Genomic DNA, 57671 nt, shown 5'->3' with positions numbered 1-57671 from the left:
ACCTCAGGGGCAAATCGTTCATTCAGATGTGGCAATAACTCACCGCCGAATGCAAGACCACACGCTCCGTAACCAACGTATTCTCGCCCGGTGGATCAGCGAAAGCGGCAAGCTGGAGGGGCGTCTGCTGTATTTGCACGCCAATGAATGTTTTGACCGTAAAGAATATGCCGAGGCGGTAGAGGCGTTCAACCATCTGTTGGAGGAGCCAAGCGGCTACCGTGAGGATCGGATTACCGCTTGTGCGCGGTCGGCGGAATGCTATCTTCACCTTGGGAAGCCGGAGCAACAGCTGGATCGTCTGTTACGTTCCTTTCGATACGGTGTGCCGCAATCAGACTTGTGCTGCATGATCGGTGACTGGTTTTTCACAAGAAACGAATGGAGCACTGCCGCGTACTGGTACGAAAAGGCATTGGAGCAACAGCATCACCTTCCGGGTATGCGACCTGTTCCACTACCATGCTACTCCTGGTTACCTCATGTGCGGCTCAGCCATTGCTATGCCCATGTAGGTCAGCTGGACGCTTCGTATGAGCATAACCAGACCGCTTTACGCTATTTACCTGACGACCCGCATTTACTGGATAATGCACGCAAGCTCAAGGAGGCTATCTCCAACTCCTCACCCTCAGCCCGTTCCTCAAAATAGTTCAAGCTGTTCCGGCCCGTTATCCTCTTCGTGTGGCTTGCGAGGGGGAAAAGGTTTAGGGTCCATGCCAAGCATGGTCATGAGTTGCTTGGCATTAGCAGCGGCGTCTCCACCTGAGTTGTTGTTGAAAATAACACACACCTCGCGGCTTTGCTGCTCCAGCTCCAGCAACCTGTCTCTCCATTCGGTCAACTCTTGTTCATTGTACCGATACAGATAACGAACCTCCCGCCAATTCGGTGCAGAGCTTTGATTCCAACCGGAAATGTTCCGTCCGTGGAGACGTACGACTGTCAGATTACCGTCTGTAGCCAACGGCACAATGGGAACCGACCCTGGTCCTGCCTGCGGCTCGTCGCATACGCTGTGTATCCAGCCTTCTTCACGCATGAATGCCAGCGTTTGTTTCCGAAAATCGGGTGTGAACCAGCTTTGATGTCTGAATTCAAGTACGGATGGGACCTTTCCCATCCTATTTTTTGTGTCTCGCAGTATGGCGACATTCTCACGTGTACAGTCGAACCAGGGTGGGTACTGAAACAGCACGGCTTTGAGCTTGCCCGCTTCGTGAAGAGGCTGTATCGATGCATGCAGTGCTTCGTACATGGCATCTATTGTTTTGAAGTAAGGTTGCTTGCCGCGGGTATGTCCAGTCATGCCTTGGTAGGCTTTGACGAGAAATGAAAAAGAGTCAGGGGTTTCCGCCGCCCAGCGTGCCATACGATCTGTGGGCTGCACCGCATAGAAAGAGCTATCCATTTCTACTACCGGAAAATGGCTTCCATAGATACTTAGTTTTTGGTTAGCTTTGGTACCCGTTGGATACAAGTCATCGTGATCGCCCCAACCCGTAAGTCCAATTTGAATCATAATTTCCCCGCTCCTTTCCTTCATGAAAACTTCTAAAGGCGTTCCCATGAATCATTTTAATGATAAAATGGGGTGAATCACATGAAGTTGGTATGAAGTTCCTATGAATATTTAAGCTCAAATACGGTTATTGTAACATGTTTCCTTATTCAGGATTTTGCAAAACCCTTATTCGTAATGCTTTTGAGTTTCCAGTTTGAAAAAGCTAATATAGTATGTAATAGAGCGAAATGAGTTCATGGAGGAGAAACGATATGGCAGAATGGTACGAGCAAAGCTTTGGGGAAGATTATTTATTGGTATACAAGCATCGCGACTTTCAGGGAGCCTATCAGGAAGTGCAAAAAATGATCTCCTGGCTTAAATTACCGCAAGGCTCCAGCGTATTGGATTTATGTTGTGGGATGGGACGTCATTCGCTTGCGCTCGCAGATGCAGGTTATCAGGTGACAGGTGTGGACCTTTCCAATGTGCTGCTGAGAGAAGCTCGTGCAGCTGATTCCGAAGGGCGGGTAAGTTGGCATCAAGGGGATATGAGAGAGGTGCCACTGGATGAAAGCTATGACGCGGTGATGAATTTGTTCACCTCCTTTGGTTATTTTGAACAGGATGAGGAGCAGCTTAAAGTGCTAAAGGAAATATATCGGCTGTTGAAGCCGGGAGGACGCTTTATCATAGATTATTTGAACCCTGCTTACGTAGCCGCTCATTTGGTACCGCATTCGTCGCGGGAGGATGAAGGGAATTGGATTGAGGAGCATCGGGTCATTGAAGATGGATTTGTGAAAAAGAAAATTGCGATTCGGTCAGCTGCATCCGTTACGGGCACTGAGGCAGCCTCTGCTCTGGGCACGACTCCTACTGAGGGAGAACCTGCGCGCGTGTATCATGAACGAGTGAAGCTATATCCATATGAGAAGTTTCGTGGATTGCTAGAGCAAGCCGGACTATCTGTAGAGCAGGTACACGGAAGCTATAATGAAGATCAATATATTGAAGATGCTTCGCCTCGAATGATTTTTGTCGGCGTGCGGGCTTGAAACAGAAAGGCGGGTGGAAGCCATGAAAATGCCAGAGCTTACACCGTGTGAGCGAATAGACGGAGGCTTTCAGGTCAAAATATCCATGTCCTTTCCGCTGCGCTGGGTGAATAGCTATGTGCTCAAGGGAGAGCACGGTTTTACAATTGTAGACCCGGGGCCGCGCAATATGGACACCGAGGCAGAATGGGCGCATGTCTTCCACCAGCTGGGAATGTCCTTTGGGGATATTTCGGACATTGTGGTCACTCATCATCACCCCGATCATTACGGATTGGCGGGCTGGATGCAGCAGCAAAGTCAGGCTCGTGTACATATGTCAGCCCGAAGCCATAAGGAAGCGATGATGATGTGGGACGCTCCAGAATCGACGGTCGCTATGGAGAACAGGCTTCCCAGCTTTTTTGTCCAGCATGGTTTTCCTTTGGAGCAAGTGCCGGCCTTGGAATTACATATGCGGCAGGCTTATTTGCAAGTGAATCCACAGCCTGAGATTACCGTTATTCCTACCGGCATAGACGCTCGTCTGGAATGGGGTGGACGCAGTTGGCTGCCCGTCGAGACGGGAGGGCATGCGCCCGGACATATGTCCTTATATGACCCGAATAGCGGTGTTATCCTCTGCGGTGACGCAGTTTTGCCGCAGATTTCTCCTAATATCAGTCTGCTGCCGGGCAGTGATGCCCAGCCGTTGAAGTCTTATGTAGACGGCTTGCAGCGTCTAGGCGAGCTGGAGGTAGCGTGGGCATATCCGGGGCACCGCAATCCGTTTGGTTATTTTCGGGAGCGGACGCAAGCGTTGCTGGCACATCATGAAGAAAGACTGGAGAAATTTCAGCAGCTGATCCAACCGGAGGGAAGCACAGCCTATGAGCTGTGCATTGCCATGTTCGGTGGCAAGCTGGGTATTCACCAGCTAAGGTTTGCCATGTCCGAGACGCTGGCTCATCTGGTGGAGCTGGTGCGCCGTGAACGGGCCTCTATGAGCGAGACGAACCCAATCACGCGCTTCTATCCCTTTTGCCGTCAATAGTCACGGAAAGTTGACCAACAAGTGACATAACGAAACAACATGACAAGCGGCATGCATGCCGGAAAAGAGGACTTTATGAATTTGCTGCTGCTGGGAGCTACCGGACGCGTAGGACGGTATATATTAGATTATGCGTTAGCGGACGGTCATACCGTTACGGTCCTTGTTCGTTCACCGGACAAGTTGGAGGATTACATACCTGGATATGGGAATCAGCTGCAAATCGTACAAGGCGATGCCACTAATGGAGAGGACGTAGCACAGGCGCTGAAGGGTGGGGCGACGACTGTGATCAGTGCGCTGAATACGGATGGAACGACTACCTTATCCGTTAATATAGCCCTGCTGATCCGGCTCATGCAGGAACAGTCCATTTCTCGGCTCATTACGGTAGGAACGGCAGGAATTTTGCAAAGCCGGACCGAACCGGACCTGTATCGTTACGAGTCCTACGATACCCGACGACGCAGCACTCGTGCGGCCCAGGAACATCGGCGAGTGTACGAATTGCTGCGTGAATCGGCACTAGACTGGACAATCGTATGTCCAACCTATCTACCGGACGGAGCGCGGACAGGTATTTATCGCGTGGAAAAAGATTTTTTGCCTGAAGGTGGCTCACAAATTACCACCGCGGATACGGCTGATTTTACTTATTGGCAATGCAAGAGTTACGAATTTATCCGTACACGGGTAGGTATTGCCTACTGATCGTGAAACACCCAACATAGCTTCATTTTTAAGCAATCAACCAGAGCACGGTAAGTGTATCTACTTATTGTGTTTCTTTTTTTATTTGACAAATACTCAGGCTTAGAATACTATGATTCTTAACGGAAACACCGTTTCCCGAAAGTCTTGTGTAGTTCTTTAATTTATTATAGTAGCAACAAGCAACAGTTTTTAATAAGCCAGGATTTTGCAAAATCCTCAAGCAAAAGGAAGTGCATTCAATCATGTCCGAGCCATCGCCTCCCTATAAAACCTATTCGGAAGTGAAGCAACAGCAGCAGCAATTGCTACGTAAAAATGTCATCGATGCCGCATGCATCCTTCTTGTGGAAGAAGGGCCTGAGGCTGTGACCGTACGGCGAGTTGCGCAGAAATTAAGCTGTTCCACCAAGATCATTTACAATATTTTTGGCAGTAAGGATGGTCTTGCCAATGAGATGTACCTGGATGGATGTCGGCTATTGGCTGAAACCTTCCAGCAAGTACCTGTTACCGAAAGCGTACTCGCTGATCTGGAAGCTCTATGCTGGGCGTACTGGGAATTTGCACAGCTCCATTCAGCCTATTATAAAATGATGTTTGGCGGGGCATTGTCTGATTTCAAGCCCGATGAACAGAGCTTGGAGGGGACCACAACGGCACTGTCACGAATTCTGCAAACCGTCATACACGCTATGGAGCAGGGAGCATTGAAAGAGCATGATCCGTTGCTGGTTGTCCGGATGTTTTGGTCTGCTTTACATGGGGTCATACATCTTCAGTTTGCAGGTCATTTTTCAGATGTAGATATGGCTCAAGGGGTGTATGCATTTACACTGAAGAATACGCTCGTAGCATTTAAAACATCCTCATCCCCATCGTAAAAATGAAGTGTACTGAGGTCGTCATAGTAGATGACTTCAGTTCATTATAGAGTAGTGGTAACAATGTTTCTAAAATAAAACAACGATACTATGGAGGTTATCATCATGTTTATGTACGCAAACAAAACAGCTCTGATCACAGGGGCATCATCCGGTATTGGCGAGGCATTTGCCTATTCGCTCGCAGCTAAGAAATGTGACCTCATTTTGGTAGCTCGGAATGAAACCAAATTAGAAGCGCTGGCCAAGGAGCTCATAGCTAAATATAACGTAAAAGCAACAGTGATTGCGCTGGATCTTTCCACACCCGGAGCATCCCAGACATTGCATCAGGAGGTTCAAAAACAACAGCTAAAGGTAGATCTCCTGATTAACAACGCGGGTTTTGCCACCTATGGATACTTTGAGCAGGTTTCAGGAGAACGACAACATGAGGAAGTGATGCTCAATGTGGCTGCTTTAGTCGACATCACACATGCATTTATGCCTGATTTATTGCGTAAGCGGGATGGGGGGCTCATCAATGTTTCTTCCACAGCCGCATTTCAGCCCGATCCTTATATGGCCGTATATGGAGCAACCAAAGCATTTGTGCTTTCTTTTACTGAAGCGCTATGGGCCGAAAATCGGAAACGGGGGCTTAAAGTTTTGGCCCTTTGTCCAGGCTCAACAGAAACGCCGTTTTTTGATATTGTTGGCGCAAGTGAAGCGTCAATTGGAATTAGGGAAACTCCCCAAACCGTTGTGAAGAACGCGTTGAGAGCATTTGAAAAGGGACGTAGTCACATCATTTCCGGTCGCCAAAACTATTGGGTAGCTCAGGTGTCCCGGTTCTTCTCTCGTCAATCCACGCTGGGAATTGTAGAACGTGCACTGCGTCCACAAAATGGATTGTAATTTATGAATGAAGGTAATCTGAGCTTGAAATGTTAGAATGGCAATGAATAAGCTGTGAGTATTATTCACCGGGTCTGATCGTTTATAGCTCGACTTGAATCAGACCCGGTGTTCCTATTTGTATAGATCAAGCGCTTAGATCCTATTCTAGTCCTCGGGAATATAGTAAAATTCCATCCCGTTTCTCCCAGCCATTAGCTGACCAGAAGCGTTGACCCCCTGCGTTATGCTCCATCACAAACAGATGACATTTATCAATGCCTTCTCTCAGCAAAGCAGATAACGCTTTATCCACCAATCTGGGCGCGATCCCTTGACCACGATGTGCTGCAGCTACACCCAGATGATACAGAAACCCCCTGCGACTATCGTGGCCCGCTAAAATCGTGCCTATGATGTTTCCGTTGTACTCACAGACAAAGCTAAGTCCTTCGTTCCGTTGTAAAAAGCGTGCAATTCGCTCCGGTGAGTCGGCCTCGCTTAATCCCAATCCGTCTAAGCCATTCCACAGCTCAATGGCTTGATCATAATCATTAGCCTGCATCGTACGGAATGCATACCCTTCAGTAATGTTTGCCATGTCTAGTTCTCCTCTAACCCTTATATATCTGTTATATTCCCACGCGTTGTTTGTTATTTAGCATGTTGTTTAACGTGTTGTATTCGGTGCGCTTTCTTCCCCAAGCTCCTGCTCACGCTCTGCCTGTTTGCGATGGGCGATACGGCTGCTGGCCGAAGCTGCGATAGCGCCCACAATGTCGTCCAGGAACGTATGGATCGGCCCGAGGCTTTTATCATTCAGGCGTTCCAGCACACCTGGTTTGAGTTTATCGACATAACCGTAATTGGTGAATCCAATGCTGCCGTACACATTTACAATGGAAAAGGCCAGAATTTCATCCACCCCGTATAATCCCTCATCATTTTCAATCATATCCTGCAATGGGGGAAGAAGAGCGCCCTGTTCTGCAAGGATATCCAGTTGGATGCCCGTGAGCACGGCATTTTGAACCTCGCGCTTCATCAGTACCTTGTCCACATTCTCCATACATTCTTCCATCGTTAGGGTTGGGTAATATTTTTTCTGTAAAAGCATGACCAGTTCTGCGATTTCAGTCATGTTAACGCCACGCTTGTGCAGCCACTCGCGGGTGGCATCAGCTACCTTTTTACTGTTCAGGCTGTAAGGTACTTTTTTCTTGTCCATAAAATTGAAGTTACCCTCCTCGTATAGATCCTGATTTCTACTGCAATTATGACCAGTGTGTCCAGTCTGCTGAAAAAGTAGTTATTTTTTACGCGAGGCTTGTATACATATTAGTACAATCTGTACAAAATTGTTAGGGAGGAACTTCACTTATGAATATAAAACACCCATGGCGTATGACCTCTGTAGCTGGACTGCTATCCCTACCCCTGTTGTTGTCAGGCTGCAGCCTTTTCGGCAACGAATCGGCATCCATTGACCCCCCGCCGTCCACGACAGAGCAGTCCATGATTAAGGCTGTAACCGGAAAAGCACCTGCCAGTACAGGGCAACTGAGGGCTGTTTTTTTGCAAGATCATAACGGTTTGCTGGCCCCGGTATCTTTACCGATGGCTACAGGGGATGTACAGGCAGATGCCAAGTCGGCGCTGGAAGCCCTGGTTGAGGGGGGGCCGTATGCCGGATTATTGCCAGAGGGATTTAAAGGTGTAATTCCCCAAGGCACGGAAGTGAAAAGTGTGACAGTGGACAAGAACAACAAGCTGGCTGTTGTCGAATTCAACAAATCTTTCGCCAACTATAAGCCACAGGATGAACGAAAATTAATGGAGAGCTTGACCTGGACCCTGACCGACCGTCCTGATATTGAGAGCGTACAGATCTGGGTGGAGGGCAAAAAGCTGAACGAAATGCCTGTTGGCGGCACACCGCTGGATCATCCGTTGACACGTGCAGTAGGTATTAACTTGGAGATTGGTCATGGCGTAACACCACTGGATTCCAGTCCAGTCACTGTGTATTTCTCTTCATCTTCTCCTGCTGGAGTTCAATACTATGTACCTGTAACACGGTTGGTCAGCCCTGAAAAAGATCGTGTCCAGTCAGCACTGCATCAATTGATTCAAGGGCCGCAGACCAAAGATGGGTTACAAGAAGTGATGACAGGAGAGACGGCACTGAAATCGGTAGAACGCTCCAAAGACAACGTCATTACGGTATCGCTCTCGGATGATATGTTCGCTAAGGGAGAAGCAGTGCCTGCTGAATTTTTGGAATCGGTTGTGCTGACAGCGGCAGACAATTCAGATGATGCAGTCAAAACAAAAATTCGGATTGAACTGAATGGTGAAAAAAGCGTGATTGGACAAAATAATCAAAATTATGGAGAGCCTGTAGCCAAGCCGCAGCATATTAACGAAATCCCTCTTTAAGGGCGTGTTCAAAAGTCGGCTTTTCAGGACCGAGAAGATTGGATGAAGCTAGGGACTGAGTAGCGGAGCGTAGACAGATCTACGTGAGCAACGGAAGGCCCGGCTGAATTCAAGATTCGACGTTGAATCCGCTTCTTGATTAGCTTCGTCATGGAAAGACGACTTTTTGAACAACCTCTTTAAGGGCGGGAATCGTCCTTGGGGTGCTTTTGCCTGCACACTTTGGTAAAATAAACATATAAGAACAGGTTGCATACGACGTAGGAGGAAAAAGCATGAGTAGATCTAACGGACGAAACGGTGATGAGCTGCGCCTGATGAAATTGACAGCAGGAGTAAATAAATACGCGGAGGGCTCTGTTTTTATAGAGGTTGGCGAGACGAAAGTCATTTGCACGGCTACTGTAGAAGAACGCGTCCCCCCCTTTATGAAGGGACAAGGAAAAGGCTGGGTAACCGCAGAGTATTCCATGCTTCCGCGTGCGACTCATAGCCGTAATCAGCGTGAAGCTGCGCGTGGCAAGCTGACAGGCCGTACCATGGAAATTCAGCGTCTGATTGGAAGAGCATTGCGTTCGGTGGTCAATTTGCAGGCGCTTGGTGAACGGACGATTACGTTGGATTGTGATGTCATTCAGGCGGACGGCGGAACACGTACAACCTCAATTACCGGTTCTTTCGTAGCGTTGGCGATTGCGGTCAATAAAATTGCTACCCAGCACAAGCTGCCTGTTTTTCCAATTACCGATTTTCTGGCTTCCGTCAGCGTAGGGGTTGTAGGTGAAAAAGCGTTGCTGGATCTGAACTATGAAGAGGATTCCAAGGCCAAAGTGGACATGAATCTTGTCATGACTGGCAGTGGAAAATATGTCGAGCTGCAAGGTACAGGTGAAGAAAGCCCATTTGACCGTAACGAATTGGATCAACTGCTTAGCTTGGGCGAACAAGGGATTCTGCAAATGATTGAGCGCCAAAAAGAAGTACTTGGACCGATTGCTGATAAGATCGGTGCTGGACGTACAGGAGCTGGCGCCTAATGCAGCTGGATGGCCCGGTCGTCATTGTAGCTACGAAAAACAAAGGAAAAGTGCGGGAATTTGCGCATGCTTTTGCGCCGTTTGGCAAGGAAGTGAGAAGCATGTACGATTATCCCGACATTCCTGATGTCGTTGAAGATGGCAAAACCTTTGCCGAAAATGCACTGAAAAAAGCTAAAGCGGTTGGAGATGTGCTCGGATTGCCCGTGCTGGCCGATGATTCAGGCCTCTGCGTGGACTTGCTGGACGGTGCACCGGGGGTATACTCTGCCCGTTATGCTGGAGAAGGTGCCAGCGATCACGAAAACAATATTAAGCTGCTCGACGTTCTGGAATCGAAGCAGCTGGGTGATGATACGGGACAGCCTTTGCTAAGCCCGGCTCAATTCGTCTGTACCTTGATTCTGTATAATCCGCAGACTGGCGAGACGCTGGAATCGACAGGTTCTGTGGAAGGCTGGATTACTACTGAAACCGCCGGCAGCGGTGGGTTTGGGTATGATCCGCTGTTTTATTTGCCAGAGTTTGAGAAGACAATGGCCGAGCTGACGTTGGAACAAAAGCAGGCTATCAGTCACCGAGGGATAGCTCTGCGTAATTTGGCAACAAAGCTGGGTAATCCACAGGCATAGCTTGGTAACAGGGGCGAAATTATCCCCCATTCACATAACGAAAAAAGGCTATCCGTCAGTCATGAGTTGCGGATAGCCTTTTTGGTATTTTTAGCTTATCGAATCGCAACCTTGTAAGTGCGCAACCAGTTATCCACTTGGGCCAAATAGGCAAACAACTGCGGACCCGACATCAGTTGACCAAACCAAGGCAGATTGGTGGATGCCTCCGGTGAGGCGGCAATATCGCGTACCTTTTGCGCATCAATCAGCTTGAGCAGTGGGGAAGAGGAGTCATCCAGCAGCTGCAGCGCCTGCTTTTTCACAGCCTCAAGGTAGGAAGGGTTATGCGTTTTTGGATATGGGCTTTTTTTGCGATACAGCACATCATCCGGCAATACGCCTTCAAGCGCCTTGCGCAAAATACCTTTTTCACGTCCGCCTGTCATCTTGATGCTCCACGGAATGTTCCATACATATTGCACCAATCGATGATCGCAATACGGCACCCGCACTTCGAGTCCGGCTCCCATACTCATCCGATCCTTGCGGTCCAGCAGAGTAGGCATAAAGCGGGTGATGTTCAAATAGGACATAACGCGCATTTGTGCAGCTTTTCCTGTTTCTCCTGGTAGCTTCGGCACTTCTCCTACCGCTTCGGAGTAGCGGTCGTTCAAATACTCCAGCGGCTTGATCCAGTCCCGCACTTCGGGAGACAACAGACTGGCTCTCATGTCGGGTGCAACTGCCCACGGGAATGTACCCGAATTCAGCATATCCTCCCGGTGGAACCATGGATATCCGCCAAAAACTTCATCCGCAGCCTCGCCGGAAATAGCGACCGTAGCCCCTTTTTTAATCTCCCGGCAAAAGAGATACAGCGACGAATCCACGTCCGCCATTCCGGGTAAATCCCGCGTTAGCGTGGAGTTGTTCAGAGCTGCTACGACTTCTGGCGTATCGAATTCAATCCAGTGATGATTTGTCCCTAATTCATCCACCATCCGCTGAATCCAGGGGGCATCGGCTCCTGGTTGAAACGCATGGGCTTTAAAATGCTTGTCGTTATCCACATAATCGACCGAATACGTATGAACTTGTCCCTGCCCGGTACGTTTGTAATAATTGACAGCTAATGCGGATAGAGCGCTTGAATCCAACCCGCCAGACAATAAGGTACACACCGGAACATCCGAAATGAGCTGCCGCTCCACCGTATCCAGCAACAGTTCTCGTACCTTAAGCGCCGTTTCTTCGGTGTTATCCTCATGCGCAATGCTTTCCAGTGTCCAGTAGGCTTGAATGCGCACGCCGTCGCGGCTGTAAGTTAGCGTATGCCCGGGGCGTAGCTCCTTCATAGACGAATAGACGCCGTGTCCGGGGGTACGTGCAGGCCCGATGATAAAAATTTCAGCCAATCCCTCGGCGTCCACTGCTGCTTCTACCGCTGGATGCTGAAGCAGTGCTTTGGGTTCTGAGCCAAATACGAATACTTCTTCGGTCTGGCTATAAAATAGCGGCTTCACTCCCAGCCGATCCCGTGCCAGAAATACCTGCTCCCGCTCACTATCCCAGACTGCAAACGCAAAAATGCCGTTTAACCGATTCACACATTCGGGGCCCCATTCGATATAGGATTCGAGCAGCACCTCCGTGTCGCATTGTGTACGGAAAAAATGCCCGCGCTGTTGCAGCTCTTTTTTCAACTCAGGCGCGTTATATATTTCCCCGTTATATACAATCGTATAAGTGATATCCTCCAGCTGCCGGATCATGGGTTGAGCGCCATTTTCCGGGTCCATAACGCTCAGTCTTCGGTGTCCGAAGGCACACGGATTGGATATCCAGGTACCCGCAGCATCTGGTCCGCGATCGGAGAGCGTTTGTGTCATATTCAGCAGCAGCTCAGATTGATGCATTAAGTCTCCGTTCCACTGTATGAAACCTGTAATTCCGCACATGTCTGTTCATCCTCTCTTTATCGTGTTCATCCAGTGTTGGAATGAATCAAAAACTAAATCCCCAGTTCAACAGTATATATGCCGAAAAGAAGCATAAAATGTCTGTCCGTTCCGAAAACTACTGATGGGGCAACCCGTCTACTCGCAAGGAAGGAGGAAGACCATGTACTACATCAAGGATGCCAAAATACGCCGCTTCACTGAACTGGACGGAGTGCGCTGCGCTGAGGTAGAGGTGCGGCCCGGTGCCGCAGATGACCCGGAACTACTGGTCTATATTACAGCCAAGGATCAGACGGATGGTCAGCATGACTATGACATGGTACGGATCATCCGTAATGACGCCAATCTGGAGCTGGATTGGTACGACAATAATCTGCATTCGGCATTTGAGGAAGTGACAGACAAGGCTTTTACCGACTCTACACACATTACTGCTGGTGAGGAGCGAGAGAAGTTCAAAAAAGAATTGCTCTCGTATGGGCAACTCAGTACAGAGTTCGCCAAGGAGTTCGGGGCATGAGGATATGGTGTGCTATGCCTCGGCTTTTGTTGATTTGGGCCCCGGCGCCATCGCCGGATCAGCGTGAAAGGAGGGGGAAATCATAGACGGCAAAGCGAATTATAAGAAAAATAAAGGCAGCAGTTATATTCATAACAATGAGTTTGCAGAAGAAGTACTGGAGAAAAACGTAAGACATGAGGTACGTAGAAGCCCTAAACGCTTTGGGAATAAATAAGTAGCCATAGCCATTGAACTAAATAGCAACAGCAACTCATCAAAAATAACCCTAAAGAAGCCTCTGTATCCCGCCAAATTTGCGGAATATAGGAGGCTTCTTTTGAACTAAGCCGCTTCACGCAGCGTCATAATTCCTTTGTAGATGTTATACACAAAAACCCCGAGATAGACCACTACGAATAGCAGTACAAACCCGATCACTGAACCTGCATGATTCGCCGTTATAATAAAATACACTAGCGGAATCGCCGCAATAATGGGGAAAATATGCGATAAAATAGCTTTTTTTGCATGTCCCTGAACATATTCGTCCCGTACTGCAATCCACACAATGACAGGCACTAGAAAAGGTGCGAAGAAAATGCTGAAATAACAAAGTGACGACAAAAGACCTCTCACGGATTAACCCCTCCTTTATGCATGGTTCTTTGTACATAATACCCCGTTAGCGTCCAAATGATTCCTTTGCAGCCAGCTTCCCTACATCATGAAAAAAATGCTTTTGACAGTTGCTCGAAATGTGATATAATAATCAATGCGCTGAATACATAAAGTTTTATTGATCACCATCTTGTCCCAGTAGCTCAGCTGGATAGAGCAACGGCCTTCTAAGCCGTCGGTCGGGGGTTCGAATCCCTCCTGGGACGTATAGCAAAAAAAGCTTCCTACATGTAGGAAGCTTTTTTGTGTTTTAGTGGGATGATAGACGCCCTTTTTATACCGTTGCCTTCTCCTTATGAGCAAAGAATTGAGGCAGATGCTCTTTGTGTGCTTCTAGTAATTCATCCAGCACGGTTTGAGCAATGTCCCCGCTTGGTACGAGCGGATTCAGGGTGAAGGCTTGCAGTGCGGTTGCATAGTCACCGGTGACCGCCGCTTCTATCGTCAGCTCTTCCATTGCCTTCATCACTTGCAGCAAGCCCCGCTGTGCAGGTGGAAATTTGCCAAAGTTGACAGGTTCGGCACCATGAGCGCGAATGACACTGGTCACTTCGATGGCGCTATCATAGGGAACATCATCAATCGCACCATTGTTACGTGTACTAACCACCATCAATGTGCCTTTGTTGTTATAAATGGAATTAATGATCTCACAGGCTGCATCGCTGTAATGCGCACCGCCGCGTTTGGATAGTTCCTCTGGTTTGTAATCCAGATTCGGATCTTTATACAATTCAAACAGACTTTCTTCCAGACGTTTGACCACTTGGCCCCGAGTTCCTTCGTTTTTGGCTTCCTCTAATTCTTCCTTGAGCATGTTATCCGTCATATAGTAATACCGATGGTAAGGACAAGGCAGCATTTTCAATTGACGAACTTGATCATACAGAAAGCGCATGTTCTTAATATTTTCTACGACTTTCTCTGGCTTTGCGCCCGGAGCGTACAGTCCTTCAATAACTTGCTCTGTTAATTCGACCCCTGTTTTGTCATAAACTTTGTGCCAATGAAGGTGGTTAATGCCTGCAAATTTAAAGAATAGCTCTTCTTCCGGTTTGTCCAGCACAGCCGATGCACTCTTGATCGCGCCGATTGGAACATTACATAATCCGATGACTTTATCCCACTGACCATAACGAAGCACGGCTTCGGTGACCATACCCGCAGGGTTGGTAAAATTAATTAACCATGCATTCGGACACAGTTCTTTCATATCTTCGACGATACTGAGGATAACAGGGATGGTACGAAAAGCTTTGAACATCCCACCGGCCCCATTAGTTTCCTGACCGATTATGCCGTGCTTTAACGGAATACTTTCATCCTTAATCCGCGCTTCCAGCAAGCCTACCCGAAATTGGGTCGTTACAAAATCAGCGTCCTTCAACGCTTCCCGGCGATCCAGGGTCAAATGTACCTCACAATCAATGCCTGCGGCTTTTACCATCCGTTTGGCCATGGCGCCTACGATCTCCAGTTTTTCACGACCTGCCTCAATATCTACCAGCCACAATTCCCGAATGGGAAGCTCTGCATAACGTTTGATGAAGCCTTCTACTAGTTCTGGTGTATAGCTGGAGCCTCCGCCAATGGTTGCAATCTTTATGCCTTTTTTCATAGTTAGTGCCTCCTAAGTATGTTTTGTAAACCGCTTTCTTAAGCACAAATTCACTGTAATCCCTGTAATGCATTACAGGTCAAGCGCTTTTAAAAAACTTATTTTGGGAAGGTGACAATTATAGGGCGGACACTACGAACATGCTAAACACGAACATGCTAAAATAGAAAGAATGAGGTGAGAAAAATGGCGAATATTCATGAAATTGCAAAGCTGGCGGGGGTATCCTCGGCTACGGTGTCCCGTGTCATTAACAACCATCCGTACGTAAGTGAACCGACAAGACAGCGTGTGCAGGAGGTCATAGATCGACTGGATTATGTTCCTAATCTCAATGCGGTATCTTTAAAAAAAGGGATGACCAAGCTCATAGGGATTATTTCACTTTCTTTTAATGATTCATTGGGTTTATTTGTGCGCGGATTTACAATGTATGCCCAGGAGCATGGCTTTAATATAGCGCTGTTTATTACCAATGGGGAGAAGGAACAGGAGCTTGAAGCGCTGGAAATGTTGCGGAGAAAGCAACTGGACGCTTTGGTCTGTATGATTCGCGTTAATGAGTGGAGTGTGATTGAGCATTATACAAAATATGGTCCGATTGTGACCTGGCAGCGTGTAAACATTGAGGCAATCCCGTCTGTATTTATGGATCAGTATCAGGGCTATACGCTGGCATTGGAACATTTGTACACCCGAGGATATCGGAAAATTGTGAATGTGTACGGCAGCATGCGGGGGTTGAATACAAAAGAACGCATTCGAGCTTATCATGACTTTTGCGAAAAATATGATTTGGACGCTGAGGCCTTCCCGCATTTTTATGATTTAAATTCAATAGAAGCTGGTGAACAAATAGCTCATTGGTGGGCAGAACGAGCACCAACAGACAGGCCGGACGCCTTCGCCTGTTCTACCGATTATTTGGCAGCAGGTCTTTTGACTGAAGCGCGTAGGCTAGGTGTTTCTGTACCGAGTGATTTTGCAGTAGTAGGCTTTGATAACACCGAAATCTCGCATTTGCTTGATTTAACTACGATTCATTACCCGATAGACAAGCAAGCTGAGAATGCGTTCATTATGATTCGAAATGCCCTCGAAGGGCTGGAAGAAACGATACATCATCTGGAATTCAAATTAGTAGAGCGAGCGACCACCTGAATTCTGAAAGGGTTGTGTATCAAAGCTTCTCAATGAAAATGATGGAGGTGTTCACCCATCCATTGTTACAAATATTTAAATGCTAATGAATATATGAATTAATGTGGTATTTTCACCTTTTTAAGGGGTACTAATAATGTGGATATTGACTAATGCTCATTGACGTATGTTAAAATTTGGACAATAATTTGAGATGAGATTATAAAAATTTGGTATTTTTATATGAAAGGTGGTTATGACTTGGGACATACACCTACGATCTTAGATAAGTTTGAGAATTTTTTAAAACAAAACAATTTGACTTTGGCGCAATTTTCCGAACATTCAGGTGTTCATCAAAGAACACTTAATAATTGGATTACTAAGCATCGTCCTGTTGCTATACATCAGTTGGATCGAATCACGCTAGCCATGGGATTACCGGAAGGTTTTTTTTACGAACTATACATAGATAATTATATCATTGAGCGTTCCCCAGATTGGCGGCGAATTGAGCCGTTGTTATTTCGCTGTGCGGAACTGGACAAGTTACATGCGATCCAGCTTGTAGTGGCCCATATCATGGACAACCTCCTTTATTCCCCGAAGCTATTCGATGCGGCAGAAAAGTTATTCGCACAAGGTCAGCGTAATGCTGCTTTGTTACTCTATGAGGGGATTGCGGAAGGCGAGAAGTACCAGCACTCTGAACGCTTGGCTATCTGTCAGTATCGTCTGTTTACGATTCAGGTAGGGAACGATCAGATCCGAAATCTCAAGGCGGCTACTCGATTTGAGCCCTTTGTCGAACGTCTGGATGAAATAGATCAACTTGATGCGTTGAAGGATCTAGCGAATGTGTATCGTTCATTACACGAGTGGGATATGCTTTATGAAACAGCTCAAAAAATGAGACATAAAGCGGAAATTTATTATTCTATGAAACAACGGCAGAAGAAGCAAAAGAGTGAGGAGTCTTATATGAGGCTAAGTCGTCCCATATTTGTTTACATTACCTATGCTGATTTACTGTGTGCTAGTGTCTGTGAAGCCCAAGGCAATTATCAGCAAGCTTTACAGTTTACATACGCCTACGCAAATTTAGATTGGGTGATTGAGACGGACGAGGAAACCCGACACTGGATCAACTTGTTCGAGCATTGGGCAGTAGGTAATATCTTTGTAAATAAACTTCTGTCTGGGGATACCAGTGTGCTTCCAGATTATGTTGAATATATTGTAGCCACATCAATTACTAACGAAGATGAAAAGCTCTCAAAGCTGTTGAACATTATAATAGCGGCTAACCGATATGCAATAGATGTTGATGATGTACTCTCACGTTTTGAAGTGGAGTTTAATTCTTTTGATCCAGCATCTACTGATATGTACACACATCAAGTCGTACCAGAACACATAACGCTTTTTAAATATGAACTTGCTAAATATTACTTGAATAGAGGTAGCTACTCGCATGGCTTTAAATACTTGCTAGACGTTTTATCTAAATCATTAACCATTAATAAAGAAGCTTTTTTCATTAGGTGCATAAGACTATTTGAGAAGTTTAAAGCGTTTGCAGATGTTAAGGCTCATATGAAGTACGAAAGTTTAGTGAGCGAAGGGCAAAGAGAAAGATCGTTTTATTATTGGTAGTAGTATCCTTTTATTCATGTAGGATTAAAATCCTGTATGTAAATATTATTAATAGAAACTAGAGCCTCTGCTCCACTTTATTAGTGGAAACGGAGGTTTTTTGCATATTTTAAGGACGCCCTTATTTATGAAAACTTTTGTGATATTCTCTTTTTGTTAGGCGCATCATCCGAAAAACCAAAAAACGTCTTTTTATTCTAAAATGTGACATAGAGGAGGGGATCATACTGATGAACCAAGGTGTGACTTTACTTCGTGTCGAGAGAGCTAGGAGGAAACTGTACCAAGTCCAGAAAAAGTATGGATTTTTAACACACCCCAAAGTAATTGAGCAATCTAAAAGGTTGGATTACCTGTTGAATCATTACCAAACATGCAGATCGAATCATTAAGCTCTGGTGTATTACATGTTGCGTAATACATGATTCCAAAAACTAAAACTTGGAGGTAGTGATGTTGAATCATCGAAATTCTGTAACCCCTTTTGGATGGGAGATCAAGCAAAAACTGCTCGAGAAAAGAATGGATCAGAAAACTTTTTGTAGTACATATCATATTCCAGCTTCCAGATTGTCAAATCTCATTCATGGGACACGCAAGGCTACAAGATACAGAAAACAAGTATCCGAATTGCTCGGAATTGAAGAATAATGTATTATTTCTATTTTTGAAACGACTCTGTCTGAACATAAGTATTAATTAAAAGCGACTTATGCCATCGTGTTTCTTTTGAGATAAATAAAAATAGGATAATTCCGAATAAGATCATAAACATAATCAGTTCTACGATCGTATCGGTTATAATACTGGTCTTATATAAAGTCTCGACAACCTAAGAAGACGATCTGATTAATCATATCGTCTTCTGCTGGGTATGAAACGAGAAATTATTTAGTCAATCGAAACAATTTGCTATGATCCATACATCCCTCGATTTTTGATGCCTAGCACTACCTTTTTCTTTAATTCCTTGACCGTACCTCTAACCTGCTTTGTCTGTGTCACGGCTGAAATCACCGCTACACCATCTGCACCTGCACGTGCGACTTCCTCAACACGGTCGACTGTAATACCTCCGATCCCAACAATTGGCACATCAATTCCCGCTTTACGCATCTCATATAAAATTGCTGGCCCATGTACAGCATGGGCATCATCCTTCGAGAGGGTGGGATAGATTGGCCCGACGCCGAGATAATCAGCACCTTGCAGAATGGCTCGACGTGCTTCCTCAATGGTATGGGCAGAGACGCCTAGAATTCGATTTCCGATTCGCTCGCGGACGGTTTCGGCAGATTCATCGTCCTGACCGATGTGAACACCGTCAGCATCGATTTCAAGAGCCAGCTCCACATCGTCATTGATGATGAAGGGGACACCATCGTGGCGGCACAGTTCCTGTAGCTGGCGCGCAAGTTCGAACATAGGGATACCCGTTAATGCGCCATGGCCTTTTTCCCGAAATTGGACCATGGTTGCCCCGCCAGCCAGAGCCTCCTGCACGACCCAGCCTGGTTCCGCTAGGCAATTCACGCTTCCAAGCACCAGGTACATCTGTAGCTGGCGGCGCACCACCTCTGACAACATTCTGCCGCTCATAGAAGCATCTCCTGACGACGACGGAAGGCCCAATGATTGGTGGGCCCATGTCCCTGTCCAAGCTGCAAAGATTCCTCAATCGCCGCCTGGATGAAGGCTTTGCCATTCGAGATAGCCTCCGGTACAGACATCCCTTTCCCTAATTCCGCGGTAATCGCTGCCGAGAAGGTGCACCCAGTTCCGTGTGTATGGACAGTCCGTACTCGCTTGCCGCTCAGCTCTGTAAAGGCGGTTCCGTCAAAGAGCAGGTCAACAATCTGTTCGCTGCTCTCGCTCTCGTCAGCGTGGCCACCCTTGATCACAACGAATTCTGATCCCATACTGCTAATATGTCTTGCAGCCTCGCGGCGATCCTCCATCGTACGGATGCTGATCCCTGTCAGGGCTTCCGCCTCCGGGATATTCGGTGTAACGACCAGGGCCAAGGGGAGCAGTTCGTCCTTCAAAGCCTGCACCGCTTCCAATTGCAGCAGTTCAGCGCCCCCCTTCGCAATCATCACGGGATCGACGACGACCTTTTTCCAGCCGAACTTTCGGATCTGCTCACTCACAAGACGGATGATACCCGCATTAAACAGCATGCCAGTCTTCAGGGCATCCACTCCAAGGTCTAATCCTACAGCTTCGATCTGTTCCGCTGTTGCTTCCTGTGGCAGCGGATATACGCCGTGGACCCCTAAGGTGTTCTGTACAGTAATGGCCGTAATAGCTGACATGCCGTATACGCCAAGCTCTTGAAAGGTTTTGAGATCGGCTTGAATTCCGGCCCCGCCGCCACTGTCTGAGCCGGCAATCGTTAGTGCTCTGGGTACACGAGTGTCTGTCATCGCGCACCACCTGCTGTAGTTGTTCCAGCTTCACGGATCGTGACATGCCCCTCTAGCGAACCAGTATGTAGTTTGGCGAGCTCGTCGAGAAAGGCAATCTGGAAGCTGCCTGGCCCTAGCTCTGCGGTACGTGCTGCGGCTCGGGAAGCTGCTGCACTGTAAAATGCCAAGCCTGCTGTACCTGCGAGCAGCAGGTTGGGTTCAACAGCTGCAAAGGCACCTAACACAGAGGTCAGCAGGCAGCCTGCTCCGGTTACCTTCGTGAGCAGTACGTCTCCGCCGCTTATCATTCGTGCTTCGGCCCCATCGGTGATGACGTCTTCTTTTCCAGTGATGACAACCATTGTATTGAGCACTCGAGCAGCCCGAATTGCCAGATCGACATGGCCGCTGTCAGCACTGTCACCAGCATCTACGCCTTTAATCTCACGCGCTTCTCCAACAAGATGCGCGACTTCGGCCGCGTTGCCTCGTACCAAGGAGATTTTGACTTCATTCAGGATTCGCAGTGCAGACTCGGTTCTAAAGCTCGTTGCTCCCGCACCGACCGGATCTAGCAGGACTGGAACACCGTGTGCATTTGCTGATTGTCCAGCAATGATCATGGCATCCACCAGTTCGCGGTTCAGCGTACCGATGTTTAATACGACGGCTCCCGCTATTTTTGCCATGTCTGCTACTTCCTCGGGTGCATAGGCCATCACTGGGGAGGCACCCAATGCATACAGGCCGTTGGCGGTAAAGTTGGTGACTACCACATTGGTGATATTGTGAACGAGGGGTTTGCTATTTTGTACCTTCGTTAGGAGATCCGAATAACTTTTTTCCCATGTACTCATCATGATTATCCTCTCTATAGTTGGTGGTTTAACAGGACATTAACCGTACTTCACTCATCGAATTGACAGGCTGACTATTCCAAGACCGCTGCCTGCATCTGGACCGGCCATTCTTCCTGCTTATAAGCCATGTCCCAGAACTTATATTCCAGCTGGCAGCTCAGTATAAAATGCTCAATCATCCGCTCCCGCTCAGCAGCCGTTGCCCCTTCCGCCCAAGCATCTACACGTTCTCGGAACTTGAGTGTTGTATCATCAAGCTGGTCTCCATAAAAGCCAATCCATTCATAGAACGGATGGGACTTATCCGGCTTTACTTCATCTAGCAGCCTGCGGCCAATCTCGGCATACGTCCACATACATGGCAGCAGCACAGCCAAGATCTCGCCCAGGTTGCCCTCATGCGCAACCGTCAGCATGTGCCGGATATAGTGATGAGCCGACGGAGCGAGCGGATATCCCTGCAATTCTTCATAGGTCACCCCTGCGACAGCACAGAAATTTTGATGCGGATGAACCTCGCTGTGGAGAATAAAAGAGATTTGTTCATTAAATACATCCATGTCCTCCCGATTCGTGCATTTGGAGATTGCGATGCCGTATATCCGCATGTAGGCGTTCAAATATTCAAAGTCCTGTTTTACATAGTGAATCAGCTGTCCCCTTGTCAAACTTCCTTCAGCAATACCTCTCACAAAGGGATGCTCAAAAATCGCTTGAAAAATGCCGTCCGCCTGCCGACGGAGTTCTTGTGTAAAACTCAATTTCGCCACCTCCATAAAATTGAAGAGCAAGAAGTCCTGTAAGAATATAATTCCGGAACAACGCTAAAAAGCCGCCCCAGAAAAATGGAGCGGCTTCAACAATAGGCCCAATACGCAAAAAACGCTTGAAACCTTATATACGAAGGCTCCACTTTCCTACGCTAGTACGAACTAGATCAGGTTCAAAGGGTCCAAGATACGTTCTTGTCTCAGCCATAGCGGCTCCCCTAGTGGACTTCTATTCTTTTGACTATTACTGTACATACGTTCATACGCTATGTCAAACATGTCTATCTGGTCAAGGGCCAAACGACAGAGCTGAAGTTCGCTTCCGAGAGGGAAAAAGGCGCTGGAGAAGATCAGTTCCGTCTACACGAAGGAATTCGCGGCAGGCTCCAATGTCTAAATAATCAGCATTTATACCAATAGAGAAATCAGTACTGGGAGTGTAACGAGCGATATGACAGCACTGATGACAAAGGAGGAGGCTGTTTCTGATTCCAGGCTTTCAAAACGGGTGGCGATCATAGCAGCGACTGCTGAACCCGGGAAGGAAACGAGCAGAACTGCCTTCACAGTATCTGCAGACGACAGACCGCACAGGTAGGCGATCAGCAGCATTAATAAAGGCTGTACAATTGTTTTTAACAGTGCGATGGCAAAGGCACTTACACTAAAACTAATGTTGCGTACGCCAATGGTCACTCCGACAGCGAATAAAGCGGCCCCGGACGTAATGTCTCCGATTTGATTCAACGATTTGTTCAACAAATCCGGTGAATGGAAGCCGAACAAGGTCAAAATTACACCAATCAGTGGAACCAGCGCCAGCGGTTCTTTTAATCCATGAAGAATGGAGTCCCAGATTAACCTTCCGAGGTGACCGTTCCGTTCTTTGCCTGAATTCCTGCTGGCTACGGTAGCTATAATGGTAGCCGCAGGGTCAAGGACGGCATTGACTACGATCCCGGTAAGCGCAATCGGAATGGCGACAGCAGCGGAACCGTAGATGGCTCCAAGCACAGGAATGCCCATAAAAGCAAAGGTCGGCTGTGCCGAGTTCAAAGCAAACATGGCGGCATCCTTGACCGACTGCTTCCCCGCAAAGCGGGACAGTAGAAGGAGAACGGTAAAAAAGCCGACAATGCCAATGAACAGGGCCAGCAGGAATGGCCATTGCTCGATGAGCGCTTTCCTGTCCGTTGTCGTAATACCGATGAATAGATGCGCAGGTAGTGCAAATTTGGTAACGAGCGCATTTAGGGTTTTGGAGGAAGAGGCATCAAAGCTTTTGTAATGCCCCGCTAACCACCCTAAAATAATAACGAAAAAAATCGGCACCAAAATGTACAAGATATGTCCGACACTCATAGATTGATTCTCCTTGCTTGAACTGACGTATTCTGCCTGTCTGAACAAGGCAATCTCTTTCTTAAATGGAGCATTAGTGAGGGTGATGTATTACGCTTTCCACTGCTTTGACCTTGACATATTCCGGTTTCCACATTGCATCCCGTATAGCTTGTTCAACATTTGAAATGTGTGCCTGAGCTACCTGATCCTGAATCGCTGCTTTCGCTACCGCAACCGCAACAACGTACGAAACATCACGTAATTTTTGGATATGAGGGAGCAACGCACCGCCAGGCTTATTCGAATCTACGCCATTGGCAACGGCATCTGCTGCGGCTGTAAACATCGCAGGGGTAATCCTTTTGGCTTTAACCACAATCGCACCCAGACCCAGTCCCGGGAACACAAAGGCATTGTTCGCCTGTCCAATTTCAAATTTCGTACCGTTATAAGTGACGGGGTCAAAGGGGCTTCCGGTAGCAATTAATGCCTTGCTATCGGTCCACCGTATTAGATCCTCAGGTATAGCTTCTGCAAGATTTGTAGGATTGGACATGGGCATAATGATCGGGCGTTCTACATGCTTCGCCATCTCTTTGATGATCTCTTCAGAAAAGGCACCGGCTACTCCAGAAGTTCCGATTAATATGGTAGGCTTCACCTGACGGATGACCTCCAGCAGCGGTATTTTGCCGTCATCCGACCGCGTCCATGAGCTGACTTCCTCTTTTTTACGTACATACGGTTTCTGATAATCCAGGACATCTTCCATATCGTCCGTTAACAGCCCGCGGTAATCAAAAGCCCAAAAGGACTTGAATGAATCCTCCTCCAAAAGACCATCCGCGATCATAGCGCCCCGAATTTGGTCAGCGTTACCGATCCCTGCTGCTCCTGGGCCGAAGACAAGTACCTTTTGCTCACGCAGCGGAGTCTTGGTGACACCCACCGCCGAAAGAATTGCAGCCAAGGTCACCGCTCCTGTACCTTGTATATCATCGTTGAAGGTGAGTATACTTTGACCGTATTTTCCTATAATATGGCGTGCATTTACGCTACCCACATCTTCCCAATGTAAAAGCGCCTTCGGGAATTGCGCTAACGTTTTGCTGATAAAAGTATCAATAAACTGGTTATAGGCTTCTCCGCGAACCCGTTTATGGCGGTTTCCGATGTACAGTGGATCATTCAGCAACTTTTCATTATTCGTACCTACATCCAGTACAATGGGCAGCACCCGCCCGGGATGAATGCCTGCCGCAGCCGTATACACTGCAAGTTTGCCAATAGCAATGTTAATCCCCCCGACACCCCAGTCCCCAATCCCCAAAATACTTTCGGAATCCGTCACGACGATCAGGTCCACATCCTCGCCGCTCAAACCGGAATTATAGAATGCTTGTCCAATACCGTTCGGATTATCTATCGACAAATATACGCCCCCAGGACGGTTGTACTCGTGACTGTATTCTTGAATCGCAGTTCCTACGGTCGGCGTGTAGACTACGGGCAGCATTTCACTCAAATGATCGGTTAACAGCCGGTAGTAGAGTACGACATTTCGATTATGAAGGTCGTTGAGAGAAGCATTTTTACGCAGCATGGTGGGTTGTGCCAGAAACTGCTGATATGCCCGTACGCTCTGTTTCTCTAATGAAAGGACGGTGGGAGGAAGGATTCCATCCAAACCCAGTTCTTTGCGTTCTTCTTCTGTAAAAGCAACGCCTTTGTTCAAAAGGGGATTTGCCAACACATCCTTCCCCCGTAAAGGAGTAGATAATGACCCATCGCGATTGACATAAAATGCTTCCATAGAAAGACCTTCCTTCTGTTCATTTACATAACTATTCATAACGAAAGATGACATGTTATCCATAGTATGGACGTGCCAATTTGTTTTATTCGTTTATTTATATATGACAAAATAACCATATTCATTTCTTTCTATTGATCTAAAAGGACCAACTTTCGATATGGATTCGCTAACTAATACTAAGGATTTTGGTTCTAATGAATCAGGTCTAAATACTCTGTTTTTATCAAATATGAAAATCAGTTTTTCTTCTCTTATTCCCTTATATATCATGGAGTGTCAGCTATTTTGTTAAGAAAATATGAAGTATTTGGGCATTAATTTAACCCCTATAAACAAACATTTTTAATTCTTTTTCAACAAAATAGAACTATTCGGAGGAAAAGGAGAGGTTTGTGTGCAGGGACCTATAGCCATTTTTAGCGATAATGACAGGGCTATTGATTATCCCAATGTAATTTGTTTTTACCAATATATACAGTGCAAGGACACGGAGGCAGCTTCAGTCTACGAGAACGCATGTTGCTGCTTGATTGATTATAGGGAGCCGGGGGAGGCGGTGCGGAAAGCCAATCAGATCCGCAGCCAATTTCCGCAAATGCCATTGTTACTGGTGACGGATGTAACATTTCCGTTCAGTGATCAGCATATGGTGCAAATCACCGGAGTAGGCCGTTTGCGACTGCTATTTTGGCAAGCCAATGACACCGAAGAAATGCTTTCGGAAATACAAAGCTTGCTCTATCCCGAGTATTCGACCAAAAGCCAACATATTGCATTTATCTTGTCTGTATATAACGAAGAGCAACGTTTTGTTCATGTCAAAACCTTTGCTGAACGACTGCAAGCCTTTATCCGTAGCCATATTATTGAAGGTTCGATTTATCTCATTGATGATGGCAGCCACGATGGCACCCATGCCTTGATTAAAGCGCTGGAGGCAGCAACGGACTTATCCGTAAACCGGATTAATCAGAATCTTAGTCCGCTGCTTCAAACAAGGGAATTGGGACGCAATACACGTAAGGCAGGGACGTATCTGGAAGGGATGCGGACCATTGGTGCGGATTACTACGTATTTGTGGACGCGGACGACTCCTTTTTTATTGAGGATATTGCCAGAATGATTAATGTTGTTCAGCAGGGCTATTATGATGTCGTGATCGGAACCAAGGATATGACCGCCGAGAATCGGTCTTTATTGCGATCTGTTGTCAGCTTTGGTAAGCGGGTCATTTCCCGTCCTTTTTTACCCACAGGTGTGGTGGATTCCCAGACTGGGCTTAAAGTGATGAGTTCGGTTGCAGTGAAACGGATGTTTCCGCATTTAAAGGAACAGCTCGGATTGGCGCTGGATCTAGAAATGATGTTTATTGCCAAGCGACTCCAGCTTCGTGTGCTGCAATTACCCGTCAAATGTATTGACCGCGATGGATCGCACATCCATGTCTGGAAGGATTCCATTCGTTTTTTACGCTCTATCATTGATATTTGGCGACTGGATCGGCGGGTGAGATAACAACGTGAACAACCGATTGCGTTCGTTGATGTTTCCTCTCTTTAATGTGCTGCTTAACGGGTTTAATTTTTTCTTCCACATTGCAGCGAGCTGGTATCTTACCGGACAAGCCTATGGTCAAGCGAATGCGCTGCTGGCCCTCTTTGCACTGTTGTCCGTTTTGGGCTTATCCATCCAGCTATTGACCGCCAAGCTGGTATCCAAGGGTGGCAAGATGCTTGCGCTACGTAGCTTACCGCTCGGTTCTCTATTACTAAAAGCACCATTGGTGCTAACTGTGCTTGCCATGATCATTTTACTCATCATTCATCCGTTATTGCGCTCGCTTTTAGGCGTCGATTCCGCCCCGCTATTCATGCTGTATGGCTTGATCGGCCTACATATTTTGGTGAGTTCGTGCCGTGGAGATTTACAGGGTAGGGAACGCATGTTGGCGCTCAATGTGAACTATTACATTGAAGTAATAGGGAAGCTGAGCTTGTTTTTTGTTCTGGCTGCACTGGGGTTAAAGCTGGAAGCCCTACTATTGGCGAGCTGTGGGGGAATGTTGCTGTCGCTACTCCACGGCTGGATCGTTTCGGCTCGTGGCTTGTCCTTATTCACAACCAGTGGAGAACATATCCCTTCTGGGCTATGGAAGTCATTGGGTCAGGATTTCACCGATAGCCTTATGACGAATTTATTCATTTTGTTTTGTATCTCTATCGACATGTTGTATGTACAGCATTACTTTCCCGAGCAGGCCAGCAGCTATGCCATTGCGCTGAAGTACAGCCAGTTGGTCTATTACGTTTCGTATAGCCTGATTGCTGCCTTTATTCCAAAGCTCGGTGCGCAGGGGCATGACCGCCAAGCTTTGGGCAAGTTGATTGCCGTCTATGCCGGATTAATGGCTGTAGCTGCGATCTGTGTATATGTGGGCACGACCTTTGTGTTCCCATCCTCTATACCCATATTATTCGGAGCCTCTTACCAATCGGCCGAGGCCTATATTCCATGGGGGGGATGGGTGTACTGGTTATTTTCCATCGTGCTGTTTTTTGTGCATGTGCACGTATTGGTGGGCAGACGCAAATTTATGTTCAGTCTGATGGCAGGAGCCGCGGCTTTATTAGTAGCCTTTCATATTGCCCACACAGAGCCGGTAGATTTCTTGCTATCTGAGTTCATGGTTTACGGAGCTATGGCTCTCTACTTTGTGATAGACGCCTATGTGCATTTGTTCAAAATAAAGATAAAGGGGGATGTACCCCATGAATACCATACATGAACAGGACGGTAAAACCGTAGTTCTATTGCTGTCCTGGCGTGACATACGTTCACCTAAAAGCGGAGGAGCAGAAATTTTCACCCACGAAATGCTTAAACGCTCACAACAAGGCCGCTTCCAGTTCATTCATTTTTCACCCCAATTTGAGGGGATGCCTGAGCATGAAATTATCGACGGTATTACGTATATTCGAAAAGGAAACATATACAGTGTTATTTATTATGCGATGCGCTATTACCGTCGTCATCGAAGGAAGATCGACTATGTGATTAACCAGGCGAATACGCATCAATTCTTTACCCGATTTTGGGTGGAGGCATCCAAGCGGATTTTTTTCATACATCAGCTAACAAGGGAAATATGGTTTGAGAACGCCAAATTCCCGCTAAATGTTATTGGGTTTCATATGGAACCCTTGATGCTTAAGCTGGCTCGTAAGGATCGAACGCTTACGGTATCTCCGTCTACTCGGTATGATCTACTTAAGCTGGGCTTTCACCCGGATCGTGTTCATCTTTTACCGGAAGGCATTGAGTTTGATCATTGGCCGCGCGAACAATTTTTAACGAAGGAACCTAATCCGACCTTCATGTACGCTGGGCGCTTCGTCAAATATAAAGGCATTGATCTGGTCGTTGAGGCCTTTGGGCAGCTCAAGGAAAAGTTCCCTCAGGCTATGTTATGGATTGCCGGAAAAACCGATAAAACCTATGTGGCAGAACAATTGTTGCCGATTATGAAACGGTATGGATTAACATACGGAGAACCGGATGAACAGGGGCAATCGCAAGCTGATATTACCTTTTACGGATTTGTTTCAGCAGAGCATAAGCTGGAGCTGATGAGTCGTGCCCACGCGCTGGTGTTTCCTTCCTTGCGTGAAGGTTGGGGGTTGACAATTACCGAAGCGGCAGCGGTTGGAACGCCCAGCATTGTCAGCAATTCACCGGGTCTGGTGGATGCAACGGATTTTGGGAAGAGCGGATATCTATGCTTTCACGGCGACATCCGGGGATTATCTGAACAAATGGAAAGAGCAGCGAAGGGCGGCGAAGATTACATGGCCATCCGTGAGCGGGCGTATCAATATGCGTTAAGATTCCATTTTGATCATACGGCTGCTGCGTTTGAGCAGTTGATGGAAGATTGGATAGAGGAGGCGGAACAGAGTGGACAAAGTGGTCATTCTCTTCTCCACGTACAACAATGAACGGACGATAGAGCCTTGTTTGCGAAGCTGTATGGGGCAAAATTACAAGGATCTGCATATTGTAATTGCTGATGATGGCTCCAGTGACCGGACCGTCGAGACGATTCGTATGCTGTCGGCAGGGAGCGCAGTACCCGTAACGGTATTGGAGCTTCCCCATGGGGAGCGGGGAGTCGCTAGGGTTAGAGCGGTTGAGGAAGCGAAACGCTTGGGTGCCGAATACATATTTGTATTGGATTCCGATATGATTTTAGCCGAACATCTGATTCAGCAGAGCATCGACTTTTTTGATGATCATCAGGATATTGGCGCTTTGGTCGTTCCGGAGGAGGCGTATTCGGAAGCGGACAATTTTTTTTCCAAAGTGAAAGTTTTTGAGCGAAATGTGATTAATAACGCGGGTGAGACCTTGGGAAAACGCTCCATTGAAGCGGCACGCTTCTGGCGAATGAGCGCTTATGAATCGACGGGCGGGTTTAATGCGGAGCAGATTGCTTTTGAAGAAATACAGCCGACCTTACGTTATATAGAGTCTGGTGGAGTCATTCGCCGGGCGGTATTTACACGGGTATATCATGATGAAAAACAGGTCTATCTGCACGATGTATTACGTAAAAAAGCCTACTACTTTTCAGTGATGGATCGTACGATGTCATCTGAAGAGGGCGGATTACGAAAGGCACTGGAACGTTGGTATTTCTTCCGTCCGGTGCTGTATACGTGGGGGAATTTGAAAAACTATATCCGTCACCCGTTGCTGACGATGGGGATGTTGTGGATGTATGTATGCCTAACTGTGATTGGGGTAGCCGCCGTGTTAAAGGGCGGCACCCGTCACTCAGGCGATCTCGCTAAGGCGGATAAGGCGTAACGATGAATGTCCGAGGGTCAGCGTATCCAGCGTGTACAGGTCGGGATCGGAAGATTCCGACTCCTCATACGGTATGTATAATGAATGCGTGGTTAACTGAATACCTTCCCCGTCAGGATGACGTAGTGAGCGCCCAATAGGATACAGCTCAGCAAGTGCAATGTGTACAGCGGTTACGATATCTTGTTCATTCAGCAGCACATAGGGTCGGTACGGAGCATTCAAAATGCTGTCTATAAATACTGACAGGTCGGAAGCTACGTTCTGGTCTGCTGCATGCAGGCTGTTTCGATTGAGTTTGGCTTGATCAAGCGCCTCATACAGTATTTTTTTTAGCGTATCATCATCCAGCTCCAGCGGTTTCGTCAAAAAACGGAACACACCGACTTGATTAATCGCCGATAAAATGGACTGCGTATGCAGGTGACCAGACAAAATGATTCGTACGATATGTGGATAATCTTTCTTAATCATGCGAAGGAAGGTAATCCCATCCAGACCAGGCATGAGCAGATCGGAAACGACCACATCAATCGGGTGCTGTTCCAGCACTTGTAGGGCTTCTTTGGGCGTGTGAGCGGTATGTAAGGTGAATGCTTCTTGCGTCAGGGTCCGTTCAAGTAGGGACAGAACCATAGGGCTGTCGTCAACAAATAGAATGTTTTGGGGTGTCATAAGAACTGCGCAACTCCAATCAGGAAGTAAGAAATGAGGAACTACATGTATAATATCAGCGTTTTGGCATTTTTGAAAGATGTCAATACAGAACGGGCGTTGCGTCTTTTTTGTGAACGATTTGATTCGGCTGAGCATGCCCTCTGGGAAAAAGGTATGCGTCTCCTTCATCAGTATCATGCTGCACGGCATACAGGGGTGACCCTGGTTGTCTCCAGCGCACTTCAGCATATGGACGATCGTCATGATATTTACGTTGTTGATCTGCGGGAATACGGCGAGGAAGAGTTGGATCGCTTATATATCGCAAAAACATGCGAGTTGATCCTACTGACGGACGGGGCAACGGAAACCGCTGCGAGGTTTGCTGCCCTCCAGCGCCGCACTCCCCGTTTGCTGTGCGCACGGCTACCGCTGGTCAGCTACGAGCTGGAATGCCTGATGCAGGCTATTTTGAGCCGTCGTGAACAAAATGGAGGGGACAGGGAAGCATGAAACAATGGGCTTTGTTGAAACCAGGTTGGCAAAAACTGATCCTGTACCTGATCGTACTGGGTGTGACCGTGTTTTTGGCCGCTGTGCTTCAATGGTTTGTCGTGCGACAATTCAGTGTTCACTTGGCGGAGATTCAGAATGAACAGCTCCAGTATGAGGTACAGGAACTTTCTAGCAGCATAACCGAGCGTTATGCCGCATGGCAGGCTGAATTGAAGGAGCTGTCGTCCAGTCTGGGCAGAGATATGCTGAATCAGGGAACACGCCAGTATCCTGAGGGGTTTAAGCGTGAAAGCGGGGCCTTTTATGTGCTGGATGAACAGTATCATGTGATAGTCGGACGAGATAATCGTGAGATGAAAAGTGCGGTCCAGCAGATTAAGTGGCTGCAAAATGGTTGTGCAGTAAGCTCTTTTGTGACAGAGGATCATCAGCCTGCCCAGTATATCGCATGCAGGATTCAAGGAGCGCAGATGGGCGGTTTTATGGTGCGCAAGGTTGACGCTGATATGCTCAGCGGAATTATTAAAAGTAAACCGGTTAACCAGTATGAGACTTTATTTTATAACGGTCAATTTAAAGTTGTAGCTTCCCGAAGTAATCCGGATATTAACCGAACGGACATCACGGGCGTCACCCGTAGGCTGCTGGAGGGCAATACAGGTGTCATTGAAGATGACGGTGAAAAATACGGGATAGGATTTAGCCGCATTGGGGAAGAAGCCCTTTACATATCGGTTAAGGATGTCAGCGAGGATACAGCACAGCGAATCAGCTCCTTCGGCAAACAGTTGTGGATGGTCATGGTTCTAATATTGTTCATTCTGTGGGCCATGCTCGTACAGTTCCGCAAAAGGATTGTGAAGGATGCCATCGTGAACAACCAGGTGCGTGATCAACGGCGAGATGAAGATATGCGACAGCAGCAGGACACGTATTATTTGCCGTTAATGCAGACGATTGAGCAGCAGCTACAAGAGCTGCAAGAGCAGACTGGCCGTCTCACAGGCGGTGATGATTTGAAGCTGCTGGGATTCTATCATGATCTAGCAAACCGATTTGAAGCGGCATCCAGTCAGGGAAAAGGAGCCTCTCATGAGGAACTGGAGTATTTTCGCGAGTTGAATGAAAATTTTATCCAGGGTCGTCTCAGACAGGAATCCTCACTGGGAGAGTTACTGACGGGAGTTCGTAGCTTGCGCGATGAGCTGGAAGAGAAGATGCATGATAATAGTGGAATTAGCTTTACAGATATGAATGAAATATTGTCTGAGTCGCTGAAATGGGCGAACCGTTCATTGAACATGAAGAACATTCAAGTGATCTTGCGGCAAGAGCCTGTTCCATCGATTGCAGCACAAGCACCCATGCTGTACAAAACGATTCAGGGACTGCTGGAAAATGCAGTGCAGGCCATGGGACGCCAAGGCGGAGAACAGCCTGAGGATCAAGAACAGGGCCAAACAGGTCTGCGGTCCAAGCGACAATCTCAAGTGCTTAAGGTTAGTTCACGGCTGGAAGAAGGAGAAATTGTTATTATCATTGAGGACACAGGCGGCGGGATTGATGATAAAATGCGTTGGAGCTATTTCCAGCCAGACTATTCCCAAAACTCGCAGGAGCATGCATTCAGCTTGTACCATATGGATGCATACCTGAAGACCATAGGCGGCCGTTTAAAGCTGCGTAATACCGATCAGGGCTTGCAGGCAATCGTTCGTTTGAGAAGATAGGTCCAAGATAACCGACAGATATACGAGAAGTTCAAGAGAGGGGGACAAGCATGAAAAAATGGGTATTTCACTATCGTTACGATATGGCGGCAATGATGTTGATGCTGATTGCGATTGTTGCATATCTTGCACCCATCTATGGACCAGGGCAAATTGTGTTTAGCGACATTGCTTTTGGAGCCACCTCTCATCGGTATCTGGAGGAAATAACCGGGGTATGGAACGAGCGATGGTCTACCTCGACCTTGTTCAATGCTCCACGTATCCTGTACATCTTGCCCTTCTATGGACTGTCACTCTTATTTGAGGAAAGCGGACCGGTCTTGCTCAAGTCGTTTATTACAGGCTTGTTATTTGTTTCGGCATTTTCGATGTATGCCTTTGCCAAACGATTGGTTAGCGTGTATTATTCACCAAGCTTTACGAAGACCCGTATTTTTGCCATCATGGTCGGCTCGTTGTTTTATGCGTTGAATCCGTGGGTTATTTTCCGCATTCAGCATATTTATTTGCTCTGTGGATATAGTTTATTTCCGTTAATGCTGCGGTTCTTTTTCAGTGCGGTGGACCCCAAGTTTCAAATTCAACAAATTAAAAACTATCATTCCCACAAGCTGTATCAGCGGAACTGGATCGACCTGTTTCTGTTGGCTGCGGTATTCACCGTTAGTGCTGCGGCAATTCACTATTTTTTCTTCGGCATGATTTATTTGGGCTTGTTCACCATGTTGCTATTGATCAAGCTGACCTGGACCCACCGTAAGGCTGGTCGCACCTATTTGCAGCCGTTATACGGCAATTTTTTGCGTAAAGGGATCATTTTTGGCATGTTTTTCGGTCTGCTCAGTTTTTATTGGTTGTCTCTATATGTCGGTAGCATGTTGATGGACGCTCAAGCGTCTCAGCATAATATCAATGTCGTGGATACGTTGTCTCTGTTCAGCCGCAACAGCAGTTTAAATAATGTGGGTTATTTACTGAGCTATTGGTGGCCCATGTTTTCCTTGTCCTCACTGCCTGTCATGTTTTATGTAGGAGGGGGATTTTTGTTGCTATTGATCGGGTATGCGATGGTGACACGTTCACATAAAAATCCGATCATTCTGATCTTCTCGCTACTTACGCTGCTGTTTCTGGTTGCAGCTACCGGGACGACGTTCCCATCGATTGCCAAGTGGTTTGTCATTCTGGTTACGAAAACCCCTGTGATTGGTTCGGTTTTCCGTGATCCTAACAAATTTATTGGACTGATTGCCCTTAACTTCGGGGTGTTGCTGACCTTTGGTGTCATTCAATTTATGGAATGGTTCGGATCCTCGCCGCTACAGCGTGTATATAAAAAGCTGGCGGTCGTTATCGTCGTCCTGTGTCTGGGGGTATATTTTGCTCCCTTGCGCACTCAGTTCATTGAGGGGTACTACAAGCCAGTACAAGTGCCAGAGGCTTATGCTCAAATGGCTGAAAAGCTGACTGATCCGGATCGTTTCGATAGCAAGGCATTATACTTTCCGATTGCTGACAATATGATTCAGAGCTATAACGGAGTAGCCACGCCCAAATGGAATAAAGGGAAGACCGCAAACGAAAAGGCAACGGGAGATTTTCAGGTATACTCTTCTCCTAAAAATACGATCTTTCATCATGAGGGCAATGATCCCGGTATTACATACTATATGAATTTTCTACAGTATGTCATGGACAACGGATTAAGCTCCCGATTAGGTTGGCTGTTCTCTACCTTTGGTGTCAACCAGTTGGTCTACCATGATGAATATGTGGGACAGGAGAAGCGTCAGGATTTCCACCTCTCTCAGCTGGAAGGTCAGACCGGGCTGAAACGTACGTACCAGAACGGGCTATTTTCCATATTCAATCTCGACCAGACACCGCCCTATATGAACATCCTTGCCAGTAAAATTGTAACACCTTACGGTTTTAGCCGACTAGAGAGCTACAGTCATCTGCCTGGTTTTGATTTTAGCCGCTTTGGAGTGCTGTTCAGTGCGTTAAAGCCTGAGCTAAAAACCATCCAGACGATTAACAAAGGGGATTATGTGGAAGCGGCGTCCTTTAATGACTTGCTATTGTCACAGCTTCCAGCAGAGGATTACTTACGGCCTTTTGATGCCATTGAGGATGGTAATGCCTTTTTAAAATGGTCCAAAACCTTTGCCTCGACTAACGATTGGTTGTGGTATTTATCCTCCCAAAATATACGGAACTTTCCGTTCGATATGGAAATGGATGCAGGGATTGCGGTCACCTTTGCCAGTAAGAAGCTGGATGTGGCCCCGTATCAGATGAGCAGCATCGAAGGGAAGACGGTTGTGGACTTTGATTCCATGTTGCGGACCGAAACCTTCTTCAAGCCGGATAACCCGCAGTTGTTCAGTGTGCAGGCTAATCCCCGTGAGGAATTGAATGATGTGCCAACTCTGCATGGCGAAATTATGAAGGGTGACCCGAGTAATATATGGCAGGTCGCTCGATCGGGTTTGCTGGAAGCCAAGGAAAATAATCCGTATCAGTTCCAAATTACTGTTTCCGGTCGCGGAACGAACAAAATGCATGTGAAAATGAGATTTTACGATAAGCAAATGCGTGAACTGGGGGTTAGCTATGTCGTGGCGCCTTCGGAGGGATATAATTTTGACAGTGTGAAATTTTACGGGGAATACGTGTCGCCGCCCGGCAGCTATTGGATGCGAATGGATTTGTTAACCCTGCAGCGTCCACAGCAAAAAAATTACTGGTGGATTCATGATATCCAGCTACGTGATTTGGGGCAATACAGTAAGCCTAACACGTTTACGATGCACAAAAAACTGGATCAACCTCAAACCTCGCATGTATATGCCAGAGTGTTTATGAATAAGGCAGGCGGGAAATTACAAGTCACGTTACCGGACAAAGTGGTTAGTATCAAGACCCAGGATGATGGTTTAAACCAATTTCAATGGGTCGATCTGGGAGAACATGTTTTTCCAAAAGGAGATACTCCAGTCACGGTTAATAACCTGCAAGGTTTTAATGCGGTCAATCAATTTGCGATTGTGCCTGTGGATCAGCTAGATCGGTTATCTTTTCCAGTGGAGCAGGCATTGAAGCGGGGCAAGCTCTTTTTCACCTTGGAGGCAGAGAACGATTTTAACGCCCAAGGGAATGTGCAGACGGAGCGTGCTTTGCCAAGACTTAGTATGGGGCGAGGGATCAGCTATCAGAAGGGGACGTTAAGCAGGGATGTGGAAGTCGCCAAAACGGGAACCTATGCCACAGCTATTTTGGCCAATCTACCTGCAGGATACCATGGGTCATTAACGATGAAGTGGGTGAATGAAGAGACGGGAGAGGTGCTGACCAGAACGATTCGTACGGAAGAGTCGTATAAGCGGTTACCCGCTACCTCTTTATCTGAAAAGCAGGTTATTGAAACGGTGCCCGATCAGGATGGTTTTGCCAAGAAAATCATACAAATTCCCGGTCTGCTGAACGACTATGGCCGAATAGAATTCAAAAATCTGTTCCTAACCAAGGGAAAGTATCACTTAACCCTTGTGCTGGACAGCCAAGTACCGTCATTGAGCCGTTTTGGAGATATTCATCGAATGGGCGGGCAGGAAGTGACGGTAATGCCTGGGGAGAACACGAAGGAGTCATTAGACACGGATGTCGGATGTGTAGCGGATATACGACCTGGCCAGACGAACCTGTCATTTATGGACGAAGGACTCTCTATCCGTTACGCACCTAGCTATTCCTGTGACTGGAATATATATGCGTCCAAGAAAATGAAGGCCGAGCCGCTGCAAGAGTATGCCGTGCAGTTGGATGCGCGATCAGCACAAGTTGGAAGTCGGCACATGAAGGTCATATTTTTGAATAAAGCGTCCCAGGTTCTCCAAACCTCCTATATTGATGAGGTGGAGGAGAGAGATAAGGAACAATGGAATCATTATGATCAAATTGTGAAGGCACCGGCAGGAACCGCCATGATGCAGTTTCAAATTTTAGCGCATGCGCACAAGAAGCAGTCAGGCTTATTTCAAATGAAGGAATATTCCATTATCCCTTATCAAGCCATGATTACAGTGGATCAATTTACGTTGTTTGAGGGAACGGATATGGATACCTTTTTTATGGCACCACATGCTTCGGAAAGCATTCAGGCTACTCGTGAGAATTCCATGGAACGCAGTTTTACGCTATATAATCCGACGCATCAGCAGGTGCTGATCCGGGAGACCGAATCACCCAATCCACTATGGGAGTTCAGGCTGGGTGGCGAAAATCAGCGAGCCCGTCTGTCTGTGAATGGAGTAACTACCGGATTTATTACCAATGGTAACGGGAACGGGAAAGTCGTCGTTATTCTGGCTTCCGCCTACCGTTTCGGATGGGGACTGTTCCTCATAGGGATACTGGGTGGAGCAGCTTGTTTTCTTCCTTATCGGCGATGGAAGAAGCGAAACCTTCCATAAAAAGCAAGCTGCTCAGTGGGGAAATGGGTAGCCATGATACGGCTACATCTCATATTTGTAGCCTCTGCCCCAGACGGTACGGATGTGCTGAGGATTTTTAGGGTCACGTTCTATTTTTTTGCGGAGGCTGGAAATATGTACGTCGATAGTGCGATCCAGATAAGCGCCATCTCCGCCTTTGATCCGATCCATCAGCTCACTGCGGGTAAAGACTTTACCTGGATTGCAGGACATTTCTTTTATAATAGAAAATTCGATTTGAGTGACTTCTATTTCTTGGTCATCGACTAACAGACAATGACGGTAATCATTCACCCATACCCTTACCTTTTTATTCTTTTGAGTTACCGTTTGCGATTCAGTGAGCATGTTGCGGCCGCAGCGGCGCAGCAGGGCTTTGATGCGGGCATTTAACTCTATCAGACTGAACGGCTTGCATAAGAAGTCATCTGCTCCGTCATCCAGAGCTTTTATTCTTATATTCAGCACGGTGTTATTAGAGATGACCAGCATAGGGACTGTGGTAAATTGACGGATTTGGCTGATCAGCGCACATTCGACTTTACCGGAAAACATTAGAGCGGTCACAATAATATCCGGCTTAAAACGCATGAGTGTAGGAATTGCAAGTTTAGAGTCATAAATAAGCTCGGTATGATAGCCTTCCTCCTGAAGGTGAAGAGCAATCATATCTGCCAAACCTTTTTGATTTTCAATGATGAGTATTTTTATGGGCATGACTGACATCTCCTGTACAGACAAAGATACAATAGCATTGCATAATCATGTATTTGCCACGATAATACATACTTATGTATTCGGCAGAAATGCGAAAAATGAACAGTCTTATAATGTAAGAAAAATATTAATTTACAGGAAGAAGGTTGCATCTTTGCGAATGATTTTATTATCTGGAGGTTCGGGTAAACGTCTGTGGCCCTTATCCAATGTGAACCGTCCCAAGCAGTTTCTTTCCATACTACGTCACGACGAACGGCCCGAAAGTATGCTGCAACGAATATGGAGGCAATTAGATGAGGCGAATTTGGCAGATGAGGCCTATTTTTCGACGAGTGGAACTCAGGCCGAGCTGATTCGAGGACAAATTGGCGGAGATGCTGTAGTGATTGAGGAGCCGACTCAGCGGGATACCTTCCCGGCCATTTCCCTGGCTACGGCCTACTTGCATGACGTTGCAGGCGCATCACGCGACGAGATCGTAGGGGTCATGCCTGTGGACGGGTATGCGGGGGATGAATTTTTTGAGCATCTGCGCAGGCTTCCTTCCATATTAGAGCAATCAGGAAGCCATATCGCATTAATGGGGGCTGCTCCGACGGAACCCTCTGATAAATACGGATATATTGTGCCTTCAGCCTCTCCTTCACTTGACCAGCCATATTATAGGGTTAGTTCATTTGTAGAAAAGCCGGATCTGATTCGTTCAGAAGCGTTGATCCGTGAAGGGGCCTTATGGAATTGCGGGGTGTTTGCTTTTAGACTGGGCTTTTTATTGGATATTCTGAAGCAAATGGGTATACCATCCGACTATGAATCTCTTTCGACAAATTATGCAGACTTGCCTAAAACTAGCTTCGATATTGCGGTAGTAGAGCATACTCATAAGCTCTCTGTGCTTCCATATCATGGAGAGTGGAGAGACTTGGGCACATGGGATTCGTTGGTGAGAGAAGTAAGTTCGAAGCTGAGTGGTCCAGGATATATTTCAGAAGCTTCACATGACTCGCATATCATCAATGAACTGGAGATTCCGGTCAGTATCTGGAATGTCCCGGACATTATCGTCGTTGCCGGGCCGGATGGCGTGCTGGTTACGGATCGGCAGTCATCCACAGGAATTAAGGATATGGTGGCGGAAATTGAAATCGGACCACGTTTTGAGGAGCGCTTCTGGGGAAAGCAAACGGTGTTATCCCATCAAGCGGCAGCAAGTGGATTGCAGACAGTGACCAAACGCGTGGTCATTTCAAACGGGAGATTTATCAGCTATCATGAGCATCAGTTTCGTAAAGAAGTTTGGACTATAGTTTCTGGAACCGGGAGTGTCTCTATCAATGGCGTGATACAGACAGTCAGCCCCGGTGAGGTCATCGTCATTGAACCCGGTACAAAGCATTTTATAGGGGCAGTAGAAGGAGATTTAGAATTCATTGAGTCACAAATCGGACATATCGTATCCGAAACGGATATTATCCGTTATGAATTTCCTGATTCGATTGACGACCATACTCATGAAGTGTCTACAATATAGGGACTGATAGATACGAACGAGGTTTATCAGAAGGCAGTGAAGAGTAGTAGGAACTATTTTTTATTAGAGCTTAGATGCCTGTTCATTCCTAAAAAGGTATTCATGCGTTATACGAATGAATACCTTTTTTTTGCATAAACAGTTCTCTGTGTTTGTAATGAATTGAATAGAAAAGAGACTTATAAAATAATAATTTTCTTGGAAGTCAGCCACTCTTTTACAGCGTCCGTACTGAGGTCTCTTTTGGGCGTCCATTCTATTTTATCAACCAGCTTGCCGTTTCTGAATTCTGCAATAGTGGGGGTGTATTTAACGTTGTAATCCTCTTTGAATTTATTCCATTGAGGCTTGTCCTTATGGATTTTGTGAACGTTCAAAAAAGTAATTTTAGAGCCTAGATTATACTGTTCGATCATCTTGTTAAAGTTAGGCTCAAACCGATTGCAATCGCCACAACTCGGTCTGCCGACATAGACAAACACACTTTGATCCTGCTGAATCAAACGCTTAAAACCATCTAGTGTAACCGCATTCAAGTGGTCATATATTTCGGGATAATTGCTTTTGCTTGCTTGGATCTCTTTATCTTTCTGCTGAACAACCTGCTCCAGATCTTGAAATTTAACTACAGCTGAAATAGCGATACCAATGAGAAGCAATACAATGACACTTAACCCGGCGATATATCCTTTTTTCACAGAAACCCTCCTTTTTTTACAATCTCAAACTTACAATAAATGATTTTTTCGTTTTTCACTGTAACACTTGTCTCATTATGTATAAAAAAGAAGCTTTCCCGTAGGGAAAGCTTCTTTAGTCAGCATTTTGCATAATTCGATTCCCAACGCTTGTAAGTACAGTATATAGACGAATTAAAGCATTTCGATCTATATACTGCTGATTTGAAAACGCTCCTGGGATTTATGCAAAATGCCCTAGTCTGATAATTAAATGTTAGACCACAACAGTCAACAAGTAATCCTCACGCTTCACTTCAGTTTCCATTGTGTTCAATACGTCCAGGTATTGAGCGGAATTTGTTACGATAATCGGCGTAGTCGTTGTATAGCCTGCCGCCTTAATTTGTTCGATATCAAATTCGAGCAACAATTGCCCTTGCTTCACTACATCACCCTCTTTGACGCGCTTGTCAAGGAATTGTCCTTTCAGCTTCACTGTATTCACACCAACGTGAATCAGAATTTCTGCTCCGTCATTGGAAGTAATACCGATGGCATGTCCGGTTGGGAATACGGTCGTAATCGTTCCATTGACAGGAGATGTCAGCACACCCTCTGTAGGATCAATAAGGATTCCTTTCCCCATAGCACCTGAAGCAAAAGCAACATCAGAAGATTGTTCCAAAGGCAATACTTTACCTTGCAGTGGGCTTACGAGAATTTCTTTCTCGATTGTCACTTCTTTCTTTATAGGCGCAGCTTCTGTTTTTGCAGTTTCTTCTTTTGGATCATCAAAGCCCAAAATCATAACCAACACAACTGCGAGTACAAAGGCAACGAGCAAACCGATGACTACCCACAAGAATCCAGTTCCAAAATAAGTTGGCAGCGCCAGTAAACTAGGTAGGGAGAAGGATTTTGCAGTCGCTCCGCCAGAAGCGATAATAGCGCCACCAATACCACCGGATATGCAAGCATAAATAAAAGGCTTTTTCAATTTCAAAGTTACACCATAAATCGTTGGTTCTGTAATCCCGAATACAGCCGCCAGTGTAGAGGAACCCGCCAAAGCCTTCATTTGAGTATTTCTAGATTTCAGGAATACCCCCAGTGTTGCACCGGCTTGAGAAAGTACGGCTGCTGTAAGCATCGGAAGCATCGTGTCATAACCCAATGTAGCAATATTGGACAGCATAATAGGAACGAAGCCCCAATGTACACCGAAAATAACAAACACTTGCCAGAATGCACCAGCCACAGCTCCGGCGATCAATGGGCTTAAATTGTATACCCATGTAAAACCGTTCGCCAAGCCTTGACTGATCAGGTTACCGACTGGACCAAAGGCCAAAAACGTCAACGGAACAACAACTAGCAGTGATAGCATAGGGACGATAATGTTTTTAACCGATTGATGAACAAAGGAATTAAACCAACGTTCCACATAGGACTGTACCCATACCGCGAGAATAATTGGGATTACGCTGGAACTGTATTTTATCAGAATGATTGGAATCCCGAGAAAAGCCAGTTTTGCCGGATGGTCCACCGCTGCAATAACATCCGGGTACACGAGTGCTCCAGCAACTGCGACCGATACAAAGGCATTTGTCTTAAATTTACGGGACGAAGTAATAGCCAGGAATATAGGCAAGAAATAAAATACGCTGTCCGAAGCGGCGTTCAAAATGAGATACGTACCGCTTGTAGTATCAATCCAATGAAGCGACGCAATTAAGGCCATAATCCCTTTGAGCAAACCTGCTCCGGCAAGAGCACCCAAGAGAGGTGAGAAAATGCTGGAAATGATATCGACCGCTTTGCCGAGAACATTTGTTTTTTCGGAAGATTCTTCCTTTTTGGCATTAGGATTGTCTGCATCCTGCAAATTCGTTTCTGCCATCATATGCTCAAATACTTGACCTACATTGTTGCCGATGACCACTTGGAACTGGCCGCTGCTTTCCACCACTGTAATGACACCAGGTGTTGCTTCCAGTGCAGCTTTGTCTGCTTTTGTGCGATCTTTTAATTTAAATCTCAAGCGTGTAGCGCAATGGAATACGGAATTGACATTCTCTTCGCCGCCAACGAGAGTCACTATTTTTTTAGATAGTTCTTTATCACTCATATTTAGAACTCCTTATGGGTTATTCTTGCTACTGATAGGGTTTACCGTTTACATTTGTTGCTAAGATGCGCCGGCATGCATCTTTTTAACCTTGTAAACAAGAAAAACCTAAACTCGTGGTGAAAACTGCGCACTCTTCCTATAAGGGAACGTCGATTTCACCATCAGTTTAGGTTTTGCCTGCCTTACCAGTCACAATCCATGAACGATGAGGGGTATGAAGTTGTTAGTCTTATATGTTATTACGCTCAGTTACCCGATGAATATGGATAGTTAGATATACGTATTCATCCTTGCTTAAATATTGATCGTATGTTTTTTCCAGATACTCATTGATCTTTTGGGCGCAAGCAAAAGCTTCGGTATACGTCTGCTTCACCTGGTTGTACAAGAATTCTTCACCACTGTGAATGACTTCTTTACGAATCACTCGCATCGCAAAATATTGCAAATGTGTCAAAAATCTCGAATAGCTAAAAGAAGACTCATCCAGCACAATCCCGTAATGGTACGTAATAATGTTCAATATATGTTGGACAATCTCGGTCATTTTCAGTGTAGATTTCATTTCGTTACCGTCAATCCGTGCATTCACCATATGCAATGCAATAAATCCCGCTTCATCTTCGCCCAATTTTACTCCGAGCGTATTTTCAATTTTTTGGAGAGCATCCAGTCCAACTGCAAATTCTTTTTTGTAAAAGCGTTTAATTTCATACAGCATCGCGTTTTGGAGTGCCAGTCCTTTTTCTTGCCGTTGTATGGCAAAATGAATATGGTCGGTCAACGTTAAATAAATATTATCGCTTAACTCCGTATCCAACACTTCTGTTGCATGGGTTACGATTTCATTCACGACCTCCAGATGAGATACAGGAATATCGTTCAGCAGCTCGGTTAGTTTGGCCGTGAACTCGTTTTCATTTAACATGAAAATCTTATCTATTTTATCATCATCGACTTGATCGCCAGCCACCTTTTTGAAGGAAATACCTCTTCCCATCACGATGACCTCTTTGCCTTTATCGTTTTTAGTCAATAGGACGTTGTTATTGAGCACCTTCTCAATAATCATTGAAGTTCCCCCTCCCATCCTTTACCAATAAAAAATGCCTAAGCACAATTCAATACTATTGTTAGCAATAGTACTCAATTGAACTCAGGCATTGCCCGCATCACCGGTCACAATCCTTCGATATAGTGCTATTGTAGCACAAAAAAAAGCGATTTCAACATTTTTTATTCTGTTTCGACAAAAAACATTTTATATCAAGACCCTTTTGCCTAATTTGCAAGTAAAGCGTTACCTTATGTGGTCGTACGTTCAATGAGGCTGTACTCTAGCGAATGAAGCTCCATTTGGCGTCCAATCAGCTGGGGGGAAAGCATGAAAAAAGCATTTTGTGCTTGAGCCATGATAGGATTTTGAATCGTTGTAATCCCCAACGTATGCGACAGCTCCGTGTTATCAAACCCAACAATCGCCAGATCTCCCGGTACGTTCAGCCGTTGTCTGCGTGCTTCGCAGAGAATGCCCACAGCTACATAATCGTTAGCACATAAAATAGCCTCTGGGAATTCCCCCCGATGCTGTAACAAATCCCGTACGACCTGTTCGCCATCACGGATATTATAAATTGAAGAGTGATTCCAGTGTTGCAACACTGGCAGATTGTGCTCACTCATGATCTGTTCATAGGCTCGTTGTCTGCTATGGGTATTGATGCTGCTTGGACGACCAAAAGCATTGGCTATACGGGTATAGCCTTTTTGTATCAAATGCTTTAGTGCTAGCATGTAACCTTCATATTGATCCATTGCCACGGAGCGAATATCGGTATGCTCCATTCGTTGCCAGGCCACGATCGGGCCATATTTACAATAGGTACTCAAAAAATCAGTGTCATTCACGCAGGAAATGATGACCAGCGCGTCGACTCTTTTTCTTTTTAAATCTTCAAAAGCTTGAAGCTCTTTCTTTTTGTCTTCTCCCGAAGTATAAATAATGGTTTGAAATTCATACTGGCCTGCTACTTCCACAAAACTGTCCAGAAAAGCGAGAACAATTTCATTGATCGTTGAAGTGATGATGCCAATCTGAAGCGTTTGACCCTTGGATAGAGAAATGGCATTCCGATTAGGAACGTAATCCAACTCCTGCATGATTTTCAATATTTTAGATCTGGTTTCTTGGCTTACATGGGGGGACTGATTTAATACTCTGGATACCGTAGCCTTGGAAAAGCCCGCCAGTTTTGCAATTTGATCAAGATTCGACATGGTGCTTCTCCTCACATAAGAAAAAATACTTGACATGAAACGCGTTACAACGATTAGGATGCTTATGAGGGCATTACGTCTATTTTAAAGCATCTGTCAATGCATTTCAAAGGAGAACGGTTACCGTTAGGTATGGTAGGTATGGATTCACATTTGCAGCATTTGATGGGATTACTTAGGCCAAAGTGAAAATCTTATATACGGAAAGAGGTCTTTATACCATGACGAAGATGCTAAAAGGATTTCCGAAAAACTTCTTGTGGGGCGGGGCAACTGCAGCCAACCAATTGGAAGGTGCTTTTGACGTAGATGGAAAAGGCTTGTCCAGCGCAGACATGATTGCTTATGTACCCAAAGCGGAACGTAAGAACGATCACGCTATAGAGATTTCGTCCGAGCGACTCGAAGACATTTTGGCAGGCAAAGTCAATGCCCGTTTCCCAAAACGTGAAGGTGTGGACTTTTACCACCACTACAAAGAAGATATTGCATTGTTCGCTGAAATGGGCTTTAAAGTATTTCGTATGTCCATCCACTGGTCGCGGATTTTCCCGAATGGCTATGATCACGAGCCGAATGAAGCAGGATTGCAATTCTACGACAATGTATTTGATGAGCTGCGCAAATATAATATTGAGCCCTTGGTAACATTGTCACATTATGAAACACCGCTAGGTCTGACTCAGAAGTATAATGGCTGGCTGGGTCGTGAAGTCATACAGCATTACGTCAATTATGCCGAAACGGTGTTTACACGCTATAAGGATAAAGTAAAATACTGGCTGACCTTTAATGAAATCAATGTAATGACCATGAGTCCGTTCACCGGTGGCGGTGTGGTTATTGACCGTGTAGAAAACAAACAGCAAGCGATATATCAAGCATTGCATCATCAATTTGTAGCTAGTGCACTGGCAACCAAACGGGGACATGAGATCATCCCGGGTGCTCAGATCGGCTGTATGTTGGCACGTATAGAAAGCTATCCACATACGTGTAACCCAGCGGATATACTGAAAGCCCAGCATGAAAATCAGATGAACCTATTCTTTACGGATGTGCATGCCCGTGGGGAATATTCCAACTATATGAATCGTTATTTTGAAGAAAATAATATTGTGATCCAGACAGAACCCGGCGATGACGAAATTTTGAAAAATAATACAGTTGATTTTATCTCATTTAGCTACTACATGACCTTGACCGTATCGGCAGGTCCAGAAGGCGAGAAAGCAGCAGGAAACCTGATTGGCGGCGTGAAAAATCCGTATCTGCAGTCCTCCGACTGGGGATGGCAGATCGATCCGATCGGCCTGCGTGTTACACTGAATACGTTTTATGATCGCTATCAAAAGCCTCTGTTCATCGTGGAAAATGGCTTGGGTGCATATGATAAGGTGGAGGAAGATGGCTCTGTGCATGACACATATCGCATTGATTACTTGCGTCAGCATATTGCCCAAATGAAGGAAGCGATTGCCGACGGTGTTGATCTGATTGGTTACACCAGCTGGGGCCCTATCGACCTTGTGAGCATGTCTACTTCCGAAATGTCCAAGCGCTACGGATTTATTTACGTTGATCTGGATGATGACGGTAACGGAACGCTCAAACGCTCCAAAAAAGACTCTTTTAATTGGTATAAAAATGTGATAGCAACCAATGGTGAAGAATTGTAATTCCATATCATCTCGGGCGGGTATAGCAGAGGACATCCTAAGGATGCGATCTGCTGTACCCGCTTTTTTGATAGACTCAATAATAATATTTCAGAGGGCTTCACAAACTTTTCACTTGTAATAAGCTGAAAGTTTTCTGTATAATGAATAAAAATTTCATATGTCTGGTTGATGTTTGCGGGAGATGGAACGAAGGTTCCGACCGAAGGGGCAAAACTCTCAGGTGCTTAGGCTGGTTACAGCCACAAGCGGGGACCGTAAACGGACAGAACTCTGGAGAGACCCTTAATTGGGCGCCGAAGGTGCACCGCAGAGAACATCTGCTTAAACTCTCAGGCAAAAGGACAGAGACGCGAATAACCTGTGACAGGGAATACCCTAGGCTTTTTTATGAGCTATTAGAGGTAGAAACCTGCACAAGATGGTTGTATTTTTTCGTGCCTTTAACCTCTCCAGGAGTCGAATCAGCTGATTTGACTCTTTTTTGTTTTCTAATATGTTGGAGGAGCGGGTTGAAAATGAATTTGGTACATGTGTTAGAAACGATTGACAGCTGGATATGGGGAGCGCCGCTTCTTATTCTCGTGATGGGCACGGGGTTGTGGCTAACGATCCGCTTGAAGCTGCTTCAGGTTATTCGATTGCCTTTGGCGCTCAAGCTAATTGGTAAAGCGCCGGACGAAGGTAGCGGAGATGTAAGCAGCTTCGGTGCATTGAGTACGGCACTGGCAGCTACTGTAGGTACAGGAAGTATTGTTGGCGTGGCGACAGCGATCAAGCTGGGTGGGCCCGGTTCATTATTCTGGATGCTGGTTGCAGCTTTTTTCGGGATGGCAACCAAATATGCGGAAGGATTATTATCCGTTAAATACCGTGTTAAAGACCGGAACGGACAATTTTCGGGTGGTCCGATGTATTATATTGAAAACGGACTTGGCCGCCGTTTCAAGCCGCTGGCGATGTTGTTTGCCTTTTCTGGTGTTCTTGTAGCCCTATTTGGAATCGGTACTTTTCCGCAAGTAAAGGCTATCGTTTCTTCGACGGAAAGTAGCTTTGGAGTGCCAACGGTAGTTACAGCGATCATTATTTCCGTGTTAACTGCTGTTGTTACGATTGGAGGACTCAAAAGTATTGCCAAGGTATCCACAAAGATTGTTCCATTCATGTCGGGGCTCTATATCGTAGTTTGCTTAATTGTACTCATTAAGTTTGCAGGAGAGCTTCCTCATGCGATTGCTTTAGTATTACAAGGGGCCTTCTCGACCACATCTGCAACGGGTGGATTTGCCGGAGCGACGATTATGTTGGCGATGCGAAGTGGAGTTGCCAGAGGTATTTTTGCTAATGAAGCCGGTTTGGGAAGTGCGCCAATTGCAGCAGCTGCTGCTAAGACGAAATGGCCTGCAGAACAAGGGTTGATATCCATGACAGGCGTATTTATCGATACGATGATTATTTGTAATCTGACGGGATTTACGTTGCTGGTTACGGGAATATGGAGTGGAAATGACGATGGAGGTCTGATGACCCAGCATGCGTTTTCCAGTGCCTTTCCGGCTGGTGCAGAACTCGTGACGATTAGCCTTATTTTATTTGCATTCACAACGATACTGGGCTGGAATTACTACGGGGAACGTTGTGTTGAATATTTACTGGGTGTCAAATGGATTAAACCATACCGTTATTTGTTCATCGCACTTGTGGCAGGAGGTGCGTTCATCAAGTTGGAAGCCATTTGGCTGCTGGCAGATATCTTTAACGCAATGATGGCTTTCCCGAATCTGATTGCACTGCTTGGCTTATCGGGAATCGTAGTTGCAGAAACCCGAACCTATATGGATTCTCTGTATCCTAATAAGAAAAAGGGCATTCTTGCAGGTGCCAGTGTAGGGGCAGCTATTCAAGTAGAAGAAAAGGGACAAACGGTTAATTCATAAATTCCAAAAGGGAGTGCCCTCAGCCATCACAGGCTTGAGGACACTCCCTTTTTAAATGTTATAACGATGCGCGCAAAATAGCTAAAATATCTCCTTGATTAAGCTTTTTATAGTTACCGAAGCCTCCGTATTCCATTTCACGGGCTGCAATGTTTGCGATTTTTTCCAATTGCTCATCATTAATATTGTAATCGGCCAGGGTGGAAGGGGCACCGAGACTTGTCCAGAATGCACTAAGACGGTCAATACCTTCCAAGGCGATTTCTCTATCTGTTTTACCTACGGTGTCTAAGTCAAACATACTGAGCATCAGCCGTTTCATGCGTGCAGCATCCTGATCCACCGTATGTCTCATCCAGTTGGGGAATAGGATCGCCAGACCGCCAGCATGAGGAATATCATATACAGCAGATAATGCATGTTCAATCGTATGCGAAGCCCAATCCCCGAAGTAGCCCATTTGCAGTGTTCCGTTAAGAGCAATCGTTCCGGCATATAAAATCGTTTCGCGATGCTCGTAGTTGTGCAAATCCTCCAACAGCTTAGGTGCAGTTTCGATTACGGTTTGCAGCACGGAAAAGCACATACGATCTTGCAACGGTGTATTTTTAACATTGTGAAAATACTGTTCAAACACATGGCTCATCATATCCACCATGCCATATACCGTCTGATCACGTGGCACAGAGAAGGTGTTTTTTGGGTCCAGAATTGAGAATTTCGGATGCGTCACCGCGCTGCCCCATACGTATTTTTCGTTTGTTTCCCAGTTGGTGATAACAGAATCTGGATTCATTTCTGAACCGGTAGCGGCGAGTGTGAGGATGGTACCGAATGGCAGAGCCTGGGTAGGCATGTGCTTTTTATTGATAATATCCCACACATCGCCGTCATATTCAGCCCCTGCTGCGATGGCTTTGGTGCAATCAATAACGCTCCCGCCGCCTACTGCAAGTAAGAAGTCGATTTTTTTGTTTCGGCAAATGTCGATGCCCTTCTTAACGGTGGACAACCGCGGATTCGGTTCTACGCCCGACAATTCATGAATGTTGAGATGTAGCGGCTGTAACGCGTTTAATACCTGGTCATATAGACCATTTCGTTTGACACTTCCGCCTCCATATATCAGCAAAATATTTTTGCCGTAATTCAACAGTTCCTGCTGCAGTTCTTCAATTTGATTGTCTCCAAAAATTAATTTGGTGGGGTTATAATATGTGAATTTGTTCATCTGGAAAGTTCCCCTCAGTTCATAGTTCATGTTCAAATCGTAAATCGCTTAACCTGATTGCTGTTGTATACCTAACCTCATCATGTAAGCTATTTGAAATGACGATTAATTATTATACATGAAATGAATAAGGGAATTCAAATAAATCTAATCTTTGACCGCTCCGGCGGCAAGATCGGAAATAAACTGGCGGCTAATGAAAAGAAATAAAATTATAAGTGGCAGTACAGCAAGCAGGGTGCCCGCAATGACCATCGCATAATCCGTATTGTATATCCCGTTTAATTGTGACAGTGCAATCTGGAGCGTGAATTTACGCTCATCCGTTAAGACGATTAGCGGCCATAAATAATCATTCCAGGCTCCTATAAAGGTAAACGCGCCGAGAAAAGCGAACGCAGGACGTAGAATAGGCAGTGCTACATTTAAGTACAGCCGAAAAAAGCTGCATCCGTCCATCCGCCCCGCATCCAGCAGCTCCTTTGGAATGGATTCTTCCGCATATTGACGAATCCAGAAAATGCCGAAGGCATTTACCATCCCCGGGATAATAAGCGCTTTGAACGTACCTACCCATCCAAAGGTGGCCATCATGACAAAGGAGGGGACAAGCGAAAGTTGTGAAGGGACCATCATTGTAGCTAGCAGAACGATAAATAGCACTTTTTTGCCCGGAAAATCAAACTTGGCGAATGCAAAACCTGCCAGTGAATCGAAAAACAGAACCAATAAGGTAACAGAACCAGCTACAAAAAGGGTATTAAAAAAGGCTCCGGCAAAATTAATCTGCTGCAATACTCTCGTTATGTTATCCAAGAAGTGGCCGCCAAACCACAATTGCGGTGGAAAACGATAGATGTCTGAAGTTGTACGGGTTGCCATAACGATCAGCCAGTAAAATGGAAACATCGACAGGATGATTCCCACCAACAATCCGGCATATAAAACAAAGGATTTTGCACGTGTCTGCATCATGTTGTGAAGCTCCTTCCCATCGTTATTTTTTACCTTGAACGAGTTTCCAGTTTATGATGGAGAATAGAGCAATGATGAGGAACATTCCCCATCCGACGGCTGCACCATATCCAAAATAGTTGTTAATGAACGACTCGCGGTACAGGTATAAAACGATGGTCATGCCACTTGCCCCGGAACCGCCGTCATTACCGACCAGGACCTGTGGCTCGGTGAAGAGTTGCATACCGCCGATGGTGGACGTAATGACCGTAAACAGAATGACTGGGCGCAGCATGGGGATAGTGATGCGGAAAAAAGCTTGTGCTCCGGTTGCTCCGTCTATTTTGGCGGCCTCATACAGCACATGCGGAATACTCTGAAGTCCGGCCAGATAGATGATTGCGTTATAGCCCATCCATCTCCATACGACCATAGAAGAAATGGCAATTTGGATACCCCATGGCACATTCAGCCATTGAACCATGGGCAGTCCCAAGAGTTGCAGAAGGTAGTTGAGAAATCCGAAATTGTTGGCAAATAAGGCACCAAATATGATGGCGACAGCCACAATAGACGTCACATTGGGCAGGAAGAATCCAACTCGCCATAAGGTGCGCATTTTCACAAATGGGGCATAAAGCAGAAAGGCAATAATCAGTGCGAAGAATAGCATTGGAATTGTTGCATACACCCAGATCACAAAGGTGTTGCCTACAGCCTGCCAAAATTCATGATCTGTTACAAGGTAGCGAAAGTTGCCCCAGCCGTTGTAGGTCATGTCTCCGATTCCGTCCCATTTGTGAAACGCCAGGTATAATGAAAAACCAATCGGAAACAGTCCAAAGATGCCAAACAGCAGATAAAACGGCGAGATCGCAGCATAAACGGCACGGTGCTTCCAGATTTCTCTCAGCATATTGTCCACACGCCTTTTTTGAATTTTGTTTTTTTATCGCTGTAATTCCCGTTCGATTCGTTCCATGGTTTCCGTCCATAATGCATCAGGATTAGCATCCTGCTTGGCAACATTAGCAAGGCGACGGGTCACAATGCCGTGGATGACAGGGTAGCGCTCGCCGAAATAGCTGCTTTTCACATGACGTGCGGAGGCGGCGAAGATGAGTCCGGTGGCCTGACCCCCAAAGAAAGGCTCGGGTGTCCCCATGATAGGATCGTTATAGACGCCGGGAGTGGACGGGAACAGACCGATTTTGTGGTAGGCTTCCAACTGGTGTTCCGGGTTTTGCAGCCAGGTCAGGACTTCAAAGGCTTCTTTGGGATGTTTGCTGGATTTGAGGATAGAAATGAACGAACCACCCAGGTTGCCGTCTCCTCCAGGAGCACGGGCGACTCTCCATTTGCCAGCTGTATCCGGCGCGGCCTCTGTGAGAACTTGCTTCATCCAAACAGCCCCTACAAAAGAGGCAATTTTGCCGTTATTGACCGAAGCGTTCCATTCGGGAGTCCAGCCATCCGCATTGGCGAGCAGATGCTTCTTGTGGAAATCGACAGCGGTTTTCCAGCCCAGACGGATGTCAGGAGATTGATTGCCAATATAGCTGCCATCCGGCTTGAAGTAGAGGTTTGTATGCTGAGCGAGCACTTGATTGTAAACGTTTACAATATTATCAGCCAAAAACGAACGGCTTCCGAATTTCTGCTGAAGTTGTTCTCCGGCTGCCATGTAATCATCCCATGTGCGGATCGAGGCACTAACCTTTTCAGGATCACTAGGCAAGCCTGCTTGCTTAAATAGATCGCTTCGATAGAAGAGGGCAGTAGGCCCAGTATCCATGGGAAATGCAATCATTTTACCATCAGGAGTGATCCCCTGATTCCATTTCCATTCCAAATATTGATCTTTTAGGCGGTCTGCTCCGAGCTCCCTTAAATCATAAAAACGATCCGCACTTGGAAATAGCTCCACCATCCAGTCGTTCAGAGCTACGATGTCTGGTTCACCAGAACGAGCTGCGAGCGTTGTCTTCAGTTTAGCTTTGAAGTCACCACCTATTTTTTGAGTTTTTAATTCAATGTTGGGAAAGTGTTTTTCCGCTTGGGCGAGTAGTTCATCATCAATGGAACGGTTCCAATACCATAATGTAAGCGTTATCTTTTTTCCATTTGACAAATTAGTTTCAGATGATTGACTTTCAGAGAACGAGGGTCCACTACAAGCACTGAACATAGTGAGAAAAGCAAGACATAATACCAACCATTGTACTGTCTTCACATCATTTCCCTCCTTGCTGTCTGAGATAATCTGCCTGCTAAACAAGTTGTAAATGGTTTAGCTCCATCATATGAAGCTGTTACCCATTTATGTGCATTGCCTTAACCAAAAACAAAAAATTTGAAACGTTTATCCATAAAAAAAAGCACGTGCGTCTGTTATATGAAGAACGCACGTACTTAAGTTAGGGATTCAGCTCATGACATCAACCGCAGTATTTCATCTTTCAGAATTTCGGACCGAGTCCCGAAAATAACCTGCAGGGTACCGTTACCAAGCCTGATGATTCCCGACGCTCCGAGCTGCCTGAGAGCTTGATCGTTAACTGCTTTGTCGTCTTTGACGACAAGACGCAGCCGTGTGATGCAGGCATCAATGCTTAGGATATTGTCCGAACCGCCGAGATAGGTTAGTACCCTGCCTGCCTGACTGGACGGAGTGTCGGATGTAGCGTTTGCTTTTTTATTGGGTACAGATTCGTTAGCCTCAGACAGGAGACTGTCTTCTCCATCATCTTCACGCCCAGGAGTTTTTAGGTTGAATTTGAGAATGATAAATCGGAACAGAAAGTAATAGATGAGGGCGAAGACAAGCCCGACCGGGATCATTCGCAATGGGTGAGTGGAGAGCTTCATATTGACCAAATAGTCAATGAGTCCTGCTGAAAAGGAAAAGCCCAGTTTGACATCCAATAGGTATACGACCAGGCCGCTCAGGCCTGTCAGCAGAGCATGAACGCCGTAAAGCAATGGTGCAATGAACATAAACGAAAATTCGAGGGGCTCGGTAATTCCGGTCAGGAACGATGCCAGCGCAGAACCGATGAAAATGGAAGCGACGGCTTTACGTTTTTCCGGTTTAGCCGTATGGATGAATGCGAGAGCGGCTGCCGGGAGAGCAAACATCATAATAGGGAAGAAACCGGACATGAATAGACCAGCTGATTTATCGCCTGCAAAGAAACGGGTCAGGTCACCATGAACAACTTCGCCAGCTGCATTCGTATAGTTACCAATCTGAAACCACGCGATTGAGTTTAGTACATGATGCAAACCGAGCGGGATCAGCAGCCGATTGGCAATCATGAATACCATTGATCCGATTCCGCCAAACCCGACAATCCAGTTGCCGAAGGCTGCAATCCCATCTTGTACCGGACTCCAGATCATTCCGAGCAGAATGGCCAGAATCATGGTCGTGAAGGCGGTAATCATGGGGACAAAACGTTTGCCTGAGAAGAAGCCAAGCCAATCCGGGAGCTGAATATTATGATATTTTTTAAACAGAAAAGCAGACCATCCACCGATAAAAATACCATCCAATACGCCCATGTCCAGCTTGACGTCGTCTGGAATATATGCAAATATACCCGGCACTGCCGCCAAAATACGGGTCAACACCATATAGGCAATGACTGCCGATAATGCGGCTACTGCGTCGCCTGCCAGACCAATGGCAACACCAATGGAGAAAATGAGCGCAAGGTTACCGAAGATAGCCCCCGCCCCCTCGTTCAGAAAAGGAGTGACATAATGATTCAGAAATCCGCCAACTACGGGACCAAACGGTATATCCGTTTCATAATTAATCAGAGCTAATCCTTGCAAAATCCCTGCGGCGGGTAGAGTAGCTACTGGAAGCATTAACGACTTGCCGATTTTTTGCAGAAATTTCAGCATAACATTCTTCCCTTCTTCATCGAGTTTGGGAGTGTCGTATTCATCCTGAAATCCTTACTTGTGCCCATTTTTTTACATCATAAATCGGGGGATCTAACATGGTCAACGATTATTTTAAGCTATGAAATGACGTAAATCCGCAGTTGACATCGCTTACATGCCTATATAGTATCAAATTTAAGTTAATAATCGTGACGGAGACAAGAGAGCCACGCAGACATCCCATGGTACAGCACAGGGTTGATTTGTGATGGCTTTTCTTTTTTTTGTGCGATGAAAGCGATCAAAATCGGGTGATCTATTGAGGAGGTAGGTTGTATGTCGCCATACGCAGCCGAATTCATAGGGACAATGATTCTTATTGCCCTAGGTGGCGGGGTGTGCGCAGGGGTGTCCCTGAAAAAGTCATTTGCTCACGCTTCCGGCTGGATTGTGATTGGAATGGGATGGGGGCTCGCGGTTGCTGTTGGGGTGTATGCAGTGGGTGAAATCAGCGGAGCGCATTTGAATCCGGCAGTAACACTGGCATTGGCATTTCAGGGTGTTTTTCCATGGCGGGATGTTCCCGGCTATATTGTTGCTCAGCTTCTTGGGGCCATGGCGGGTGCGATCATCGTCGTTTTGCATTATTGGCCTCACTGGAAAGAGACGGAGGACACAGCAACCAAACTCAGTGTATTTGCGACAGGACCAGCTATTGATCATCCGTTTGCCAACGTGCTTAGTGAAATGATAGGTACTTTCATCTTTGTGCTTGCTCTGCAGTCATTTGGTGCCAATTCATTTACAGACGGCTTAAAACCGCTGATTGTGGGTTTTTTGGTTGTCAGTATCGGTTTATCCTTTGGAGGCACAACGGGCTACGCCATCAATCCAGCGAGGGATTTTGGGCCGCGTCTGATGCATTATTTACTACCGATTCCCGGTAAGGGGGCGTCCAACTGGAAATATGCATGGGTGCCCATTATAGGACCGCTATTGGGGGGATCTTTCGCAGGGCCATTTTATCAGGCTGTTTTTAAGGGGAGTGTGACTCCAGCTTTCTGGATTTTACTAGGGATCATCGTGATTGTACTCTTGATTACCTTCCGTATGAGTCGTACTTATAAAAATCATAAAACGGATCACAAACTTATAGCGTAAAAACGATGGATTTACACGGGGAGAGATGAACAATGGGAAAATATATTTTGTCACTAGATCAGGGAACGACAAGCTCAAGAGCGATTTTGTTCAATAGCGAGGGAGATGTAGTGTACTCGGCTCAGCGAGAATTTCCGCAATATTTTCCTCATCCCGGCTGGGTAGAGCAGAATGCGAATGAAATCTGGAGTTCTATTCTCGGAGTCATTGCCTCCTGTCTTTCCGAATCCGGTGTAAAAGCAAATCAAGTGGCTGCCATCGGCATTACCAATCAGCGAGAATCGGTGGCTGTGTGGGACAAAAATACAGGAGTGCCCGTATATAATGTACTCGTATGGCAATCACGCCAAACCTCGGACATCTGTGATGAATTGAAGCGACAAGGGCACGAGGAACTGTTTCACAGCAAAACAGGGCTGCTGATCGACCCGTATTTTTCAGGCACTAAAGTAAAGTGGATACTGGACCATGTAGAGGGCGCGCGGGAAAAGGCGGAACGAGGTGACCTGTTATTCGGTACGATTGACTCGTGGCTGATCTGGAAACTATCCGGCGGAAAGGCACATGTGACGGACTACTCGAATGCAGCCAGGACGCTCATGTACAACATTTATGAGCTAAAGTGGGACGAAGAGCTGCTGGACATTCTGGGTGTTCCGAAAATCATGCTGCCTGAGGTAAGACCTTCTTCTGAGGTATATGCGCACACCGTGGATTATCATTTCTTCGGTCAGAATGTACCGATCGCCGGTGCAGCAGGTGACCAGCAAGCAGCCTTGTTCGGTCAGGCATGTTACGAAAAAGGGATGATCAAAAATACTTACGGCACAGGCTGCTTTATGCTAATGAATACGGGGGATCAGCCTGTTGAATCTAAACACGGCCTGATTACGACCATCGCTTGGGGACTGGAGGAAGGCAAAGTGCAATACGCACTCGAGGGGAGTGTGTTTGTAGCGGGGTCGGCGATCCAGTGGCTGCGAGACGGGCTGCGTATGTTCCGTGAAGCGAAGGACAGTGAGCCTTATGCCGCTCGTGTTTCGTCTACGGAAGGAGTGTATCTTGTCCCCGCTTTTGTCGGACTGGGGAGCCCCTACTGGGATAGCGAGGTGCGCGGAGCGATGTTCGGCCTAACACGAGGGACCACGAAGGAGCATTTTATCCGCGCCACATTGGAGTCACTCGCTTATCAGACCAAGGATGTGCTTACAGCCATGGAGATCGATTCAGGTATTGCGGTGAAGACGCTGCGGGTGGATGGAGGAGCTGTATTGAACAATTTTCTGATGCAATTCCAGAGCGATATTTTAGATGCAACGGTGGAGCGGCCAGTGATCCATGAGACGACGGCACTGGGGGCTGCATGTCTGGCAGGTTTGGCTATTGGATATTGGAAGAGTACGGATGAACTTCGTAAGCGGGTGAGGGTGGAAACCTCTTTTGCCCCGAATATGGATGAATCAACACGTGCAGGCTTGTATGAAGGCTGGAAAAAGGCTGTGAATGCGACGATGGCCTACAAGTAATGATTAAGCGCTGGGTCTCTGAATATTAAACTGCAAAAAGATGACTTCTGAATCTTATCAGGAGTCATCTTTTTTAAGGCATGAGCTAACCTTTGACCTTCGTATGGTTCCAATGTTGGCCGGCTCCGCAGGAACTACGAATGACCAGTTCCGGCTCGACTTTAATACATTTGGTATCCATTTGTTTATTCATCAGGTCAAACAGCACCATAGCAGCTAGACGGCCTATTTTTTGCTTGTCTTGTTTTACAGTCGTCAGTGGAGGTTCGGTATAACGACAGGCTTCTATATCATCACATCCCACTACAGCAATATCCTCGGGTACCCTCAAGCCGCTTTCCTTGAAAGCACGTATGGCACCAAAGGCAAGCAGGTCGGTAGCCGCAAAAATAGCTTTTGGTAAATTTCCTTGCTGTATCCACGCTTTCGCGACCTGGTATCCATCTTCTGCCGCGTAGTCCTTACCATACACGACCCATTCAGGTCTAACATCAAGACTAAACCGTTTTAGTGAAGCAATAAAGGCCTCCTCTCTCTCTTTAATAACCAAGGAGGGGCGTTCAATGCCTATAAACCCCATGTCGCGGTATCCATTCATGTAAAAGTGCTCAACAACCTTCATTGAAATCTTCTGATTGTCGGACATAATGTAGCAAGAACTGGCTCCGGTTAGTTCAATATCGACACCGATACAGGGGATAGGGCTGGCATCGAGATCAAAAACACTCTTCTCCACTTCATCTCCAGCAATAATAATGCACCCGTC

Annotated in this window: 50 protein-coding genes, 1 tRNA gene and 3 riboswitches (2 of these 54 only partly in view); of the genes, 27 read left to right on the top strand and 24 right to left on the bottom strand. The window is 46.3% G+C overall.

The features are described 5' to 3' along the window. On the top strand, nucleotides 1–652 hold the 3' portion of the coding sequence (locus MKY75_RS19315) for a tetratricopeptide repeat-containing glycosyltransferase family 2 protein (protein WP_340886266.1). Its footprint begins 464 nt before the window's first position; only the last 652 of its 1116 coding nucleotides appear in the window; its start codon lies off the left edge, out of view; its stop codon occupies nucleotides 650–652. Here MKY75_RS19315 and MKY75_RS19310 read toward each other — a convergent pair. Next, nucleotides 644–1522 (bottom strand): DUF72 domain-containing protein, encoded by an 879-nt coding sequence (locus MKY75_RS19310; protein ID WP_340886263.1) that lies wholly within the window; start codon nucleotides 1520–1522, stop codon nucleotides 644–646. The genes MKY75_RS19315 and MKY75_RS19310 overlap by 9 nt on opposite strands. 254 nt (nucleotides 1523–1776) lie before the next feature. On the opposite strand from MKY75_RS19310, the gene MKY75_RS19305 reads away from it, so the two are divergent. The 5 genes from MKY75_RS19305 to MKY75_RS19285 all read left to right on the top strand — a co-directional run bounded on the left by MKY75_RS19305 (nucleotide 1777) and on the right by MKY75_RS19285 (nucleotide 6087). Further along, a complete protein-coding gene (locus MKY75_RS19305) occupies nucleotides 1777–2562 on the top strand; it encodes a class I SAM-dependent methyltransferase (protein ID WP_165148715.1) in 786 nt (261 codons plus the stop codon). A gap of 22 nt (nucleotides 2563–2584) precedes the next feature. Further along, a complete protein-coding gene (locus tag MKY75_RS19300) occupies nucleotides 2585–3595 on the top strand; it encodes an MBL fold metallo-hydrolase (protein WP_340886261.1) in 1011 nt (336 codons plus the stop codon). Nucleotides 3596–3670: 75 nt separating this feature from the next. Beyond that, nucleotides 3671–4306 (top strand): NAD(P)-dependent oxidoreductase, encoded by a 636-nt coding sequence (locus MKY75_RS19295; protein WP_029518355.1) that lies wholly within the window; start codon nucleotides 3671–3673, stop codon nucleotides 4304–4306. Between the two features lie 245 nt (nucleotides 4307–4551). Further along, nucleotides 4552–5190 carry a TetR/AcrR family transcriptional regulator gene (locus MKY75_RS19290; protein ID WP_029518356.1) on the top strand — a complete coding sequence of 213 codons (639 nt, stop codon included), beginning with the start codon at nucleotides 4552–4554 and terminating at the stop codon, nucleotides 5188–5190. 105 nt (nucleotides 5191–5295) lie between these two features. Then, nucleotides 5296–6087: an SDR family NAD(P)-dependent oxidoreductase gene (locus MKY75_RS19285; RefSeq protein WP_165148718.1), complete on the top strand. Its 792-nt coding sequence runs from the start codon at nucleotides 5296–5298 to the stop codon at nucleotides 6085–6087. A 142-nt stretch (nucleotides 6088–6229) separates the two neighbouring features. On the opposite strand, the gene MKY75_RS19280 is transcribed toward MKY75_RS19285, so the two are convergent. Next, nucleotides 6230–6667: a GNAT family N-acetyltransferase gene (locus MKY75_RS19280; RefSeq protein ID WP_069011036.1), complete on the bottom strand. Its 438-nt coding sequence runs from the start codon at nucleotides 6665–6667 to the stop codon at nucleotides 6230–6232. Nucleotides 6668–6736: 69 nt separating this feature from the next. After that, nucleotides 6737–7294: a phosphatidylglycerophosphatase A family protein gene (locus MKY75_RS19275; RefSeq protein WP_069011037.1), complete on the bottom strand. Its 558-nt coding sequence runs from the start codon at nucleotides 7292–7294 to the stop codon at nucleotides 6737–6739. 152 nt (nucleotides 7295–7446) lie between these two features. On the opposite strand from MKY75_RS19275, the gene MKY75_RS19270 reads away from it, so the two are divergent. From MKY75_RS19270 to MKY75_RS19260, 3 genes are all read left to right on the top strand, one after another. Further along, nucleotides 7447–8505 (top strand): GerMN domain-containing protein, encoded by a 1059-nt coding sequence (locus tag MKY75_RS19270; protein ID WP_069011038.1) that lies wholly within the window; start codon nucleotides 7447–7449, stop codon nucleotides 8503–8505. Nucleotides 8506–8780: 275 nt separating this feature from the next. Then, nucleotides 8781–9542 (top strand): ribonuclease PH, encoded by a 762-nt coding sequence (gene rph, locus MKY75_RS19265; RefSeq protein ID WP_340886260.1) that lies wholly within the window; start codon nucleotides 8781–8783, stop codon nucleotides 9540–9542. Then, nucleotides 9542–10174, top strand: a complete 633-nt coding sequence (locus MKY75_RS19260; RefSeq protein ID WP_165148721.1) for an XTP/dITP diphosphatase — start codon at nucleotides 9542–9544, stop codon at nucleotides 10172–10174. Before rph ends, MKY75_RS19260 begins: the two co-directional genes overlap by 1 nt. Before the next feature lie 95 nt (nucleotides 10175–10269). Here the strand turns inward: MKY75_RS19260 and asnB are convergent, their stop codons facing one another. Beyond that, the gene (gene asnB, locus MKY75_RS19255; RefSeq protein ID WP_340886259.1) at nucleotides 10270–12114 is read right to left on the bottom strand and encodes an asparagine synthase (glutamine-hydrolyzing); all 1845 of its coding nucleotides are present in this window, start codon (nucleotides 12112–12114) and stop codon (nucleotides 10270–10272) included. Nucleotides 12115–12277: 163 nt separating this feature from the next. Between asnB and MKY75_RS19250 the strand changes: the two genes are divergently transcribed. Continuing rightward, entirely contained in the window at nucleotides 12278–12637 is a 360-nt protein-coding gene (locus MKY75_RS19250; protein WP_318628045.1) for a hypothetical protein, read from the top strand. A gap of 324 nt (nucleotides 12638–12961) precedes the next feature. Here the strand turns inward: MKY75_RS19250 and MKY75_RS19245 are convergent, their stop codons facing one another. Beyond that, complete coding sequence (locus MKY75_RS19245) at nucleotides 12962–13255, bottom strand: DUF4870 domain-containing protein (protein ID WP_016324668.1); 294 nt, start codon at nucleotides 13253–13255, stop codon at nucleotides 12962–12964. Between the two features lie 174 nt (nucleotides 13256–13429). On the opposite strand from MKY75_RS19245, the gene MKY75_RS19240 reads away from it, so the two are divergent. Then, nucleotides 13430–13503, top strand: a tRNA-Arg gene (locus MKY75_RS19240). Nucleotides 13504–13571: 68 nt separating this feature from the next. Here MKY75_RS19240 and MKY75_RS19235 read toward each other — a convergent pair. Continuing rightward, on the bottom strand, nucleotides 13572–14915 hold the full coding sequence (locus MKY75_RS19235; RefSeq protein WP_318628046.1) for a 6-phospho-beta-glucosidase: 1344 nt from the start codon (nucleotides 14913–14915) through the stop codon (nucleotides 13572–13574). A 186-nt stretch (nucleotides 14916–15101) separates the two neighbouring features. On the opposite strand from MKY75_RS19235, the gene MKY75_RS19230 reads away from it, so the two are divergent. From MKY75_RS19230 to MKY75_RS19215, 4 genes are all read left to right on the top strand, one after another. Beyond that, complete coding sequence (locus MKY75_RS19230; RefSeq protein WP_318628047.1) at nucleotides 15102–16076, top strand: LacI family DNA-binding transcriptional regulator; 975 nt, start codon at nucleotides 15102–15104, stop codon at nucleotides 16074–16076. A 222-nt stretch (nucleotides 16077–16298) separates the two neighbouring features. Then, a complete protein-coding gene (locus tag MKY75_RS19225; RefSeq protein WP_069011043.1) occupies nucleotides 16299–17711 on the top strand; it encodes a helix-turn-helix domain-containing protein in 1413 nt (470 codons plus the stop codon). Between the two features lie 230 nt (nucleotides 17712–17941). Further along, nucleotides 17942–18103 (top strand): aspartyl-phosphate phosphatase Spo0E family protein, encoded by a 162-nt coding sequence (locus MKY75_RS19220; protein ID WP_176715706.1) that lies wholly within the window; start codon nucleotides 17942–17944, stop codon nucleotides 18101–18103. Nucleotides 18104–18164: 61 nt separating this feature from the next. Next, complete coding sequence (locus MKY75_RS19215; RefSeq protein WP_370682681.1) at nucleotides 18165–18362, top strand: XRE family transcriptional regulator; 198 nt, start codon at nucleotides 18165–18167, stop codon at nucleotides 18360–18362. A 261-nt stretch (nucleotides 18363–18623) separates the two neighbouring features. On the opposite strand, the gene thiE is transcribed toward MKY75_RS19215, so the two are convergent. From thiE to MKY75_RS19185, 6 genes are all read right to left on the bottom strand, one after another. Continuing rightward, a complete protein-coding gene (gene thiE, locus MKY75_RS19210; protein ID WP_069011044.1) occupies nucleotides 18624–19310 on the bottom strand; it encodes a thiamine phosphate synthase in 687 nt (228 codons plus the stop codon). After that, nucleotides 19307–20137, bottom strand: coding sequence for a bifunctional hydroxymethylpyrimidine kinase/phosphomethylpyrimidine kinase (thiD, locus tag MKY75_RS19205; protein ID WP_069011045.1), 831 nt, complete (start codon nucleotides 20135–20137; stop codon nucleotides 19307–19309). Before thiD ends, thiE begins: the two co-directional genes overlap by 4 nt. Continuing rightward, the gene (thiM, locus tag MKY75_RS19200; RefSeq protein WP_039272594.1) at nucleotides 20134–20979 is read right to left on the bottom strand and encodes a hydroxyethylthiazole kinase; all 846 of its coding nucleotides are present in this window, start codon (nucleotides 20977–20979) and stop codon (nucleotides 20134–20136) included. The genes thiD and thiM overlap by 4 nt, the downstream gene beginning before the upstream one ends. 71 nt (nucleotides 20980–21050) lie before the next feature. Next, on the bottom strand, nucleotides 21051–21740 hold the full coding sequence (gene tenA / locus MKY75_RS19195) for a thiaminase II (RefSeq protein ID WP_029518370.1): 690 nt from the start codon (nucleotides 21738–21740) through the stop codon (nucleotides 21051–21053). A 136-nt stretch (nucleotides 21741–21876) separates the two neighbouring features. Further along, nucleotides 21877–21979: riboswitch (TPP riboswitch) on the bottom strand. Nucleotides 21980–22157: 178 nt separating this feature from the next. Next, nucleotides 22158–23111 (bottom strand): AEC family transporter, encoded by a 954-nt coding sequence (locus MKY75_RS19190; protein WP_029518371.1) that lies wholly within the window; start codon nucleotides 23109–23111, stop codon nucleotides 22158–22160. 73 nt (nucleotides 23112–23184) lie between these two features. After that, nucleotides 23185–24906, bottom strand: a complete 1722-nt coding sequence (locus tag MKY75_RS19185; RefSeq protein ID WP_340886257.1) for an NAD-dependent malic enzyme — start codon at nucleotides 24904–24906, stop codon at nucleotides 23185–23187. 397 nt (nucleotides 24907–25303) lie between these two features. Here MKY75_RS19185 and MKY75_RS19180 point away from each other — a divergent pair, with 397 nt between their 5' ends. Genes MKY75_RS19180 through MKY75_RS19165 form a run of 4 tightly spaced genes read left to right on the top strand, consistent with a single transcriptional unit; the run spans nucleotide 25304 to nucleotide 29776 of the window. Further along, on the top strand, nucleotides 25304–26425 hold the full coding sequence (locus MKY75_RS19180; RefSeq protein WP_029518373.1) for a glycosyltransferase: 1122 nt from the start codon (nucleotides 25304–25306) through the stop codon (nucleotides 26423–26425). A gap of 4 nt (nucleotides 26426–26429) precedes the next feature. Then, a complete protein-coding gene (locus tag MKY75_RS19175) occupies nucleotides 26430–27695 on the top strand; it encodes a transporter (protein ID WP_340886256.1) in 1266 nt (421 codons plus the stop codon). After that, on the top strand, nucleotides 27679–28905 hold the full coding sequence (locus tag MKY75_RS19170) for a glycosyltransferase family 4 protein (RefSeq protein WP_029518375.1): 1227 nt from the start codon (nucleotides 27679–27681) through the stop codon (nucleotides 28903–28905). The genes MKY75_RS19175 and MKY75_RS19170 overlap by 17 nt, the downstream gene beginning before the upstream one ends. Then, nucleotides 28865–29776, top strand: coding sequence for a glycosyltransferase family 2 protein (locus tag MKY75_RS19165; protein WP_029518376.1), 912 nt, complete (start codon nucleotides 28865–28867; stop codon nucleotides 29774–29776). Before MKY75_RS19170 ends, MKY75_RS19165 begins: the two co-directional genes overlap by 41 nt. Here MKY75_RS19165 and MKY75_RS19160 read toward each other — a convergent pair. Further along, the gene (locus tag MKY75_RS19160) at nucleotides 29744–30451 is read right to left on the bottom strand and encodes a response regulator (protein WP_029518377.1); all 708 of its coding nucleotides are present in this window, start codon (nucleotides 30449–30451) and stop codon (nucleotides 29744–29746) included. The two genes, MKY75_RS19165 and MKY75_RS19160, sit on opposite strands and share 33 nt — an antisense overlap. 45 nt (nucleotides 30452–30496) lie before the next feature. Here MKY75_RS19160 and MKY75_RS19155 point away from each other — a divergent pair, with 45 nt between their 5' ends. Genes MKY75_RS19155 through MKY75_RS19145 form a run of 3 tightly spaced genes read left to right on the top strand, consistent with a single transcriptional unit; the run spans nucleotide 30497 to nucleotide 37157 of the window. Then, the gene (locus MKY75_RS19155) at nucleotides 30497–30946 is read left to right on the top strand and encodes a hypothetical protein (protein WP_029518378.1); all 450 of its coding nucleotides are present in this window, start codon (nucleotides 30497–30499) and stop codon (nucleotides 30944–30946) included. After that, nucleotides 30943–32679, top strand: a complete 1737-nt coding sequence (locus MKY75_RS19150) for an ATP-binding protein (RefSeq protein WP_340886255.1) — start codon at nucleotides 30943–30945, stop codon at nucleotides 32677–32679. Before MKY75_RS19155 ends, MKY75_RS19150 begins: the two co-directional genes overlap by 4 nt. A 50-nt stretch (nucleotides 32680–32729) precedes the next feature. Then, a complete protein-coding gene (locus MKY75_RS19145; RefSeq protein WP_340886253.1) occupies nucleotides 32730–37157 on the top strand; it encodes a hypothetical protein in 4428 nt (1475 codons plus the stop codon). A 42-nt stretch (nucleotides 37158–37199) separates the two neighbouring features. On the opposite strand, the gene MKY75_RS19140 is transcribed toward MKY75_RS19145, so the two are convergent. Further along, entirely contained in the window at nucleotides 37200–37895 is a 696-nt protein-coding gene (locus MKY75_RS19140) for a response regulator transcription factor (RefSeq protein ID WP_069011053.1), read from the bottom strand. Nucleotides 37896–38055: 160 nt separating this feature from the next. Between MKY75_RS19140 and MKY75_RS19135 the strand changes: the two genes are divergently transcribed. Beyond that, nucleotides 38056–39429, top strand: coding sequence for a sugar phosphate nucleotidyltransferase (locus MKY75_RS19135; RefSeq protein WP_165148878.1), 1374 nt, complete (start codon nucleotides 38056–38058; stop codon nucleotides 39427–39429). Between the two features lie 179 nt (nucleotides 39430–39608). On the opposite strand, the gene MKY75_RS19130 is transcribed toward MKY75_RS19135, so the two are convergent. From MKY75_RS19130 to MKY75_RS19115, 4 genes are all read right to left on the bottom strand, one after another. Beyond that, the gene (locus MKY75_RS19130) at nucleotides 39609–40127 is read right to left on the bottom strand and encodes a thioredoxin family protein (protein ID WP_029518385.1); all 519 of its coding nucleotides are present in this window, start codon (nucleotides 40125–40127) and stop codon (nucleotides 39609–39611) included. 256 nt (nucleotides 40128–40383) lie between these two features. Then, entirely contained in the window at nucleotides 40384–42240 is a 1857-nt protein-coding gene (locus MKY75_RS19125) for a beta-glucoside-specific PTS transporter subunit IIABC (RefSeq protein ID WP_165148765.1), read from the bottom strand. A gap of 232 nt (nucleotides 42241–42472) precedes the next feature. Continuing rightward, the gene (licT, locus tag MKY75_RS19120) at nucleotides 42473–43315 is read right to left on the bottom strand and encodes a BglG family transcription antiterminator LicT (RefSeq protein WP_023990001.1); all 843 of its coding nucleotides are present in this window, start codon (nucleotides 43313–43315) and stop codon (nucleotides 42473–42475) included. Nucleotides 43316–43548: 233 nt separating this feature from the next. Further along, on the bottom strand, nucleotides 43549–44520 hold the full coding sequence (locus MKY75_RS19115) for a LacI family DNA-binding transcriptional regulator (RefSeq protein ID WP_165148768.1): 972 nt from the start codon (nucleotides 44518–44520) through the stop codon (nucleotides 43549–43551). Nucleotides 44521–44741: 221 nt separating this feature from the next. On the opposite strand from MKY75_RS19115, the gene MKY75_RS19110 reads away from it, so the two are divergent. Then, nucleotides 44742–46199, top strand: coding sequence for a glycoside hydrolase family 1 protein (locus tag MKY75_RS19110; protein WP_165148771.1), 1458 nt, complete (start codon nucleotides 44742–44744; stop codon nucleotides 46197–46199). Nucleotides 46200–46367: 168 nt separating this feature from the next. Beyond that, nucleotides 46368–46454: riboswitch (glycine riboswitch) on the top strand. 8 nt (nucleotides 46455–46462) lie between these two features. After that, a riboswitch (glycine riboswitch) is annotated at nucleotides 46463–46557 on the top strand. A gap of 160 nt (nucleotides 46558–46717) precedes the next feature. Further along, nucleotides 46718–48136 carry an alanine/glycine:cation symporter family protein gene (locus tag MKY75_RS19105; protein ID WP_165148773.1) on the top strand — a complete coding sequence of 473 codons (1419 nt, stop codon included), beginning with the start codon at nucleotides 46718–46720 and terminating at the stop codon, nucleotides 48134–48136. A 58-nt stretch (nucleotides 48137–48194) separates the two neighbouring features. On the opposite strand, the gene MKY75_RS19100 is transcribed toward MKY75_RS19105, so the two are convergent. The 5 genes from MKY75_RS19100 to MKY75_RS19080 form a co-directional block, all read right to left on the bottom strand. Next, on the bottom strand, nucleotides 48195–49367 hold the full coding sequence (locus MKY75_RS19100; RefSeq protein ID WP_340886251.1) for an iron-containing alcohol dehydrogenase: 1173 nt from the start codon (nucleotides 49365–49367) through the stop codon (nucleotides 48195–48197). Nucleotides 49368–49514: 147 nt separating this feature from the next. Beyond that, complete coding sequence (locus tag MKY75_RS19095) at nucleotides 49515–50342, bottom strand: carbohydrate ABC transporter permease (protein ID WP_029518391.1); 828 nt, start codon at nucleotides 50340–50342, stop codon at nucleotides 49515–49517. A gap of 22 nt (nucleotides 50343–50364) precedes the next feature. Beyond that, entirely contained in the window at nucleotides 50365–51240 is an 876-nt protein-coding gene (locus MKY75_RS19090) for a carbohydrate ABC transporter permease (protein ID WP_029518392.1), read from the bottom strand. A gap of 33 nt (nucleotides 51241–51273) precedes the next feature. After that, the gene (locus tag MKY75_RS19085; RefSeq protein WP_029518393.1) at nucleotides 51274–52557 is read right to left on the bottom strand and encodes an ABC transporter substrate-binding protein; all 1284 of its coding nucleotides are present in this window, start codon (nucleotides 52555–52557) and stop codon (nucleotides 51274–51276) included. Between the two features lie 197 nt (nucleotides 52558–52754). Further along, the gene (locus tag MKY75_RS19080; protein ID WP_340886249.1) at nucleotides 52755–54236 is read right to left on the bottom strand and encodes a PTS transporter subunit EIIC; all 1482 of its coding nucleotides are present in this window, start codon (nucleotides 54234–54236) and stop codon (nucleotides 52755–52757) included. Nucleotides 54237–54554: 318 nt separating this feature from the next. Here MKY75_RS19080 and MKY75_RS19075 point away from each other — a divergent pair, with 318 nt between their 5' ends. Together MKY75_RS19075 and glpK are read left to right on the top strand one after the other, a co-directional pair. Then, a complete protein-coding gene (locus tag MKY75_RS19075; protein ID WP_340886247.1) occupies nucleotides 54555–55379 on the top strand; it encodes an MIP/aquaporin family protein in 825 nt (274 codons plus the stop codon). Between the two features lie 32 nt (nucleotides 55380–55411). Beyond that, nucleotides 55412–56905, top strand: coding sequence for a glycerol kinase GlpK (gene glpK / locus MKY75_RS19070; protein ID WP_165148779.1), 1494 nt, complete (start codon nucleotides 55412–55414; stop codon nucleotides 56903–56905). Nucleotides 56906–56990: 85 nt separating this feature from the next. Here glpK and MKY75_RS19065 read toward each other — a convergent pair whose 3' ends face one another. Then, nucleotides 56991–57671, bottom strand: the 3' portion of a protein-coding gene (locus MKY75_RS19065; protein WP_029518397.1) for a LacI family DNA-binding transcriptional regulator. The gene runs 360 nt beyond the window's last position; 681 of the gene's 1041 nt are visible here — the last part of the coding sequence; the start codon falls outside the window, past its right edge; it ends in the stop codon at nucleotides 56991–56993.

The sequence above is a fragment of the Paenibacillus sp. FSL L8-0663 genome, assembly GCF_038008125.1.
Taxonomy (GTDB): Bacteria; Bacillota; Bacilli; order Paenibacillales; family Paenibacillaceae; genus Paenibacillus; species Paenibacillus polymyxa_D.
This window is presented reverse-complemented; position numbering and strand designations above follow the sequence as displayed.

What these genes read in the sequence shown, in the direction of transcription:
- MKY75_RS19310 (WP_340886263.1), bottom strand. Translation starts at nt 1,522, where the DNA reads ATGATTCAAATTGGACTTACGGGTTGGGGCGATCACGATGACTTGTAT.
- MKY75_RS19305 (WP_165148715.1), top strand. Translation starts at nt 1,777, where the DNA reads ATGGCAGAATGGTACGAGCAAAGCTTTGGGGAAGATTATTTATTGGTA.
- MKY75_RS19300 (WP_340886261.1), top strand. Translation starts at nt 2,585, where the DNA reads ATGAAAATGCCAGAGCTTACACCGTGTGAGCGAATAGACGGAGGCTTT.
- MKY75_RS19295 (WP_029518355.1), top strand. Translation starts at nt 3,671, where the DNA reads ATGAATTTGCTGCTGCTGGGAGCTACCGGACGCGTAGGACGGTATATA.
- MKY75_RS19290 (WP_029518356.1), top strand. Translation starts at nt 4,552, where the DNA reads ATGTCCGAGCCATCGCCTCCCTATAAAACCTATTCGGAAGTGAAGCAA.
- MKY75_RS19285 (WP_165148718.1), top strand. Translation starts at nt 5,296, where the DNA reads ATGTTTATGTACGCAAACAAAACAGCTCTGATCACAGGGGCATCATCC.
- MKY75_RS19280 (WP_069011036.1), bottom strand. Translation starts at nt 6,667, where the DNA reads ATGGCAAACATTACTGAAGGGTATGCATTCCGTACGATGCAGGCTAAT.
- MKY75_RS19275 (WP_069011037.1), bottom strand. Translation starts at nt 7,294, where the DNA reads ATGGACAAGAAAAAAGTACCTTACAGCCTGAACAGTAAAAAGGTAGCT.
- MKY75_RS19270 (WP_069011038.1), top strand. Translation starts at nt 7,447, where the DNA reads ATGAATATAAAACACCCATGGCGTATGACCTCTGTAGCTGGACTGCTA.
- rph (WP_340886260.1), top strand. Translation starts at nt 8,781, where the DNA reads ATGAGTAGATCTAACGGACGAAACGGTGATGAGCTGCGCCTGATGAAA.
- MKY75_RS19260 (WP_165148721.1), top strand. Translation starts at nt 9,542, where the DNA reads ATGCAGCTGGATGGCCCGGTCGTCATTGTAGCTACGAAAAACAAAGGA.
- asnB (WP_340886259.1), bottom strand. Translation starts at nt 12,114, where the DNA reads ATGTGCGGAATTACAGGTTTCATACAGTGGAACGGAGACTTAATGCAT.
- MKY75_RS19250 (WP_318628045.1), top strand. Translation starts at nt 12,278, where the DNA reads ATGTACTACATCAAGGATGCCAAAATACGCCGCTTCACTGAACTGGAC.
- MKY75_RS19235 (WP_318628046.1), bottom strand. Translation starts at nt 14,915, where the DNA reads ATGAAAAAAGGCATAAAGATTGCAACCATTGGCGGAGGCTCCAGCTAT.
- MKY75_RS19230 (WP_318628047.1), top strand. Translation starts at nt 15,102, where the DNA reads ATGGCGAATATTCATGAAATTGCAAAGCTGGCGGGGGTATCCTCGGCT.
- MKY75_RS19225 (WP_069011043.1), top strand. Translation starts at nt 16,299, where the DNA reads ATGAAAGGTGGTTATGACTTGGGACATACACCTACGATCTTAGATAAG.
- MKY75_RS19220 (WP_176715706.1), top strand. Translation starts at nt 17,942, where the DNA reads ATGAACCAAGGTGTGACTTTACTTCGTGTCGAGAGAGCTAGGAGGAAA.
- MKY75_RS19215 (WP_370682681.1), top strand. Translation starts at nt 18,165, where the DNA reads ATGTTGAATCATCGAAATTCTGTAACCCCTTTTGGATGGGAGATCAAG.
- thiE (WP_069011044.1), bottom strand. Translation starts at nt 19,310, where the DNA reads ATGAGCGGCAGAATGTTGTCAGAGGTGGTGCGCCGCCAGCTACAGATG.
- thiD (WP_069011045.1), bottom strand. Translation starts at nt 20,137, where the DNA reads ATGACAGACACTCGTGTACCCAGAGCACTAACGATTGCCGGCTCAGAC.
- thiM (WP_039272594.1), bottom strand. Translation starts at nt 20,979, where the DNA reads ATGATGAGTACATGGGAAAAAAGTTATTCGGATCTCCTAACGAAGGTA.
- MKY75_RS19190 (WP_029518371.1), bottom strand. Translation starts at nt 23,111, where the DNA reads ATGAGTGTCGGACATATCTTGTACATTTTGGTGCCGATTTTTTTCGTT.
- MKY75_RS19185 (WP_340886257.1), bottom strand. Translation starts at nt 24,906, where the DNA reads ATGGAAGCATTTTATGTCAATCGCGATGGGTCATTATCTACTCCTTTA.
- MKY75_RS19170 (WP_029518375.1), top strand. Translation starts at nt 27,679, where the DNA reads ATGAATACCATACATGAACAGGACGGTAAAACCGTAGTTCTATTGCTG.
- MKY75_RS19160 (WP_029518377.1), bottom strand. Translation starts at nt 30,451, where the DNA reads ATGACACCCCAAAACATTCTATTTGTTGACGACAGCCCTATGGTTCTG.
- MKY75_RS19155 (WP_029518378.1), top strand. Translation starts at nt 30,497, where the DNA reads ATGTATAATATCAGCGTTTTGGCATTTTTGAAAGATGTCAATACAGAA.
- MKY75_RS19150 (WP_340886255.1), top strand. Translation starts at nt 30,943, where the DNA reads ATGAAACAATGGGCTTTGTTGAAACCAGGTTGGCAAAAACTGATCCTG.
- MKY75_RS19145 (WP_340886253.1), top strand. Translation starts at nt 32,730, where the DNA reads ATGAAAAAATGGGTATTTCACTATCGTTACGATATGGCGGCAATGATG.
- MKY75_RS19140 (WP_069011053.1), bottom strand. Translation starts at nt 37,895, where the DNA reads ATGCCCATAAAAATACTCATCATTGAAAATCAAAAAGGTTTGGCAGAT.
- MKY75_RS19135 (WP_165148878.1), top strand. Translation starts at nt 38,056, where the DNA reads ATGATTTTATTATCTGGAGGTTCGGGTAAACGTCTGTGGCCCTTATCC.
- MKY75_RS19125 (WP_165148765.1), bottom strand. Translation starts at nt 42,240, where the DNA reads ATGAGTGATAAAGAACTATCTAAAAAAATAGTGACTCTCGTTGGCGGC.
- licT (WP_023990001.1), bottom strand. Translation starts at nt 43,315, where the DNA reads ATGATTATTGAGAAGGTGCTCAATAACAACGTCCTATTGACTAAAAAC.
- MKY75_RS19115 (WP_165148768.1), bottom strand. Translation starts at nt 44,520, where the DNA reads ATGTCGAATCTTGATCAAATTGCAAAACTGGCGGGCTTTTCCAAGGCT.
- MKY75_RS19110 (WP_165148771.1), top strand. Translation starts at nt 44,742, where the DNA reads ATGACGAAGATGCTAAAAGGATTTCCGAAAAACTTCTTGTGGGGCGGG.
- MKY75_RS19105 (WP_165148773.1), top strand. Translation starts at nt 46,718, where the DNA reads ATGAATTTGGTACATGTGTTAGAAACGATTGACAGCTGGATATGGGGA.
- MKY75_RS19100 (WP_340886251.1), bottom strand. Translation starts at nt 49,367, where the DNA reads ATGAACAAATTCACATATTATAACCCCACCAAATTAATTTTTGGAGAC.
- MKY75_RS19095 (WP_029518391.1), bottom strand. Translation starts at nt 50,342, where the DNA reads ATGATGCAGACACGTGCAAAATCCTTTGTTTTATATGCCGGATTGTTG.
- MKY75_RS19090 (WP_029518392.1), bottom strand. Translation starts at nt 51,240, where the DNA reads ATGCTGAGAGAAATCTGGAAGCACCGTGCCGTTTATGCTGCGATCTCG.
- MKY75_RS19080 (WP_340886249.1), bottom strand. Translation starts at nt 54,236, where the DNA reads ATGCTGAAATTTCTGCAAAAAATCGGCAAGTCGTTAATGCTTCCAGTA.
- MKY75_RS19075 (WP_340886247.1), top strand. Translation starts at nt 54,555, where the DNA reads ATGTCGCCATACGCAGCCGAATTCATAGGGACAATGATTCTTATTGCC.
- glpK (WP_165148779.1), top strand. Translation starts at nt 55,412, where the DNA reads ATGGGAAAATATATTTTGTCACTAGATCAGGGAACGACAAGCTCAAGA.